Here is a 55,621-nt window from a genome sequence, read left to right on the forward strand (position 1 = left end):
TCGGTGACGGTCGTCCACGCCTCGACGAGCCTGCGCTCCATGGCACGGTCCGAGAGCCGCAGCTCCGCGGCAAGGATCGACGCGCTCTCCTTGACCGCCATGCCGACGTCGCCGCCCGCATCGCGCAAGTGCTGCAGCTCGGCCGCGAGGACCTCGCGGTGCTCGGCCTCGAGCCGCGCCCGGCGCTGCTCGATCGCGCGGATCCGGCCGGCCAGCGCCTCCTGCCGGCGCACCGACTCGGGACGCTCAGCGGCCGGCACCGTGCCCGGCAGCGGCGGCACCTCCATGCGGCCGGCGATGACCTCCTCGACCTCCGCGTCGCTCAGCAGCGCGAGCCGCTCCGACCAGTCGCGGTCGTAGGCGGCGAGCTCCTCCTCGAGCTCGTCCGCGGTGCGGCCGTGCGGGTCGATCGCGCCCGCCCGGATCGACGCGATGTACTCCTCCGCATCGATGCCCGACCACTCATCCATGCGGGCATTCCACCATGGGCCACTGACACGCGAGCGGGCCGAGAGGCGGGCTGTGGAGAACCCGTTTCTGCCGGTCAGACGCAAGTCACGGGTGCGCTTCGACACGCTCTGCGCGCTGCGCGCGCGGAGCGGCTCAGCGGGCGCAGGAGGTCGCGCGCGGAGCGGCTCAGCGAGCGGAGGAGGTGGCGCGAGGAGCGGCTCAGCGGGCGGAGGGAGTGACTCAGCGGCGAGAAGCGGAGCGGGCGACGGGAATCGAACCCGCGTAATCAGTTTGGAAGACTGAGGCTCTACCATTGAGCTACGCCCGCGCGCCCCGAGCGCGACGTGCGCCTCGGGACGCGTCGAATCTACCGCATCCGCTCGCTCCGCCGGTGCGGCGTCCGCGCATGCGCCGCCCGGCTACGCTCGAGACCGTGCAGCGAAGCATCCCTGACGACTTCATCCTCGGCGCGGCGACGGCCGCCTTCCAGATCGAGGGCGCCGCCTTCGAGGACGGGCGCACCGCGAGCATCTGGGACGCGTTCGCGCGCGTGCCGGGTGCCGTCATCGACGGCCACAACGGCGACGTCGCGTGCGACCACTACCACCGCATGCCCGAGGACGTCGCGCTCATGCGCGACCTCGGCCTGCAGGTCTACCGCTTCTCGACGAGCTGGGCGCGCGTGCGGCCCGACGGCGGGGAGCCCAACCCGAAGGGCCTCGACTTCTACTCGCGGCTCGTCGACGAGCTGCTCGCGGCCGACATCATGCCGTGGCTCACGCTCTACCACTGGGACCTGCCCCAAGCGCTCGAGGATCAGGGCGGCTGGACGAGCCGCGACACCGCGCACCGCTTCGTCGACTACGCGCTGACCGTGCACGAGGCGCTCGGCGACCGCGTGCAGAACTGGACGACGCTCAACGAGCCGTGGTGCTCGTCGTTCCTCTCCTACACGGCCGGCGCGCACGCGCCCGGTCGGCAGAGCGTCGAGGCGGGTCTGCAGGCCGCCCACCACCTGCTGCTCGCCCACGGCATGGCGGTCGGCGCGCTCCGGGAGGCGGGAGCCGAGCGCGTCGGCATCACCCTCAACTTCCAGCCGGCCGAGCCGGTCGACCCGACCAGCGCATCCGACCTCGAGGCCGCGCGGCGCCTCAACGACCAGTACAACCGCTTCTTCGTGCACCCGATCATGACGGGCGAGTACCCCGAGTCGCTCGTGCGCGACGTCGGCCCGCTCGGCCTCGACGCAGTCGTGCAGGAGGGCGACCTCGCGACCATCGCCGCGCCGATCGACGTGCTGGGCGTCAACTACTACCACGACGACGCCGTCTCCTACGAGGCGCCGGCGGTTCCGCTGCTGCAGGACGCGCCGACCGACCGGCCCATCGCGAGCCCGTACCCGGCCGCCGAGGGCGTGCAGGCGCATCCGCGCGGCGTGCCCACGACCAACATGGGCTGGGAGGTCAACCCCGCCGGGCTCACGAAGCTCCTCCGCCACCTGCACGACGAGTACACGGGCGCGAAGGGCGTCGAGCTCTGGGTGACCGAGAACGGCGCGGCCTACGACGACGAGGTGGTGACGGATGCGTCCACGGGCGAGGCACGCATCCACGACTCCGAGCGCACCGAGTTCCTCCGATCGCACGTCAGCGCCGTGCTCGACGCGGTCGAGGCGGGCGTGCCCGTCAAGGGCTTCATGTACTGGTCGCTCATGGACAACTACGAGTGGGCGTGGGGCTACCACAAGCGCTTCGGCATCGTGCGGGTCGACTACGAGACGCAGGAGCGCACCGTGAAGGACTCGGGTCGCGAGCTCTCGCGGATGATCCGCGAGCGGACGCTCTAGCCCGCGGCCGCGGGCTCGGCGCCGCGCGTGCGGAGCGCGCGGCGCTTCGCCAGCCCGCGCGCGAGGACGGCGCTCGCCGCGCCGGTGATGATCCCGGGCGCGAACAGCACGCTCCAGTTCGGGTCGCCGTTCGCGAAGATCGCGACGGCGAGCGCGCCGCCGAGCGCACCGAGCACGCCGAAGACCGCGTGGTGGACCCACTCGCTCGGCGCGCGGCGCAGCGCGGTCGCCGCCGCGAGTGCGACCGGGACGCCGTAGAGCGTCAGGGCCGGCAGACCGATGATCGCGCCGTAGAGCAGGGCGATCGGCAGCACCGCGGCGGCCAGCACGGCGCCGAACACGAACGAGCCCGCGAGCACCGCGCCGACGCCGACGACCCAGCCGAAGGCGATGTCGCCCGCGGTGAACTCGTTCGCCGCCGGGTCGCGCCGGCCGTATCGCGCGCGGAGCATCCCATCGCCGGCGGCCTCGTGCTGCGTCACACCGCCAGCATGCCGCACAGCCGCACGCGGCGGGCGCCGCGGGCGACGTGCGCGCACCCGGATAGAATCGCCGCCGTACGGGAGCGATCCCTACGGGGCGTAGCTCAGCTTGGCTAGAGCGCCCGCTTTGGGGGCGGGAGGTCGCAGGTTCGAATCCTGTCGCCCCGACGATGCGGGCGCACAGCGGGACGGCGGCACAGCCGCAGCGGACGCTGCTCGTCGGCTGCGGCAAGCTCGGCACGCGCCTCGGGCTGCGGCTCGCGGCTGGCGGTGGCGAGGTGCTCGGGCTGCGCCGAGAGACGGATGCGCTGCCCGACGCCTTCGCACGGGTCTCGATCGATCTGCGCGAACCGGTGCCCCGCTCGCTGATCCCCGAGGTCGACGCGATGGTCATCACGCTGCCTCCCGACGACGGCGGCCCGGACTCGGCGTACGTGCGATCGCTCCGGCACGTCGCGGATGCGCTGCCGGCCGTGCCGCGCCGCGTCGTGCTCGTCTCGTCGACGCGCGTGCTCGAGGGCCGCGGCGGTCCCTCGCCGCTGTCGGAGTCGGACGGGCCCGCGCCGGCCTCCGCGCGCTCGACGGCGCTCCTCGACGGCGAGCGGCTCGCGATCGACCGCCTCGACGCGCACGTCGTGCGCCCTGCCGGGATCTACGGCCCCGGCCGCGACATGCTCGTGCGCAAGGTGCGCGACGGCGTGCCCGTGCAGTACGCGCGGCGCACCAACCGCATCCACGAGACCGATCTCGTGCGCGCGCTCGAGGCGATGCTCCGCGAGCCCGAGCCGCCGCGCCTCCTGCACGCCGTCGACGCCCGCCCAGCGCCGCTCGGCGACGTCGTGACGTGGATCGCCGACGCGCTCGGCGTCCCGCCGCCTCCGCCGATCGAGCCGGCCGTGCCGAGCGGCACCGTGCTGCGCGGCGACCGCCTCGCGGCGCTGCTCGGCGCCCTGCGCTACCCGTCCTTCGAGGACGGCTACCGCGCCCTGCTCGAGCGCTGAGGCGCAATCAGGCGATCGCCATCCCCGAGAAGCACGTGATCGTCGCGCCGCCCACCCAGACGGTGCCGTCCGCATCCGCCTCGATCGCGATCGAGCCGGCGCGTCCGAGCCGGCGGCCCTGCGAGACGGAGTAGGAGCGCTCGGCCGCGCCGGTGCTCGTGAGCCACTGCGCGACCGAGGCGTTCTGGCTGCCGCACACGGGATCCTCGGTGACGCCGATCCCGGGTGCGAACGAGCGCAGCTCGAAGGCGTGCTCCGAGCCCGGCGGGTAGGCGCCGATCGCACCCACCATCGCGTCGGGGATGCGCGAGAGGTCGGGCTCGAGGTCGAGCACCTCCTGCGCCGAGCCGAGCTGCAGCACGCACCAGCCCGGCCCGTTGTCGACCCACTGGTGCGCGACGACGCGCTCGGGCGGGATGCCGAACGCATCGACGATGCGCGCGAGGTGCCCCGGATCGAGCTCGCCCGTGCGACGCATCGGGGGAGCGGCGAACGCGAGCGCGTCGCCCTGCCGCAGCTCGACGAGGCCAGCTTCGCACTCCTGCACGATGCGGTCGTCGCGCTGAGGAACGCCGCCGTGCTCGAGCCACGCGTGCGCGGAGCCGAGCGTCGGGTGCCCCGCGAAGGGCAGCTCGCCGCCCGGCGTGAAGATGCGCAGGCGGTAGTCGGCCTCCGGAGTCGTCGGCGGCAGCACGAACGTCGTCTCCGACAGGTTCGTCCAGCGGGCGATGCGCTGCATCGCCGCGTCGTCGATGCCCTCGGCATCGAGCACGACGGCGACGGGATTGCCGAGGTAGGGCTCGGCCCCGAAGACGTCGACCTGGGCGAAGCGGCACAGGCGGGTCATGCTCTCTCCTTCATCGGACGTCGTCGGATGCGTCGGCTCACTCCTCGATCGCGCCGCCCACGTCGCGGAGGTGCTCGCGGAAGCCGATGCCGCGGTCGCGGCGGGCGTCGAGGTAGTCGCGGAACCGCACCTGCTCGCGCAGGCTCGTCCCGGCGCGCATGGCGGCGGCCTGGCGGCGCTCCGTGTCGCGGATGCTCGCGGCGGCCTCGGCGACGTCGCTCGCGCGCGCGAGCGGCACGAGGATCGCGCCGTCGTCGTCGGCGAGCACGAGGTCGTCGCGCGTCACCGCGTGCTCGCCGAGCCGGGCGACCTCGAGCGCGTCGGGCGGCTGCGGCTCGACGCTCGCCGGACCGCTCGGCGAGGTGCCGAGGCTCAGCACGGGCAGGCCGATCTCGCACAGCTCGCGGGTGTCGCGGTGCAGCCCCCAGATGACGATGCCGGCGAGGCCGGCGCGCGCCGCCTCGAGCGCGACGAGGTCGCCGACGCACGCGCGGTCTGCGCGGCCGCCGTCGTCGACGACGAGCACGTCGCCGGGCACCGCGTGCTCGAGCGCCTCGAGGAAGACGTCGACGCTGCCGCTGTGCTGCGCGGGGAGCGCGCGTCCGACGACGTGCGCGCCGGGCAGCACGGGGTGCAGACCGCTCGGCGCGCACCGCACCGGCACGCCCACGCGCATGCACGCATCCGCAACGTGGGCCGTGGAGAGGTCGCGGTAGATCGCCCGGAGCTCCTGCATGGTCTCTCCTCCGTCTCGCTCAGCGTGCCTCGTCCTCGGTGGCCACCCACACGAGCGGGTGGTGGCAGTGATCGCACAGCACGTACCCATCCTCCTCGATGACCTCGTGCCCGTGGCGCTCGCAGTCGGACTCGAGCTGCGCCCAGCGCAGGTCGGCGAGCATCGTGCGGCGGTGCAGCGGCCAGCGCCAGGGGGTGAGCCCCAGCTCGGCGAGCTCGGCGTCGCTCCAGTCCTCCCGGTGGTGCCACGGCCATTCGCCGACCGGCGGCTCGCCGTGCCCGCCCTCGATCACGCACGGCCGCGTGCTCCGCGGCGGGCGGCGGCAGTGCAAGCAGACGCCCGCGGGCAGCTGCTCCTCCATCATCGACCTCCTCTCGGCACGGGTCGGATGCGTCCCTACGGCCGCGCGCGCCCGCGGCGCTGGGCGGTGAGCACGATGGCGACGCCGGCGGCGGCCACGACGAGCCCGGCGACGCCGAGCGGCGTGATCGGCACGCCGAAGATGAGCCACACCCACAGCATCGTCGTCGGCGGCGTGAGGTAGAGCATCGTGCTCACGAACGTCGCCCCGTGGGAGCGCGTCACCGTCACGTAGAGCACGTAGCCGCCGAGGCTCGAGAGCACCACGAGCCACAGCACCGCGAACCAGATCTCGCCCGTCGCCGGGGGAGCGGCGTGCCCGCGCAGGAGCGCGACGGCCATGAACACCGCGCCCGCGACGATCGAGTGCATCGTGAGCGTCTGCAGCAGGTCGTCGTGCATGTGCCAGCGGCGCTGCAGCACCGTGCCGGTGCCGAGGCAGATGACCGCGGCGAGCGGCAGGGCGTACGCCCACAGCGGCGCGCCGGTGCCGCCGAGCGCGCCCGAGACGACGAGCGCGACGCCGCCGAGTCCGACCGCCATGCCGAGCCACATCCATCCGTTCGCCCGCTCGCCGAGGAAGCGACCGGCGATCGTCGCGACGAGCATCGGCTGGAGCGCCGCGATGAGCGCCGCCGTGCCGCCGTCGACGCCCGCGCGCACGCCCTCGAAGATGAGCAGCAGGTACGCCGCCTGGTTGAGCACCGCGACGGTGCCCTGCCGCAGCCAGCTCGCTCGCCCCGGCCAGCGGCGACGAAGCACGAGCATCGCCGCGACGAGGATGCCCGCGAGCACGACGAAGCGCCACGCGAGCACCGTGATGGGCTCGCCGCCCGCGCGAGCCGCGAGCTCGGCGCCCACGAAGCCGGAGCTCCAGGTGACGATGAGCCCGATCGACGCCACGGTGATCGCGGCGCGCCGAGGCGCCCCGGCTGCGCCATCAGGCAGCGGACTGGGGCAGGAGGCGCATCCGCCGAGTATCGCAGGCCGGTTCGTCGCGGGCGAACACCGGTTGGGCCGATCGGCGGCGCGGCCGGTTAGACTCGGACGATGGTCCGCCCGCACGCGGCGGATCCCGCGTGCCTACGCACCGCTGGCCCTCGTGCCGCACAACCACCAACCTCAGGAGACCACCCCGTGAAGACCACGGTCGAGAAGATCGAGAACACGCGCACCAAGCTGACCATCGCGGTCGAGCCCGAGGAGCTGCGCCCCGCGATCGACAGCGCCTACAAGGCCGTCGCCGAGCAGATCAGCGTCCCCGGCTTCCGCAAGGGCAAGGTCCCCGCGGCGATCATCGACCAGCGCATCGGTCGCGAGGAGATCCTCAACCAGGCCGTCTCCGAGTCGATCGACGACTTCTACCGCCAGGGCGTCGCCGAAGCCGGCATCCGCCCCCTCGGCCGCCCGCAGGCCGACGTCACCGCGTGGCCCGAGCTCAAGGACTTCTCGGGCGACCTCGTGCTCGAGATCGAGGTCGACGTGCGCCCCGACTTCGACCTGCCCGAGGTCGACGGCCGCACCATCACGGTCGACGCGATCGAGATCGGCGACGACGCCGTGCAGGAGGAGCTCGACGCGCTGCGCAGCCGCTTCGGCACGCTCGTCACGGTCGACCGCCCCGCCGCGAAGGGCGACTTCGTCACCCTCGACCTCACCGCGACGATCGACGGCGAGGTCGTCGACACCGCCAACGGCATCTCCTACGAGGTCGGCTCGGGCGAGCTCATCGACGGCATCGACGAGGCCGTCGACTCGCTCACCGCGGGCGAGGAGACCACCTTCACCTCGAAGCTCGTCGGCGGCGACCACGCCGGCAAGGACGCCGAGGTCACCGTCACCGTCGACGCCGTCAAGGAGCGCGAGCTGCCCGAGGCCGACGACGACTTCGCCCAGATGGCGAGCGCGTTCGACACGATCGAGGAGCTCAAGGCCGACCTCAAGGAGCAGGCCGCCCGCAGCCGCCGCATGGGCCAGGCCGAGCAGGCGCGCCAGCGCCTGCAGGAGGAGCTCGTCGAGGCCGTCGAGATCGAGGTCCCCTCGGCCGTCGTCGAGGACGAGGTGACGCGCCACCTCGAGGCGGAGAACCGCGCCGACGACACGGAGCACGGCGAGGAGGTGCGCCAGGAGACGCGCAAGCTCCTCAAGCAGCAGATGCTCTTCGACCGCTTCGCCGAGGAGGCGAACCTCCAGGTCACGCAGCAGGAGCTGACCCAGATCATCGTGCAGCAGGCCGCGCAGTACGGCATGGCGCCGCAGGAGCTCGTGCAGGCGCTCGAGGCCAACGGCCAGCTGCCGGTGCTGCTCGGCGACATCCTGCGCGGCAAGACCCTCTCGACGCTCCTCGGTCGCGTGACGGTCGTCGACGACAAGGGCGAGACGGTCGACCTCTCCGACTTCCTGCCGCCGGCCGAGGAGGTCGACGAGGACGACGTCGAGGGCGCGATCCGCGAGGCCGAGGAGAAGCTCGCGGCGCAGCACCAGGAGGACTGAGCGCCTCGAGAGGGCCGGGCGCGAGCCCGGCCCTCTCGCTTGCCTCCGCCTGCGGCGAACACGCGCAGGAGCGCCCCTCCCGCTCACCTAGTGTGGAGAGCAACCGAGAGAAGGAGTCACCCGTGGCTGAACCCGTCCTCGCGCCGTCGGTCTTCGACCGGCTGCTGCGCGACCGCATCATCTGGCTCGGCCAGGAGGTGCGCGACGAGAACGCGAACGAGATCTGCGCGAAGATCCTGCTGCTCGCCGCAGAGGACCCGAACAAGGACATCTACCTCTACATCAACTCGCCCGGCGGCTCGATCACGGCCGGCATGGCGATCTACGACACGATGCAGTTCGTGCCGAACGACATCGTCACGGTCGGCATCGGCATGGCGGCGTCGATGGGCCAGCTGCTGCTCACCGCCGGCACCGCGGGCAAGCGCTACATCACGCCGAACGCGCGCGTGCTGCTGCACCAGCCCCACGGCGGCTTCGGCGGCACCTCGAGCGACATCCAGACGCAGGCGCAGCTCATCCTCGACATGAAGCGCCGGCTCGCCGAGATCACGGCCGAGCGCACGGGCAAGACCGTCGAGCAGATCAACGCCGACGGCGACCGGGACCGCTGGTTCACGGCGCAGGAGGCGCTCGAGTACGGCTTCGTCGACCACCTCCGCGCGTCGGCGAGCGACGTCACGGGCGGCGGCGGCACGGACCAGGACAGCACCGCTGACCAGGAGGGCGGCAACTGATGGAGACTCCCACGTTCCAGGCGGGCGGCAGCGCCCTCCAGATGCCCGGCTCGCGCTACATCCTCCCGAGCTTCGAGGAGCGCACCGCCTACGGCTTCAAGCGCCAGGACCCCTACGCGAAGCTGTTCGAGGACCGCATCATCTTCCTCGGCGTGCAGGTCGACGACGCATCCGCCGACGACGTCATGGCGCAGCTGCTCGTGCTCGAGTCGCAGGATCCCGACCGCGACATCGTCATGTACATCAACTCGCCCGGCGGCTCGTTCACGGCCATGACGGCGATCTACGACACGATGCAGTACATCCGGCCCGCCGTGCAGACGGTGTGCCTCGGCCAGGCGGCCTCCGCCGCGGCCGTGCTGCTCGCGGCGGGCGAGCCCGGCAAGCGCCTCGCGCTGCCGAACGCCCGCATCCTCATCCACCAGCCCGCGACGTCCGACGCGGGCCGCGGGCAGGCATCCGACATCGAGATCCAGGCGCGCGAGGTGCTCCGCATGCGCGAGTGGCTCGAGGAGACGCTCTCGAAGCACTCGAACCACGACGTCGAGCGCGTCTCGAAGGACATCGAGCGCGACACCTTCCTCTCGGCGCAGGAGGCCCTCGAGTACGGCCTCATCGACCAGGTGCTCTCGAGCCGCAAGACGGCGCCGCAGCTGCTCGGCTGACGCTCGAGCGACGAAGGGCCGGCCTCCCTCGGGAGTGCCTGCCCTTCGTCATGCGCGAGGGATGCGCGAGGTCACGCCTCGTCGCGCCGGCGGCGGGAGCCGCGGTTCACCGTCCAGGCGATGACCGCGAGCACGACGAGCAGCGCGAGCACGCCGACCGCGATGAACGGGAAGTCGCCGCCCTCGTCGCCCTCGACGGCGTCGCTCGGCGTCGCGTCGTCGGTCGCGACCGGACCGGGCGCCGCCTCGTCGGGGTCGACGGATGCCTCGGGCTCGGTCGTCGAGGTCGACGCGGGCTCGCTCGCGGCGGGCGCGGCGCCGCAGATGGGCGCGGTCTCGGAGCCGGCGGCGCCCGCCTCGCCCTCGGCGGGCTCGAACGCGAACGACACCGTGCCGTCGACGGGGTGGCCGTCGGCCGAGACGACCTGGTAGGCGAGCGAGTAGTCGCCCGCCTCGCCGAGCTCGGCCTCGAGCGAGATCGTGTCGCCCTCGACGACGACGCAGCCGTCGCCGTAGAAGAGGCCCTGCGCATCCGTCAGCTGCAGCCGGTTGGCGGAGTCCGCGCCCTCGAGCGAGAGGATCTCCTCGTTCATCACGACGCTGAAGGTGCCCGGCTGCTCGGTGACCGTGTCGCCGTCGCTCGGCGTCGAGCCGATCATGGCGGCGTGGGCAGGCAGGAGGATGACGGCCGCGAGCGCGGCGAGGGCGGCATGCATGCCTCCAGCCTATCGAGCGCCCCTGCCGCAGAGCCGGGCCGATCGGGCCGATCGCGGCGTGGTCGGCGACCGTGTCACCCGCCTGCTCTAGGCTTCCATCAGGGCGCGAGCCGCGTCCGGTAGCACGTCTGGAGGGCGAAGATGGCACGACTCGGAGAGAGCGGCGATCTGCTGAAGTGCTCCTTCTGCGGCAAGAGCCAGAAGCAGGTGCAGCAGCTCATCGCCGGTCCCGCGGTGTACATCTGCGACGAGTGCGTCGAGCTGTGCAACGAGATCATCGAGGAGCGCGCCGCCGAGGCCGGCGAGGGCACGCAGCCCGAGCGCTTCACCCTGCCGAAGCCGCGCGAGATCTTCGACTTCCTCGAGGAGTACGTCGTCGGCCAGCAGAGCGCGAAGCAGTCGCTCGCGGTCGCGGTCTACAACCACTACAAGCGCATCGGCGCCGCGAAGCAGCTCGAGTCGGCCGACACCGCGGGCGACGGCGTCGAGATCCAGAAGTCGAACATCCTGATGGTCGGCCCGACCGGCTGCGGCAAGTCCTACCTCGCCTCGACGCTCGCAAAGCAGCTCAACGTGCCGTTCGCCGTCGCAGACGCGACGTCGCTCACCGAGGCGGGCTACGTCGGCGAGGACGTCGAGAACATCCTGCTCAAGCTCATCCAGGCGGCCGACTTCGACGTCAAGCGCGCCGAGACCGGCATCATCTTCATCGACGAGATCGACAAGGTCGCGCGCAAGGCCGAGAACCCGTCGATCACGCGCGACGTGTCGGGTGAGGGCGTGCAGCAGGCGCTGCTCAAGATCATCGAGGGCACGGTCGCGTCGGTGCCGCCGCAGGGCGGGCGCAAGCACCCCAACTCCGAGTTCATCCAGATCGACACGTCGAACGTGCTGTTCATCGTCGCGGGCGCGTTCGCCGGGCTCGAGGACATCATCGCGAACCGCTCGGGCAAGCGGGGCATCGGCTTTGGCGCTCCCGTCGCATCGCTCAAGCCCGACCTCGACGTCTTCGAGGACGTGCTGCCGGAGGACCTCCACAAGTTCGGCCTCATCCCCGAGTTCATCGGTCGGCTGCCCGTCATCGCGACGGTCTCGCCGCTCGACCGCGCCGCGCTCGTGCAGATCCTCACCGAGCCCCGCAACGCGCTCGTCAAGCAGTACCAGCGGATGTTCGAGCTCGACGGCGTCAAGCTCGACTTCGAGCCCGAGGCGCTCGAGGCGATCGCCGATCTGGCGGTCGAGCGGAAGACCGGCGCGCGCGGTCTGCGCGCGATCCTCGAGACGGTGCTCGCGCCCGTGATGTTCGACGTGCCGTCGCGCGAGGGCGTCGAGCGCGTCATCGTGACGCGCGAGTCGGTCGCGGGCGGCGAGGCGCCCATCGTGCTCACCGCTGACGACATCCAGGAGCTCTCCGCCTGAGCCTCGTTGCGGCGGCACGGTAGGTAAGGCTACCCTTACCTCGTGAGCCTCACCCGACCCAGCGCGCTGCGCGCCGACGACGTCACCCTCGCCTACGGGCGGGAGGCGATCGTGCACGCCGCGTCGATCGCGCTCGCCCCGGGCCGCGTGACGGCGCTCGTCGGCCCGAACGGCTCCGGCAAGTCGACGCTGCTTCGCGGCCTCACCGCGCTACACCGGCCGAGCGAGGGGCGCGTGCTCTTCGCCGACGGTGCCGACGCCTCGGGCCTCGCCGAGCGGGAGCTCGCCCGCCGCATCGCGCTGCTCGCGCAATCGCATCCCGACCCCTCTGGCGTGAGCGTGCGCGAGGTCGTCGCCTACGGCCGATTCGCGCACCGCGGCCGCTTCCGCTCCGGCGACCCCCGCGGCGCCGAGGTGATCGAGCGCGCCATGGCGGCGACCGGCATCGACGGGCTCGCCGACCACCCGGTCGCGCAGCTCTCCGGCGGGCAGCGCCAGCGCGTCTGGCTCGCGACGTGCCTCGCCCAGGAGACCGGCATCGTGCTGCTCGACGAGCCCACGACGTTCCTCGACGTGCGCTACCAGCGCGAGATCCTCGAGATCGTGCGGGACCTCGCCGACGACGGCGTCGCGGTCGGCATCGTGCTGCACGACCTCGAGCAGGCCGCCGAGGTCGCCGACGACGTCGTGCTGCTCGTGCACGGCCGGATCGTCGCGACCGGCAGCCCGGAGGAGGTGCTGACGGCCGAGCGCCTCAGCGCCGCCTACGAGGTGCCCATCGACGTCGAGCCCGATCCCTCGGGCTTGCGCATCCGGCCGCAGCGGCTCCGCCGTCGGCCCCTCGTGTCGCGCGCCGCGTGACGCGCACTCCCATCGGGTGCAGCGCCCGAGGAAGGACCCCCATGTCCAAGCGAACCCTGCTCGCCGGCGCCGCCCTGCTGTCGGCGCTCGCCCTGAGCGCGTGCGGCACCACCGAGCCGGCCGGCTCGAGCCAGGGCGCGGAGCCCGAGGGCTCGGCGGTCACCGTGACCGACGCGCGCGGCGTCGAGGTCGAGGTGCCCGCGGGCGTCACCGACGTCGTCGCGCTCGAGTGGGTCGCCGTCGAGCACCTGCAGACGGTGGGCATCCCGCCCGTCGGCGTCGCCGACGTCGAGGGCTACGAGAGCTGGGCCGGCACCGGTGCGCCGCTCGAGGGCGAGCCGACCGACGTCGGCACGCGCACCGAGCCCTCGATGGACTCGATCGCGGCGCTCGCACCCGACCTCATCGTCGCCGTCGCGGGCCGCGACGACGCCGCGTACGGCGACCTCGAGGCCATCGCGCCTGTCCTCGTCCTCGCCGGGGCCGACGCATCCGACCCCCTCGGCACGATGCTCGCCGACCTGCGGCTCGTCGCCGAGGCGACGGGGACGGCGGAGGCGGCCGAGTCCGCGATCGAGGAGTTCGAGGCGCACGTCGACGAGCTCGCCGCCGAGGTCGAGGAGGCCGGGCTGACCGGCACGCCCCTCGCGCACATGGACGGCTATGAGAACGGCGGCCAGATCGAGATCCGGCCCTACGCCGACGGTGCGCTGCTGCCCGCGGCGTTCGAGGAGATCGGCTTCGAGAACGGCTGGCCGGGGGAGGGCGACCCGCAGTACGGGCTCGGCATCACCGATGTCGAGGGCCTCACCGCGCTCGACCCCGAGTCGCACATCCTCTACATGACCGTCGGCGACCGCGACGTGTTCGTCGACCAGCTCGCCTCGAACGCGATCTGGACGAGCCTGCCCGCGGTCGAGGCGGGCCGCGTGCACCGGCTGCCCGACGGCATCTGGCTCTTCGGCGGCGTCGACTCCGTGAGCGCCTACCTCGACGCGGTGCTCGCGTCGCTCTCGCCCACGCCGTGACGCGGGTCCGACCGGGAGGGCTCGCGCTCGGCGCGGCCCTCCTCGTCGCACTCCTCGGCCTCGCGGCCTGGCACGTCACGCAGGGGACGACCCAGCTCGGCGTGCCCGAGCTGCTCGGCTGGCTCGGCGGGGAGCGCGACGACAGCGCCGTGATCCTCGAGAGCCGGCTGCCGCGCATCGCCGCCGCGATCGTCGTCGGGCTCGCGCTCGGCGCGGCCGGCTACGCGATGCAGACGATCACCGGCAATCCGCTCGCCTCGCCCGACACGCTCGCGGTGAACGGCGGCGCGGGAGCGGCGATCGCCCTCGCCGCCGTCTTCGGCGTGAGCCTGCCGGGCCTCGGCGGAGCCGCGCTCGCCTTCGGCGGCGGCATCGTGGCGGCGTTCGCCGTCGTCGCGATCGGCCGCGGCCGCGGATCGACGACGCAGATGGTGCTCGTCGGCACCGCGCTCGCGCTCGCGCTCCAGTCGGTCTCGACGGTCGCGATCATCCTCGCCGAGCAGGAGACCGCGGGACTGTACGCGTGGGGCGTCGGCCGGCTCTCGCAGAACGGGATCGGCACCGTCGCGCAGCTGCTGCCCGTCGTGCTGCTCGGCATCGCCGCGCTGCTGCTGCTCGCGCGCCGGCTCGACGTGCTCGCGCTCGGCGAGGACGCCGCGACGACGATCGGCGTGGGCGTCGGCCGGCTCCGCCTGACGACGCTCGTCGCCTCGGTCGCGCTCGCGGCCGCCGCCGTCGCGATCGCCGGGCCGATCGGCTTCGTCGGGCTCGCCGCCCCGATCGTCGTGCGGCTCCTCGCGGCCCGGCTCCCGGGCGCCGCCCGGCACGTCGTCGCGATCCCGCTCGCGGCGCTCGCCGGCGCGGTGCTCGTGGTCGGCTCCGACGTGCTGCTGCGCTTCGCGCTCGGCGGCATCCGCTCGATGGACGTGCCCACGGGCGTCGTGACGAGCCTCGTCGGCGCCGTCTGCATCGTCGTCCTCGCGCGCTCGATGGCGGGCGCTGCCGAGACCGAGTCGATGACGGTGCTCGGCGCGCGCACCCTCACCGCGCGCGCGTGGCTGCCGCTCGTCGTCGCGGGCGCCCTGCTCGCCGCGCTCGCCGTGGGCGCCGTGCTGCTCGGCGACCGGATGCTGCTGCTCGGCGACGTCGCGAACTGGGTCGCCGGCAGAGCGGGCGATGCGGTGCGGGTGACGCTCGACACGCGCACGCCGCGCGTCGTCGCCGCGGTGCTCGCCGGCATCGCGCTCGCGCTCTCCGGCGCGCTCGTGCAGGCGATCGCCCGCAACGCCCTCGCCGACCCGTACCTGCTCGGCGTCGCGGGCGGCGCGGGCCTCGGGGCGATCGGCGTCATCACGCTCGCGCCGGCCGCGGTCGGCTGGGCCGTCGCGGGCGGCGCGCTCACGGGCGGTGCGGCCGTCGGCGCGCTCGTGATCGCGCTCGTCGGCTGGCAGCGGCTCGGCAGCCTCCGCCTCGTGCTGACCGGCCTCGCGCTCTCAGCGGGCACGGCGGCGCTCACGAGCATGCTCATCGTCGTCACCGACCCCTACAACCGCGCGAAGGCGATCGTCTGGCTCGCGGGCAGCACCTACGGCCGCGGCTTCGAGGACGTCGTGCCGGTCGCGGCTGCGATCGCCGTCGCGGTGCTCGCGCTCGTGTGGATGCACCGGGACCTCGACCTCGCGCAGCTCGACGAGTCGACGCCGCGGCTGCTCGGCGTGCGGCTGCCCGCGGTGCAGGTGGTCGCGCTCGTGCTCGCCGTCGTGCTCGCCTCGACGGCCGTCGCGGCCATCGGGGTCGTCGCGTTCGTCGGGCTCGTCGCCCCGCACGCGGCGCGCGCGCTCGTCGGCGCCCGCCACCGCGTGCTGCTGCCGCTCGCGGCGCTCCTGGGCGGCTCGCTCACCCTGCTCGCCGACACGCTCGGGCGCACGCTCATCGCGCCCGCCCAGCTGCCGGCCGGAGTCATGACGGCGCTCGTCGGCATCCCGTACTTCATCTGGCTCGTGCTGCAGGCGGGTCGGGCGCGCTGACGCCCCGACCCCCCCCGCAGCGCCGGCCGCGCTACTCCGCGGCGTCGAGGCCGCGACGCGCGAGCAGCGGCGCGATGTCGGCGTCGCGGCCGCGGAAGTCGCGGAACGCCTCGAGCGGGTCCTTCGAGCCGCCGACGCCCAGCAGGCGCTCGCGGAAGCGCTGGCCTGCCTCGCGGATCGAGGGCTGCTGCTTGAACCACTCGACGGTGTCGGCGTCCATGACCTCCGACCAGATGTAGGAGTAGTAGCCGGCCGAGTAGCCGCCCGAGAAGACGTGCTGGAAGTAGCCGGTCGAGTAGCGGGTCGGCACGGTCTCGCTCAGCAGCCCCACGCGGTCGAGGGCGTCCTGCTCGAAGGCCGCGACATCCGTCACCTCGTCGCCCGCGACGCGCGCGTGCCACGCCTGGTCGAGCAGCGCCGCCGCGAGGTACTCGCTCGTGTCGTGTCCCTGGTTGAACGACTCCGATGCCTGCAGTCGCTCGATGACGTCGGCGGGCAGCGGCTCGTCGGTCTCGATGTGCCGCGCGTAGTGCTCGACGATGCCGGGCCACAGCATCCACATCTCGTTCACCTGGCTCGGGAACTCGACGAAGTCGCGGAAGACGTTCGTGCCGCCGAGCGAGGGGTAGGTGACGTGCGCGAACAGCCCGTGCAGCGCGTGCCCGAACTCGTGGAAGAGCGTCGTCGTCTCGTCGAAGGTCAGCAGCGTCGGCGTGCCCGCCGGGGGCTTCGGCACGTTGAGGTTGTTCATCACCACGGTCGGGTGGCCGAGCAGCTCGTTCTGCTGGATGAGGGAGTTCATCCAAGCGCCGCCCCGCTTCGAGTCGCGCGTGTAGAGGTCGAGCAGGTAGAGGCCGAGCTCGGAGCCGTCCTCGTTCCGCACTTCGAAGACCCGCACGTCGGGGTGGTAGCCGACGAGGTCCTCGCGCTCCTCGAACGTGATGCCGTAGACCTGCGTCGCGGCGAAGAAGACGCCGTCGCGCAGCACGCGCTCGGCCTCGAAGTAGGGGCGCAGCGCCGCCGTGTCGATGTCGAAGCGCGCGGTGCGCTCCTTCTCGGTCCAGTAGTCCCAGTCCCACGCGGCGAGCTGGTAGCCCGCACCGGCCGCGTCGATCTGCGCCTGCAGCGCCGCGGCCTCGGCGCGCGCGTTCGCGGCGGCGGGCTTGGCGAGCCGCGTGAGCATCGCCATGACGTTGTCGGGGCTGCCGGCGGTCTCGTCGGCGGTGACGGCGTGCGCGTGCGTCGCGAAGCCGAGCAGCGCCGCGCGCTCGGCGCGGAGGGCCGTGAGCTCGATGACCGTCTCGCGGTTGTCGTGCTCGTTGCCGCGCGTCCCGCGGGCGAGGGATGCCTCCATCACGCGGCGACGGACGTCGCGGTCGGTGAGCGACGCGAGCCACGGGTGGCCCGAGAACAGCGGCAGGGTGATGAGCCACTTGCCGTCGAGCCCGCGCTCGGCAGCGGCGGCCGCGGCCGCCTGGATCTCGCCGTCGCTGAGCCCGTCGAGCTCGGCCTCGGAGTCGATCACGACCGCGAGGTCGTTCGTGTCGGCCTGCAGGTGCTTGTCGAAGCGCGTCGTGAGCGTCGCGATCTGCTGGTTGAGCTCCATGAGCCGCGCGCGCTCGGCTTCGTCGAGGCCAGCGCCCGCGACGGTCATCTCGGTGTGGCGCCGCTCGACGAGGTAGCGCTGCTCGTCCGTCCACGACGCATCCGGCGCCTCGTGCAGCGCCGCGACGCGCGCGTAGAGCCTCGGGTCGAGCGTGATGGCGTCCTCGTGCGCGGCGAAGCGCGGGGCGAAGCGCTCCTCGAGCTCCTCGAGGAACGGCGTCGAGTCGGTCGACGTCATGCTGAAGAAGACGTGCGCGACGCGCGAGAGCGTCTGGCCGGAGCGCTCGAGCGGCTCCATCGTGTTCTCGAAGGTCGGCGCGGCGTCGTCCTCGACGATCGCGCGGACCTCCTCGAGCTGCTCGGCGAAGCCGGCCTCGAGCGCCTCCTCGAAGTGCTCGTCGCGGATCTCGGCGAACGGTGGCAGCTGGTACGGGAGCGCGCTGGGCGACAGGAAGGGGTTGGTCATCCCACCACCCTAGGCGCGGACGCGACACGCGCCCGGCCATAGAGTGTGCTCATGCCCCCGGTTGCCTACACGCATGGCCATCACGCGAGCGTCGTCGGCGCGCACGCCGCTCGCACCGTCGAGAACTCGGCCGCCTACCTCGCGCCGCTCCTCGAGCCGGGCATGCGGATCCTCGACGTCGGCTGCGGGCCGGGCTCCATCACGATCGATCTCGCGCGCCGCGTCGGCGAGGCGGGGCTCGTCGTCGGCATCGATGCGAGCGCGGAGGTCGTCGAGCACGCGCGGCGCGCAGCGGCGGAGGCCGGCGTCGGCAACGTGGAGTTCCGGGTGGGGGATGCGTACGCGCCGCCGGGTGCGGACTTCGACATCGTGCACGCCCACCAGGTGCTGCAGCACCTCGGGGAGCCGGTCTCGGCGCTCGCCGCGTGGCGGCGCGCAGGTCGGGTCGTCGCGGCACGGGACGTCGTCTACTCGTCGACCGTGATCCATCCGATCACCCCGGAGCTCGCGCGCTGGCGCGAGCTCGTCGTCGCGCTGCAGGCCGCGAACGGCGGCGACGGCGACGCGGGCGCGAAGCTCAAGGCGTGGGCGCGCGAGGCCGGCTTCTCGAGCGTCGAGACCGACGTCGAGAAGTGGTGCTTCGAGTCGGCGAGCGGCCGCGAGTTCTGGGGCGGGCAGTGGGCGGAGCGAGCGGTGCACTCCGCGTTCGCCGACGGCACCGAGCGCTTCGGGCTCGCGGACGCCGCGGAGCGCGAGCGGATCGCCGACGCCTGGCGCGCCTGGACGGCCGACGACGACGGCTGGATGGCCATGCTGCACGGCTGGATCATCGCCCGCGACTGACCCGCGCCGCGCTTCGCCGCCCCGCAGAGTGGCGGCACGCTCATCCGCCGAGGTGTCTGACTTCCTCTTGCAAAGAGCTCTTTGCAAAGGGTAGTATGGAGGCATGCTCGACGCCGCCGTCGACGGTCCCGGCGGCGAGAGCGAGGCCCCGGCCGTCGATCTCGATTCCCTCAAGGCCCTCGCCCACCCGCTGCGCGTGCGCATCCTGCACGTGCTGACGACGCAGGGCGCGCAGACGTCGTCGTCGCTCGCGGCGACGCTCGGCGAGTCGACCGGCTCGACGAGCTACCACCTCCGCCAGCTCGAGGCGAAGGGGTTCATCGCGGAGGACGCGTCGATCGGTACCGGCCGCGAGCGCTGGTGGCGCCGCTCGATCGCGCCCGTCGAGGTGTGGACGAAGGAGCTCGCCGACGCCCCCGAGGGCCGCGCCGCCACGGCGACGGTGCTCGGCGCGTGGACGCAGCACGACAGCGCGCTGCTCGCCGCCTTCGTCGCGACGGGGGAGGAGCGCTACGAGGAGCCGATCCTCGACGCGTCGCGCCTCTCGAGCCGCTCGGTCTCGCTCCGCGCGAGCGAGCTGCACCGCTTGACGCGCGAGGTCGAGCGGCTGATCGTCCAGCACCTCGCCGCGGCGGCCGCAGACAGCGGTGACGAGGGCGACCCCGTGCACCGCATCCAGATCCAGTTCAACGCCTTCCCGATCGACTGATCGGGAGGCCCACCACCCGAGGAGACACCCATGCCGAAGCGCGAAGACCACCCCGTGACCATGCCGATCGCCGTCATCAACGACTCGTTCGTGATGGCGCAGATCCTGACCCGGCCGATGCGCTGAGTCGACCGAAGACACTCCTGTGCAAGGGAGGAAGGCCCCCGGCAGCTGCCGGGGGCCTTCGTGGGTCAGTCCTCGCGGCTGACGATCACGTCGTCGCCCTCGAGTCGGATGGTCGTGCCGTCGTCGAGCTCGACGACCGGCAGGCCCTCGAGCCACGTGAGCGTCCAGCGCCACAACGCCGTGTCGGCGCCGAGCTCGGCGAGCGTGCGCTCCTCCTCGTCGATCGCCGCGCGCATCGCGACCGGCACCGACTGCGGGGCCTCGCCGCCGACCGCCCAGCGGGTGCCGATCTGCATCACGCCTCCTCGAGCTCGATCTCGGTGACGGCGAGCTCCGCCGCCTCGACGAGCGAGAGGTCACGGATGCGTCCCACGGCCTTGAGGTCGCCGGTCGCGGCCTCGAGGTGCTCGCGCAGCGCCGCCGGGACGCCGATGACCGCGGTCGCGACGGGCGTCTTCTGGCTCGCCTTCGCATCCGTCTTCGCCCGCCGGATGCCGATGAGCGCCTGGCCGACGGCCTGCAGCATGCCGGTCGGGGAGTGGTCGACGCCGAGCTCGTCGGCCTCGGGCCACGGCGCGACGTGGATCGAGCCCTCGTGCGACCACGACCAGACCTCCTCGGTCGCGAACGGCAGGAACGGCGCGAGCAGGCGCAGCTGCACGTCGATCGCGAGCCGCAGCGCGGCGATCGCCGAGCCGCGACCGGGCTCGTCGCCCGAGTAGGCGCGCTCCTTGACGAGCTCGAGGTAGTCGTCGCAGAACGTCCAGAAGAACGCCTCGGTCGACTCGAGCGCCTTCGCGTGGTCGTAGCCCTCGAACGCGCGCGTCGCGCCGCGCACGACGGCGGCGAGCTCGGCGAGCATCTCGCGGTCGAGCCGCTCGGTGATCTCGCCGGGCTGCCCCTCCATTGAGAGCACGAACTTCGCGGCGTTGAGCACCTTCATCGCGAGGCGCCGGCCGATCTTGATCATCTTCGGGTTCTGCGGGTCGAGCGTCGCGTCGACGCCGAGCCGCGACGAGGCGGCCCAGTAGCGCACGCCGTCGGAGCCGTGCTCCTCGAGCATGCCGAGCGGGGTGACGACGTTGCCCTTCGACTTCGACATCTTCTTGCGGTCGGGGTCGAGGATCCAGCCCGAGAGCGCGGCGTGCTGCCACGGGGCGCGGCCGTCCTCGAACATCGAGCGCAGCAGCGTCGAGAAGAGCCACGTGCGGATGATGTCCTGGCCCTGGGGCCGCAGGTCGAAGGGCGTGATCTTCGACCACAGCTCGGCGCCGTCGGCCCAGCCGCCCGCGAGCTGCGGGGTGAGCGACGAGGTCGCCCACGTGTCCATGATGTCGACCTCGCCGACGAAGCCGCCCGGCTTGCCGCGCTGCGACTCGTCGAAGCCGTCGGGCACGTCGCTCGTCGGGTCGAGCGGCAGCTGGTCGGGCCGCGGCAGCAGCACGCGGTCGAAGTCGGTCTCGCCCTCCGCGTCGAGCGCGTACCAGACGGGGATCGGCACGCCGAAGAAGCGCTGGCGCGAGATGAGCCAATCGCCGTTGAGGCCGTGCACCCAGTTCTCGTAGCGCGTGCGCATGTGCTCGGGGTGCCAGGCGATCTCGCGCCCGTGGGCGATGAGCCGCTCGCGGAGCGCCTCGTCGCGGCCGCCGTTCTTGATGTACCACTGGCGGGTGGAGACGATCTCGAGCGGCTTGTCGCCCTTCTCGTAGAACTTCACGGGGTGCTGGATGGGCTTGGGGTCGCCGACCATGCGGCCCGAGGCTTGCAGCTGCTCGACGATCGCCTTGCGGGCGCTGAAGACGGTCTTGCCGGCGAGCTCGGCGTAGGCGGCCTGCGCCTCCTCGCTCGCGAGCGCCTCGGGCGCCTCGGCGGCGAAGCGGCCGTCGAAGCCGATCACCGAGCGGTTCGGCAGGTTCAGCTCGCGCCACCACGTGACGTCGGTGACGTCGCCGAACGTGCAGATCATCGCGACGCCCGTGCCCTTGTCGCGCTGCGCGAGCTCGTGCGCGACGAACGGCACCTCGACGCCGAACACCGGGGTCGACACGGTCGTGCCGAACAGGTGCTGATAGCGCTCGTCGTCCGGATGCGCGACGACGGCCACGCAGGACGGCAGGAGCTCGGGGCGGCTCGTCTCGATCCGCAGGTCGCCGTCCTCGGACGTGAAGAGCAGCGTGTGGTACGCCCCGGGCTGGTCGCGGTCCTCGAGCTCGGCCTGGGCCACGGCGGTGCGGAACGTCACGTCCCACAGGGTCGGCGCATCCGCCTGGTACGCCTCGCCGCGCTCGAAGTTGCGCAAGAAGGCGAGCTGCGACGTGCGGCGCGCGTCGTCGGAGATCGTGCGGTAGGTCTGCGACCAGTCGATCGAGAGGCCGAGCGTGCGCCACAGGTGCTCGAACTTCTCCTCGTCCTCCTCCGTCAGCCGCTCGCACAGCTCGATGAAGTTGCGGCGCGAGACGGGCACCTGGTCGGCGGCCTTCGAGCTCTTGCCCTCGCCGCCCTCGTGCGGCGGCGTGAAGTCGGGGTCGTAGGGGAGGGTCGGGTCGACGCGCACGCCGTAGTAGTTCTGCACGCGGCGCTCGGTCGGGAGGCCGTTGTCGTCCCAGCCCATCGGGTAGAAGACGTGCTTGCCGCGCATGCGCTGGAAGCGGGCGACGAGGTCGGTGTGCGTGTACGAGAACACGTGGCCGACGTGCAGCGAGCCGGAGGCGGTGGGCGGCGGGGTGTCGATCGAGTAGATCGCGTCGCGCTGGAGCCCGGTCGCATCGAAGCGGTAGGTGCCGGCCTCCTCCCAGCGCTGGCCCCACTTCTGCTCGAGTCCCTCGAGGGCGGGGCGGTCCGGCATCCCGGAGGTGGGCATGGCGCTCATGGCGTCTCGCTTTCGATGTGCGCGGCATCGCGTCCGGCCGGGCCCCGGGCCGGGGCGTCGGCATGATGCCTGGTTGTGCTCCGCGCCAGTCTACGCGCGGGCTTCAGACCCGGCGGCGCATCCGCCACTGCAGCACGGCGGTGACGGCGAAGAGCGCGGCGGCGACGAGGAAGAGCACGCGCGGGAGCGTCTCCGCCTGCAGCACGCCCGCGAGCGCGAGGAGCACGGCGGCGCCGACGTAGAGCCAGAGGGGAGCGGGCTTGCGGGGAGCGGGCTTGCGGGGAGCGGCCATGCCTCCACGCTAGCCGGACGCTCCTCAGCGACCCGTGCCAAGGTGACCGGATGGACGTCGTGAAGCGCGCACCGGACGGGGCTGAGCACCGGCTCGCGATGGAGGCCGCCGGCCTCGCGTGGCTCGCGGAGGCGGAGCCGGCCGGCGGCACGCGCATCGCGCGCGCTCGGCTCGAGGGCGGCGCGCTGCGCGTCGCCCGGGTCGCGGAGGCGGCGCCGACGCCGGCGCGCGCCGAGGCGCTCGGCCGCAGCCTCGCGGCGCTCCACACCGTCGGCGCCGCGTGGCACTGCTGCCCGCCGGCTGGCGCCGAGCCGCCGCTCGAGTGGGGGTCGTCGCGCGTGCCGCTCGCCGCCGAGCCGGTCGCCGACTCGTGGGGCGCGGCGTGGGCCGAGACGGCGGTGCGGCCGGTGCTGCGGCGCTGCCGCGACGAGGGGCGACTGGATGCGTCGCAGGCGCGAGCGGTGGAGGCGGCGGTCGACCGCATGGCCGCGGGCGACTTCGACGCCCCGCAGCCCGCGGGTGTCGGGCCGGTCGCGCGCATCCACGGCGACCTCTGGACGGGGAACGTGCTGTGGTCGGATCTCGACACGGGCGCCGTGCTCATCGACCCGCACGCCCAGGGCGGGCACGCCGAGACGGACCTCGCGATGCTCGCGCTGTTCCGTCTGCCGCTGCTCGAGCGCGTGCTCGCCGCCTACGACGAGGCGTCGCCGCTCGCGGCGGGCTGGCGCGAGCGCATCCCGATGCAGCAGCTGCAGCCGCTGCTCGTGCACACCCTGCTGTTCGGCGGGGGCTACGCGCCGCAGCTCGTCGAGATCGCGCGCTCGCTCGCGTGAGCGCGGCTCACGCCGGCACCTCGAGCACGCGCGCACCGGCCACCTCGGCCGCGATGCCGAGCTGCGCGAGCAGGGCATCCGCCTCGGCACGCCGGGCGTCCTCGACGACGATCGCGAGCCGGGCGCCCGTCGCCTCGTAGCCGAGCGTCGGCTCGAGGCCGGCCGAGCGGAGCGCGTGCTCGAGCCGCGGCGCGTCAGCGTGCGGCAGGAGCGCGACGAGCTCGGTCGCCGCGACCCGCGCGAGCCGGCCGGCCGCGTCGAGCGCGTCGGCAGCGATGCCGCCGTAGGCGCGCACGAGCCCGCCGGTGCCGAGCTTCACGCCGCCGAACCAGCGCACCACGAGCACCGCGACGTCGGTGAGGCCGCGACCGGCGATCGCCGAGAGGATCGGGGAGCCCGCCGTGCCGGCCGGCTCGCCGTCGTCGTTCGAGCGGCTCGACTCGCCGTGCGGGCCGACGATCGCGGCGCTGCACACGTGCCGCGCGTCGGGATGCGCGCGCCGGGTGTCGCGCACGAGCGAGGCGAGCTCGTCGAGGCTCGCGATGCGATGGGCCGTCGCGAGGAAGCGCGAGCGCGAGATCTCGATCTCGGCGCTCGCGCCCCTCGCGATCGTCGGCTGCAGCACCCCACCATCCTCCCGCTCGCCCCGCGCGCCCCGTGCACAACGCAAGCCGGGCGCGCGATCCGAGCGGCGGATCCGAGCAGGCTGCTCGATCGGCCGCTGCTTCCGCTCGACGGGCTTGCGTTGTGCGCCGGGTCGCGATGGGGCGTCGCTCGTCAGGCCGGCGCGGGGGTCTCCTCGGGGATGGCCGCCTGCGCGGCGTCCGCGTCCTCGTCGCCGAGGCGACGCATCCGGCCCGCCATGATGGCGCCGACGAGCGTGAGCGCCGACAGCAGCGCGAGCACGACGCCCGGATGCCACCACGCGCCGCCGGTGAGCACGCCGAGCTCGGTCGTGAGGTAGGGGATGAAGCCCGAGAGCACGGCGGCGAGCGCGTAGGCGACCGAGAGCGCCGAGTAGGCGTGGCGGCCGCGGAAGAGCTCCTGCATCGTGCCGCCGAGCGCCGCCCACGACGCGGTCGGCAGGATGCCGCCGACGATCATGAGGGCGACGAGCACGCCGAAGGTCGCGCTGCCGAGCACCCAGTAGATGGGGAAGGCGATGAGCAGCGTGCCCGCCGCGCCGAGCGCGACGACGCGCGCCGAGCCGATGCGGGTCGCGAGAGCGCCGAAGCCCGGCACGGTGACGAACTGCAGCAGGCCGCCGATCGTCGCGGCGGCGAGCAGCTGCATCTCGTCGAAGCCGAGCGCCGTGACGCCGTAGCCCATCGTGTAGGTGTTCATGAGCGAGTAGGAGCCGATGCCGAGCAGCGCCACGAGGATCGCGACGCCGAACGCGCCCGGCTGCGTGCGGATCGCCGCCCACACGGGGTTGCGCTCGCGCTGGCCCTTCGCGGCGAGCTCCTTGAAGACCGGCGTCTCGTCGATCGACCAGCGGAGGTAGAGCGAGACGGCGATGAGCGGGATCGCGATGAGGAACGGGACGCGCCAGCCCCACGCCGCCATCGCCTCGGGCCCGAGCCCGAAGAACATCACGAGCATGAGGCCGCCCGCGGCGACCGAGCCGATGGGGGAGCCGAGCTGCGGCAGCGAGGCGAAGAACGGCCGCCGGCGCGCGTCGGCGTGCTCGGTCGCGAGCAGCACGGCGCCGCCCCACTCGCCGCCGATCGAGAGGCCCTGCGCGATGCGCAGCACCACGAGCGCGATCGCGCCGAGCAGCGCCCAGCCCTCGCCGGTCGGCAGCAGCCCGACGAGCCCGGTCGCGATGCCCATGAGGGCGATCGTGATGAGCAGCGTCGAGCGACGGCCGATGCGGTCGCCGAGGTGGCCGAAGAGGATCGCGCCGAGCGGGCGCACGACGAAGGCGATGCCGATCGTCGCGAACGACGCGGCGAGCGCACCGGCCTCGCCGAGCGCCGAGAAGAAGAAGGGGCCGGCGAAGAACGCGGCGAAGTAGGAGTAGGTGTAGAAGTCGTACGATTCGAGCGCGGTGCCGACCGTCGCCGCGGTGGCGACGCGAGCGGAGCTGCTCGAGCGTGCGGGAGCGGCGCCCGAGGGCGCGGTGGTGGTGGTCACGGGATCTCCTCGCGGGGCGCGCGGTGGGCGCGGATTGTCATACCGGGTGCAACAATAGCGCCGGAAGGAGATTCCCATGGCGGCGGGTCGCACGCAGCGACGGGGCAAGGGGCGCGGGCCCGGTCGGCCCCGAGCCTCGAGCTCGGCGACGATCCACGAGGCGGCGCTCGAGCTCTTCCTCGAGCGCGGCTACGGCGCCGTGAGCGTCGACGACATCGCCCGCCGCGCGGGCGTCTCGCGCGGCACCGTCTTCTCCTACTGCGAATCCAAGGCGGATGCGCTGTGGGTCGCCCTCGACGCGGCCATCGCGAGGGCCGGCGAGGCGCTCGAGGCGCCGCAATTGGACGGCGCCGGTCGCGCGCGGGGTGCGATCGACGCGCTCGTGGAGGCGATCGTCGGCGCGGTCGAGCCGTGGGGCAGCACACCGCCCGTCGTGCTCCGGGACGCGCGCGCGATGGAGGCTGAGGCGGCGCTCCGCGACGGCGCTCCCGCGCGGCTGCAGCCCCTCGTCGAGCGCGCGGCGCTCGCCCTGGCGCTCGAGCGCGACGCGCTGCCCGAGTCGCCCGCCGCGGCGGTCGCGCCCGTCGCGATCGTCGCCGCTGCCTGCGCGGCGCTCGCGGCGTGGGCGCTCGAGCCGGGCCGGCCCCCGGCGTCCGTCGCGGCGCGCGCCGCGATCGAGCCGCTCGCGGCGGCATCACGAATCCACAACGATCCGCGAGCCTGACCGCGCCTCTCCCTGCCTTCCCAGGCTCCCCGCTGATGATGGGGGACATGCGGCGCGGGCACCGGATCACCACGGTCGCCGCCGCCGTGCTCATGAGCGCGGCGCTCGTCGGCTGCGGCGCGCCGGCGACGCCGAGCCCCACCGACGCCGGCCCGGAGGTCGATGCCCCGGGCGTCGCGCCGCCCGACGCGCTCCCCGCCGTCAGCGGCTACGCCGGCGAGGCGCCCGGCGTGCGGCCGCGGCCGCAGGAGCCGCGGCCGGATCCCGTCGAGCCCGACCGTGAGACCGAAGCATCGCCGTCGCCGTCGCCGTCGCCGTCGCCCGATCCCGCCCGAGCGACGCCCGCCCCGTCGGCCGTGCCCAGCGCATCCGCAGCCCCGAGCCCGTCGCCGACGCCGCCGGCGGCGCCGCGCGCGCTCGTCGACCTGGTCGTGAGCGTCGGCTCGCTGCCCGCGCCGACGTGGACCGACGGCGAGTGGGTCGAGCTCGCGCCGCCCGGCACCGTGCCGGTCGGCGAGGCGATCGCGCACGTCGCGGTCGCGCGCACGGCGAGCGGGGAGTGCGCCGCGGCCGCGGGCGCCGTCGACGGTGCGGCGAGCGAGGCCGCGATGGTCGCGCTCTCGACGGGCGTGGAGCGCGGCGGCTCGTTCAACGTCACGGTGCTGCGCTACCCGGGCGAGGCGGCCGCCGCGGATGCCGTCGTGGCGCTCCAGGCGCTCGCGGCGGCGTGCGAGGGCACGGAAACCGAGTCGGGCACCTTCGCCGCCGCGTCGTCGCCGCACGGCGCCGCCGTGGCCCTCGATGCCGACGACGTGGCGCTCGTCGTCGACGCGGCGGCCGCCGGCCGGCACGTCGTCGCGGTGCTGCACGAGCGCGCGCCTGACGACGCCGTCGCGTCGCTCATCGCCGCGCAGGCCGAGCGGCTGCGCTAGGCGTCGAGCAGCCGCCGCACCGTCGCGTCGAGCGGCGAGCGCGGCAGCTCGGTGCCGTCGACGCTCGTCACGGCAGCGACGAGCCGGCCCGACGAGAGCAGCCACGCGCCGTCGCTCGCGAGCAGGTCGGCGGGCTCGAGCCGCTCGAACGCGACCTCGAGCCCGGCGCCCGGCGCCTCGCGCATGAGCCGATCGAGCGTGAGCGACGCGAGGATGCCGTCCTGCGGCGGGGTGAGGAGCCGCCCGCCGCGATCGACGACGAGCGTCGACGTCGGGCCCTCGAGCAGCTGCCCCGCGGGGGAGACGAAGACGACGTCGTCGAAGCCGCGCTGCGCCGCGTGCCGCTTCGCCGCCATGTTGATCGAGTACGAGAGGCTCTTCGCGCCCGGCAGCAGCCACGGCATCGACGCGACCTCATCGCCGTCGTGCCCGCGGCCGAGGAGCGTGATCGACACGCCCTCGGCGCGCTCGCGCAGCACGCCGGCCGAGGTGGGCGCCATGAGCGCGAACGCGGTCGGACCCCCGCCCGACTCCGGGCCGCGCGTGAGCACGAGCCGGATGACCGCCTCGGGCTGCGCGTCGAAGTCCCAGGCGGCGACGAGCGCGTCCATCGCCCGGCCGAAGCCCGCGCGGTCGGGCTCGGGCAGCTGCAGGATCGCGGCCGAGCGCGCGAGCCGGTCGAGGTGCGCGTCGCGGTCGCGCACGAAGCCCTCACCATCCGGGCCACGGCGCGCGAGCGCGGCGTCGAAGACCCCGTCGCCGCGCACGACGCCGAGGTCGTCGGCCCGGATGAGCGGATGCGTGACGTCGGCGAGCGAGCCGTCGAGCAGGGCGAGCAGGGGCGCGGTCATGCGCTCAGCGTAGGCGCGCGACCGCCCTGCCGCTCACGGCGTGCCGGCGCAGAACTCCTGCAGCGCCACGACCCGGTCGCCGAGCTCGGCGAGCGCCGTGCCGGCGCGCTCGATGCCCGCGGCGTCGCCCGAGGCGAGCGACTCCTGCGCGTCGGCGACGAGCGCATCCCAACCGGCCTGGATCTCGCCGATGCGCTCGAGCAGCGCAGGATCGGTGACGCTCGTCTCGAGATCGCCGACCCTGGTCGAGATGCTCCCGACGAGCGCGAGCGCGCCGAACGGATCGGTCGCGAGCAGCTCGCCGACGCGGCCGACGTCGGTCGCGATCGCCGTCACCTCGGCGAGCACCTGCGCGCACTGCTGCGCCTGATCGCCGGGCGCGGGCGAGGCGGTCGCGGGCGTCGTCCGCACCGGGGTCTGCTCCGGCGTCGGCACGAGGCCGCAGCCGGTCACGAGCAGCGCGACCGCGGCTGCGAGGCCTGCGGCGCCGTGGCGGATGCGGGGGCCGGTCATGCGGGGAGGGTACCGAGCGAGGCTATGGCCGAGCCCGGCGCGCATGGGGGATAGCCCCCGTGAGGCTTCCGGGGAACCGCCGCGCGGCCGCCTCCTCGCGCGCCTAGCGTGGAGCCATGCAACGCCTCGGCCCCCTCCTCGCGACGATCGCGCACCTCGTGGTGCTCGGCTCGATCGGCCTCCCCATCCTCGCGCTCATCCTCACCTTCGTCGCGCTCGGCGCCGGGCTCCTGATCGTCCTCGTCGGCGTGCTCTTCCTCGCGCTCGCGCTGCTCGCGATGTTCGCCGTCGCGTGGTTCGAGCGCGAGCGCATCGCCGCCCTCCACGGCGCCCCGGTGCCGCCGGCGGTGCTGCGCGGCTCGCACCGCACCGACTGGCTGCGCGTCCCGCACCGGCTGCTCCGCATCGCGAGCGACGGCGCCCACTGGCGCGCCATCCTCAGCTTCGCGCTCGCGAGCCTCTTCGGCGCCTTCGTGCTGAGCCTGCTGCCGCTCGTCGGCCTCGGCATCCCGCTCGCGTTCGCGCCGCTCGGCGATGCCGAGCGCGTGCGCATCCCGCTCACGTCGATCGCCGTGCCGGTCGAGTGGGCACCGCTGCTCGGCATCCTCGCGCTCGCCGCGGGCGTCGCCGGCACCGTCGGCCTCGCGATCGCCCACCGCGGCGTCGCCCTCGGGCTGCTCGTGCCCGACGAGCGCGCCCAGCTCGAGGCGAGGGCGCTCCACGAGCGCGAGCGCCGGCAGGGCGTCGTGCAGGCCGCCGACTACGACCGCACCCGCATCGAGCGCGACCTCCACGACGGCGTGCAGCCGCGGCTCGTCTCGATCGCGATGCAGCTCGGCATGGCGCGCGACCGCATCGAGACCGATCCCGAGGGCGCGAAGCGGCTCATCGACGAGGCGCACGCGTCGTCGAAGAACGCCGTGACCGAGCTCCGCCAGGTCGCCCGCGGCATCCACGTCGCCGTGCTCGACGACCGCGGCCTCGACGCCGCCGTCTCGGCGCTCGCCGCCCGCAGCGTCGTGCCCGTCGAGATCGACGCGCGGCTCGAGCGGCGCTGCTCGCGCGAGAGCGAGACCGCCGTCTACTTCGCGATCGCCGAGACCATCACGAACGCCCAGAAGCACGCCCGCGCGAGCCGCATCCGGATCGCGATCCGCACGAGAGAGCACGCGCTGTGGGCGCGCATCGAGGATGACGGCATCGGCGGTGCCGAGCGCCTGCCGGGCGGCGGCATCGACGGCCTCGCCAACCGCGTCGCCGGCGTCGGCGGCACCCTCAGCCTCTCCAGCCCCGTCGGGGGCCCGACCGCGATCGAGGTGGACGTCCCGTGCGCATCCTGATCTGCGAGGACTCCGTCCTCCTGCGCGAGGGCATCGCGCGCCTGCTGACGGATGCCGGCCACGAGGTGGTCGCGCAGCTGCCCGACGCGACCGCGCTCGAGGCCGCGATCCGCCCATCCGACCCCGACCTCGCGATCCTCGACGTGCGGATGCCGCCGACCCGCACGAACGAGGGCATCCTCGCCGCGATCGGCATCCGCAACCGCGGCGACCGTCCGCGCGTGCTCGTGCTCTCGCAGTACGTCGAGGAGCGCTACGCCGCCGACCTCATCGCGAGCGGCCCGGCCGGCTTCGGCTACCTGCTGAAGGACCGGGTCGCCGACGTCCGCGACTTCCTCGCCGCGATCGAGCAGGTCGCGAGCGGCGGCACGGTGCTCGATCCCGAGGTCGTCACGCAGCTGCTCGCGCGCCGTCGCCGCGACGCGCGCATGGAGCGGCTCACGCCGCGCGAGCGCCAGGTGCTCGCGCTCATGGCCGAGGGCGCCGCCAACCAGGCGATCGCCGATCGCCTCTACATCTCCGCGGGCAGTGTCGAGAAGCACATCTCCGCGGTCTTCCAGAAGCTCGAGCTCGACCCCGAGGACGGCAACCGCCGCGTGCTCGCGGTGCTCGCCCACCTCGACGCGCCCGGCTCCGACCAAGGCCGCTCGCACGACGCCCCAGGAGGCATCCGATGACCATCCCCACCACCAACCGCGCGGGCCGCGCGATCAGCATCGTGCTCGTCGTGCTCGGCGCCATCGCCGCGGTCTTCACGATCGGCGGCGGCGTCGTGAGCGGCATCGCCACCCACCGCGCGACCGATGGCACCTGGAGCGCGGACGCCGAAGGGGTCGCCGAGCTGCGGCTCTCGACCTCCGCGGCCGACTTCGACGTCGTCTTCGCCGACGTCGACGAGGCGACGCTCGACGCGAGCTCGACGGGTGGCCCCGTGCAGCGGTGGACGCTCGAGCGCCAGGGCGACGCGCTCGTCGTCGGCACCGGCTGGCAGTGGGGCCCGTGGGGCGGGGGCTGGAGCGGCGGTTGGGGCTTCGGCTTCGGCGACCGGGGCTTCGGCGAGGAGCAGGTGACGCTCACGCTGCCGGCCGAGCTCGAGGACGCCGGGCTCCACATCGTCGCCGACGTCTCCGCCGGCAGCCTCGACGCCGCGGCCGACTGGGGCCGGGCCGAGCTCGACCTGAGCGCCGGCAGCGCCCAGCTCGGCGGCACCGCCGACGCGCTCGACCTGCAGGTCTCGGCGGGTGAGGCGCGGCTCGCGATCGACTCCCCGCGCACGGTGCAGCTCGACGTGAGCGCGGGCCGCGTCGTCGGCGCCGTGACGGGCGAGCAGCCCGCGGCGATCACCGCGACCGTCAGCGCGGGAGCGATCGAGCTCGGGATCCCCGACGGCCAGTACGCGGTGACGCAGGACGTCTCCGCCGGGAGCGCCGCGATCGACGTCGACGCCGACCGCCAGGCGGCCGCGACGATCGACGTCGAGGTGAGCGCGGGCAGCGTGACGCTGCGGGGCGAGTCGCGGTAGGATCACAGGCACACGCATCGATCCGGCCATCACCGGGGAGCGGTCGGCAGAACGGCGACGAGGCACCGTCAGGTGCAGCGGCGCTCAGTAGATCCGAACGGGGCAGGCCCGTCACAGCCGGAGAGCCTGGGAAGCCAGGCGCAGAGCGGCGACTCGTGCCGGGAGGTACGGGGAGCAAGCGGGGTGGTACCGCGCGAGAGCGTCCCCGCATCCGAGAACCGAGGATGCAGGAGACCAGCGTGACCGACCAGCACCGCTACCCGCTCGCGAGCGGCGCGACCGACGCCGCCGGCGTCGTGGCGAGCCCCGACCTCCCCGCCCTCGAGCGCGGCATCCTCGCCTTCTGGAAGGGCGACGACACCTTCAAGGCGTCGGTCGAGCAGCGCGAGGGCTGCCCCGAGTGGGTCTTCTACGACGGCCCGCCGTTCGCGAACGGCCTGCCGCACTACGGCCACCTCCTGACCGGCTACGCCAAGGATGTCTTCCCGCGCTTCCAGACCATGCGCGGCAAGCAGGTGCCGCGCGTGTTCGGCTGGGACACGCACGGACTGCCCGCCGAGCTCGAGGCGATGAAGCAGCTCGGCATCACCGAGAAGGCCGAGATCGAGGCGATGGGCGTCGACGTCTTCAACGCCCGCGCTCGCGAGTCGGTGCTGCAGTACGTCGACGAGTGGGAGGACTACGTCACCCGCCAGGCGCGCTGGGTCGACTTCGAGGGCGGCTACAAGACCCTCGACCTCTCCTACATGGAGAGCGTCATCTGGGCGTTCAAGGAGCTCTACGACAAGGGCCTCGCCTACGAGGGCTACCGCGTGCTGCCCTACTGCTGGCGCGACGAGACGCCGCTGTCGAACCACGAGCTGCGCATGGACGACGACGTCTACCAGGACCGGCAGGACACGACGCTCACCGTCACGTTCCCGTTCCGGGGCGAGGCGGCGGATGCGTCGGGCCTGACGGGCGTCAAGGCCCTCGCGTGGACGACGACCCCGTGGACGCTGCCGACGAACATGGCGCTCGCGGTCGGCCCCGACATCGAGTACGTCGTCGTGCCCGCGGGGCCGAGCGGCACGACGGCCGGCGAGGGCTCCTTCCTGCTCGCCGCCGCGACCGTGCCCGCCTACGCGAAGGACCTCGGCTACGGCGACGCGGAGGCGGCGCTCGCGGCCGTCACGCGCACGCTGCGCGGCGAGGATCTCGCGGGACTCGAGTACGAGCCGCTCTTCGACTTCTTCACCGACGCATCCGTCTGGGGCACCGAGCGCGCCTTCCGCGTGCTCGCCGACGACTACGTCGCCACGGGCGAGGGCACGGGCATCGTGCACCAGGCGCCCGCCTACGGCGAGGACGACCAGCGCGTCTCGACCGCCGCGGGCATCCCGACGATCCTCTCGGTCGACGACGGCGGCCGCTTCCTCGAGAGCGTGCCGCCCGTCGCGGGCCAGCAGGTCTTCGACGCCAACAAGACGCTCTCGAAGCTGCTGAAGGACGACGGCCGCGTGCTGCGCCAGGCCTCCTACGTGCACTCGTACCCGCACTGCTGGCGGTGCCGGAACCCCCTCATCTACAAGGCCGTCTCGAGCTGGTTCGTGCGCGTCACCGAGATCAAGGACGACCTGCTCGCCGCGAACGAGCAGATCACCTGGGTGCCCGAGAACGTCAAGCACGGCCAGTTCGGCAAGTGGCTCGAGGGCGCGCGCGACTGGTCGATCAGCCGCAACCGCTACTGGGGCAGCCCGATCCCGGTGTGGAAGAGCGACGACCCGAACCACCCGCGCGTCGACGTCTACGGCTCGCTCGACGAGCTCGAGCGCGACTTCGGCGTGCGCCCGACCGACCTGCACCGCCCGGCGATCGACGAGCTCACCCGCCCGAACCCCGACGACCCGACGGGGAAGAGCACCATGCGGCGCATCCCCGACGTGCTCGACGTGTGGTTCGACTCGGGCTCGATGCCGTTCGCGCAGTTCCACTACCCGTTCGAGAACGAGCAGTGGTTCGCCGAGCACAGCCCCGCCGACTACATCGTCGAGTACATCGGGCAGACGCGCGGCTGGTTCTACGTCATGCACGTGCTCTCGGTCGCGCTCTTCGGGCGGCCGGCGTTCGAGAACGTCATCAGCCACGGCATCATCCTCGGCGACGACGGCTTCAAGGCCTCGAAGTCGCGGCGCAACTACCCCGACGTCAACGAGTCGTTCGACGCCTACGGCTCGGATGCGGTGCGCTGGAACCTGCTGCAGGGCTCGATCCTGCGGGGCGGCAACTTCGTCGTCTCGGAGGAGGGCATCCGCGAGGCGCTGCGGCAGTTCCACCTGCCGCTGTGGTCGACGTGGTACTTCTTCGCGACCTACGCCAACCGCGCCGTCGACGGCGAGCCCTACCTCGCGAAGCGCTCGACCGCGTCGACCGACGTGCTCGACCGCTACATCCTCGCGAAGCTGCGGAAGACGGTCGAGACGACGACGGATGCGCTCGAGCGGCTCGACGCGACGGGCGCGACCTGGGCGGTGCGCGAGTTCCTCGACGTGCTCACCAACTGGTACGTGCGGCGCTCGCGCGACCGGTTCTGGCTCGGTGTCGCCGCGGACGGCTCGGGGTCCGAGGCGTTCGACACCCTCTGGACCGTGCTCGAGACGCTCTCGCGCATCGCCGCGCCGCTCTCGCCGCTCGTCACCGAGGAGGTCTGGAAGGGCCTCACCGGCGGCCGCTCGGTGCACCTCACCGATTGGCCGGACGCTGCCGACCTGCCGGCCGACGACGAGCTCGTGCGGCAGATGGACGCCGTGCGCGCCATCGCGAGCGTCGGCAACGCCCTGCGGAAGCAGGCGAAGAAGCGCGTGCGGCTGCCGCTGCCGACCCTCACGGTCGTCGGCTCGGTCGACGTCGCGCCCTTCCGCGCGGTGCTGCAGGACGAGCTGAACGTGCGCGAGGTCGTGCTCGAGGAAGCCGACGAGGGCTCGCTCGAGCGCTACGGCATCTCGCGCCGGCTGCAGGTCAACGCGCGCGCCGCGGGCCCGCGGCTCGGCAAGGACGTGCAGCGCGCCATCCAGGCGGCGCGCGCGGGCGACTGGGTCGCGGAGGGCGGCGTCGTGACCGCGGGCGGCATCGCGCTGCGGGAGGGCGAGTTCGAGCTCGCGCTCGAGGTCGCCGACGAGTCGGCCGCGGTCGGCTTCCTGCCCGGCGGTGGCTTCGTCGTGCTCGACACCGCCACGACGCCCGAGCTCGAGGCCGAGGGCCTCGCGCGCGACGTCGTGCGCGCCGTCCAGCAGGCCCGCAAGGAGGCCGGGCTCGACGTCTCCGACCGCATCCGCCTCGAGCTCGGCTCCGACGAGCACGGCGTGCGGGCGCTCGAGGCGAACCGCGAGCTCGTGATGGCCGAGACGCTCGCGCTCGAGCTCGCGCTCGACCGCGTCGACGACACGATGGGCGAGCTCGCCGACGGCCGCACCGCGCACCGCGTGGGCGACGGCTCGCCGCTCGCGATCGCGCTCGAGCGGGTCGAGGCCGGCCGCGTGGAGGTGGGCGCGTGAGCGAGCACGACGACGTCGACGACCGCATCCTCGAATCGCTCGAGCATGCCGAGGCGGCCCGCGCCGCCTACGAGGCGCTGCTCGAGCGGGCGGGGGAGCAGGCGGTCGAGCCGCGCATCGAGGCGACCCGGCGAGCGGTCGAGCTGCTCGGCGACCCGCAGCGCTCCTACCGCGTCATCCACATCACCGGCACGAACGGCAAGGGCTCGACGGCCCGCATCGCCGACGCGCTGCTGCGCGCGCACGGCCTCCGTACGGGCGTGCTGACGAGCCCGCACCTCGAGCGCGTCAACGAGCGCATCCTCATCGACGGCGAGCCGGTCTCGGACGAGGCGTTCGCGCGCGGCTACGACGACATCGCGCCCGTGCTCGAGCTCGTCGACCGCGAGCTCGAGACCGCGGGGCAGCGCCGGCTGACGTTCTTCGAGGCGTTCACGGTGCTCGCGCTCTCGGTGCTCGCGGATGCGCCGGTCGACGTCGCGGTGCTCGAGGTCGGCATGGGCGGCACGTGGGACTCGACGAACGTCGCCGACGGCGACGTCGCGGTCGTCACCCCGATCGCGCTCGACCACACGAACCGGCTCGGCTCGACCGTCGAGGCGATCGCGCGCGAGAAGGCCGGCATCATCAAGCCCGACGCGATCGTCGTCTCGGCGCAGCAGCAGCCCGAGGCCCTCGCGGTGCTCGAGGCGCGCGCGGCGGAGGTCGGCGCGCGGCTGCTCGTCGAGGGGCGCGACTTCGCGCTCGCCGGGCAGGCGGTCGCCGTCGGCGGCCAGCTCATCACCGTGCGCGGCCTCGCGGCCGAGTACATCGACCAGCTCGTGCCGCTCATGGGCGCCCACCAGGGCGCGAACGCGACGCTCGCGCTCGTCGCCGTCGAGGCGTTCCTCGGCGGCGGATCGCAGGCGATGACGGCCGAGGTGCTCGCCGACGGCTTCGCCGCCGCGAGCTCGCCCGGCCGCCTCGACGCCGTCGGCGCGCATCCGCTCGTCATCCTCGACGCCGCGCACAACCCGCACGGCGCGGCCGCGCTGCGCGCCGCGCTCGGCGAGTACTTCGGGCTCGAGCGCGTGACGCTCGTGCTCGGCGTGCTCGCGGGCAAGGATGCGACGGGGGTGCTGACTGCGCTCGAGAGCGTGGTCGACGAGGTCGTCATCACGCAGTCGACGTCCGAGCGCGCGCTCGACGCCGACGAGCTCGCCGCGCACGCGGTCGCCGTGCTGGGCGCCGACCGCGTCGTGGTCGAGCCCGACCTCTCGACCGCGGTCGAGGCCGCGCGCGAGGTCGCGACCGACCGCGGCGGCGCGGTCGTCGTGACCGGCTCGATCACGCTGCTGGGCGACGTGCTGGGCCACGCGCGCGAAGCCGGCTGGCTGCTGCGGCCCGACGCGCGCCGGCAGGCCGCGACCGTCGAGGTCACCGACGAGGAGGGACAGGCATGAGCGAGCCGACGGCCCCGGGCGAGGGGACGGCGAAGGACGAGGGGGCGGCGAAGCGCCGGCCACGACCGGCGCGCGGCGCGATGGAGGCGCTGCTGCGCATCGTGCACGGGCTCGAGGTCGCGGGGATCGCGTTCGGCGCCCTCGCCGCGTGGGGCGTGACGCGCGACTGGCCCGCCCCCGTCGCCTTCGGCGCGGTCGGCGTCGCGCTCATCGCGACGATGCCGCTGCTCTCGCGCCCGTGGGGCTGGCTCGTGAGCCTCGCGATGCAGGTCGCGGTCGCGTCGCTCACGGCGTTCGAGCCGGTGTGGGGCGTCGTCGCGGCCGTGCTCATCGGCCTCTGGATCTACTGCTTCGTCAAGGCGCGCGGCATCGAGCGGCAGCGCCGCGCCGCGGGCCTCGACCCGCGCGGGGCGCCCGGCACCTGAGCCCGCGCGCGCCGTCGCGCATCCTTGTGCACACTCTTGCGGCCTGCCGCGCCGCGAGGCCGCAACAGCGTGCACATGGTGGGTGCTGCCCGCGCGGACGCTGATCGAGGTGCACGCTCTTGCGGCTTGCCGAGCCGCGAGGCCGCAGCAGCGTGCACACGGTGGCTGCCGCCCGGCCTGCGGCGCGGCGCCCGGCCGCAGGGCGTCGGTAGGCTGGAGCCCATGCAGAGCACCCTCGTCCTCATCAAGCCCGACGGCGTCAAGCGCCAGCTGACCGGCGCGATCCTCGCGCGCATCGAGGCCAAGGGGTACGTCGTCGCCGACCTGCGGATGGTGCAGCCCGAGCGGGCGCTGCTCGAGGAGCACTACGACGAGCACCGCGGCAAGCCGTTCTTCGAGCCGCTCGTCGAGTTCATGCTCTCGGGCCCGTCGGTCGCGATCCGCCTCGAGGGCGACCGCGTGATCGAGGGCTTCCGCGCGCTCGCCGGCACGACCGACCCGACGACCGCCGCGCCCGGCACGATCCGCGGCGACCTCGGCCGCGACTGGGGCCTGAAGGTGCAGCAGAACCTCGTGCACGGCTCCGACTCCGAGGAGTCGGCCGCGCGCGAGCTCGCGCTCTGGTTCAGCTGAGCCGCGCGGCTCGCGCCGCCTCCTAGAAGGAGAACAGGAACCGGGGGATGCCCGGCAGCACGACCATGATCGTCACCACGACGATCACGGCGAGCGCGAGCGAGAGCACCCAGCCCCACGCCGAGAAGCGGGCCGCGGTGCGCCGCAGGCCCGCGGGCGCCGGGAGCGCGCCGGCGCCGAGCGCCCACGTCCAGAGCGGGAACGCCATCGCGTACATCGCCATCCAGACGAGGAAGCACCAGGGGCACACGAAGCCCAGCACGAAGACCGACTGCTGCGCGAGCCACAGCACGAAGACGAGCCCGCCGAGCACGCCGATCGAGAAGACCGTCCACACCCACCGCGGCATCGCGACGCGCCCGAGCGTCAGCGCCCCCATGATGATCGGAGCCGGGAACGCCATGAGCCCGAGGAAGGGGTTCGGGAAGCCGAACAGCCTGCCCTGGTCGGACTCCATCGCGCCCGAGCACGACAGGAACGGGTTGAGGTCGCACGAGAGCAGCTCCTCCGGATGGAGCAGCAGCTCGATGCGCTCGACCGAGAGCGCGAACGCGCCCGAGAGCCCCGCGAGCCCGGTGACGATGAGCAGCACGCCGAGCCACACGGGCGCGGCGATGTGGGCGGGTCGAGCGTCGGTCATGGTGCCTCCTGCTCAGCATCCTCTCATCCCGGGGGAGCGATGAGCTTCGACGCGGCGACTCTCACAGCATTCACCTTGGGTGCCATCGTCATCGTGCTGCTGCCGGGGGCGAACAGCCTCTTCGTCGCCACGACATCGCTGCGCGCCGGTCGCGGGCCAGGCTTCCGCGCGATGCTCGGCGTCTTCCTCGGCGACGCGATCCTCATGGTGCTCGCGGTGCTCTCGGCGCAGGCGCTCTCGGCGAACCCGGTCGTCTACACCGTGCTCATCTGGGCCGGCGCCCTCTACCTGTGCTGGCTCGCGCTCGGCCTCGTGCGCAGCGCGCTCGAGCGGCTGCGCGCGAAGCTGCGCCGCACCGCCGAGCCCGAGCCGACCGAGAGCCCGATCAGCCCGCCGACCGCGCCCAACCCGATCATCGCCCAGCCGCGCCTGCGGCCCTTCCGCACGGCACTCGTGACGAGCCTGCTGAACCCGAAGGCGATCCTCTTCTTCGCCTCCTTCTTGCTGCAGTTCATCGATCCCGCCTCGCCGACGCCGCTCGTCGACCTGCTCGTGCTCATGCTCATCATCGAGGGCCTCTCGGCGGCCTACCTCACGGTGCTCGTGCTCATCGGCGCGAACATCGGCCGCAGGGTGCAGCCGCACGGCTGGCTCGCGATCATCGGCACGCTCGTCGCGGCGCTCGGCTTCCTCGCGCTCGCGGTGCGGGTCGTGCTGCCGTGAGCGTCGGCAGCGGGCTCGCGGAGCGCGTGCGGTAGACTTCCCGCAGCGTCCGACGGGCGCTCGCACAGGTTTTCCGGGCGGCACCGCCGACCCGGGTCGTCCCCGCGAGGGGGCGGAAGGAAGGATTCGCGCCGGGGCGCGCCCCGTTCGCGACAGAGATGACGACCGGCGGCGCCGGTCGTGGCAGGAGCGCGCCAGCGATGGTGGACAACGACACGACCCTCCCCGAAGAGCCGACGGCGGCGACGGGGGCAGCAGAGACGACCGAGCCCGAGGCGCAGAAGGCGCCGCGCAAGCGCGCCACGACGCGCCGCAAGGCCGGGACCGGGGCCGACGCGACCCCGGAGACGGCGGATGCGTCGGGCGAGACGGCGGACGCACCGGCTGAGCAGGCGGCGACGCCGGGCGAGCAGGCGGAAGCGCCGGCCGAGCCGACGGTCACCGCGCAGTCGGCGGACGTCGAGCCCGCGGAGCAGCCCTCGGCGGAGGCGCCTGCCGGCGCGCTCGCCCAGTCGGGCGAGCAGGAGCCCGGCCACGAGCCCGGCCTCGCCGACCCCGGCAAGCCCGCGGACGCATCCGCCTCGGACGACGCCGCCGCCGACGCGCCGGCCGAGGACGACCCGCTCGCCGCCGCGCGCGTGCTGCCGGAGGTGCCCGCCGGACCCTTCGGCCTGCTCTTCCACGCGCCCGACCTCGCGCGGCTCCCGGCACTGCCGCCGCTGCGCGCAGAGCTCGACGACGAGGACGACGAGGACGACGACGAGGGCGACGACCAGCAGGACGGCCGGCGCTCCCGCCGCTCGCGGTCGCGGTCGCGCTCGCGCCGCGGCGAGGACGAGAAGCCCCTCATCACCGAGCCGCAGAAGGTGCGCGGGTCGACGCGCCTCGAGGCGAAGCGCCAGCGCCGCCGCGAAGGCCGCGACGCCGGTCGCCGCCGCACGGTCGTCACCGAGACCGAGTTCCTCGCCCGCCGCGAGGCCGTCGAGCGGCAGATGATCGTGCGCTCGAAGCACGACCGCGTGCAGCTCGCGGTGCTCGAGGACGGCGTGCTCGTCGAGCACTACGTCGCGAAGGCGAGCGAGTCGAGCCTCATCGGCAACGTCTACCTCGGCCGCGTGCAGAACGTGCTGCCGAGCATGGAGGCCGCGTTCGTCGACATCGGCCGCGGCCGCAACGCCGTGCTCTACTCGGGCGAGGTCGACTGGGACGCCGCAGAGCTCGAGGGCCAGCCGCGCAAGATCGAGCTCGCGCTCAAGCCCGGCGACACCGTGCTCGTGCAGGTGACGAAGGACCCGGTGGGCCACAAGGGCGCGCGGCTCACGAGCCAGATCTCGCTGCCCGGCCGCTACCTCGTCTCGGTGCCCGGCGGCTCGATGAACGGCATCTCCCGCAAGCTGCCCGACACGGAGCGCGCCCGCCTCAAAAAGATCCTCAAGCAGGTGCTGCCGGAGGGCGTCGGCGTCATCGTGCGCACGGCCGCCGAGGGCGCGACCGAGGAGCAGCTCACGCGCGACGTCGAGCGCCTCACGCGCCAGTGGGAGCGCATCCAGCAGCTCCGGAACGGCTCCGCACCGCAGCGCCTGCACGCCGAGCCCGACCTGCTCGTGAAGATCGTCCGCGACGTGTTCAACGAGGACTTCTCGAAGCTCATCATCCAGGGCTCGGAGGCGCTCGCCACGATCCGCGAGTACCTCGAGGCCATCGCGCCCGACCTGCTCGACCGGGTCGAGGCCTACGAGGGCACCGACGACCCCTTCGACCACTTCCGCATCGCCGAGCAGATCGACAAGGCGCTCGACCGCAAGGTGTGGCTGCCCTCGGGCGGCTCGCTCGTCATCGACCGCACCGAGGCGATGACCGTCGTCGACGTCAACACGGGCCGCTTCGTCGGCGCGGGCGGCAACCTCGAGGAGACGGTCACCAAGAACAACCTCGAGGCGGCCGAGGAGATCGTGCGCCAGCTGCGGCTGCGCGACATCGGCGGCATCATCGTGATCGACTTCATCGACATGGTGCTCGAGTCGAACCGCGACCTCGTGCAGCGCCGCCTCATCGAGTGCCTCAGCCGCGACCGCACGAAGCACCAGGTGGCGGAGGTCACGAGCCTCGGCCTCGTGCAGATGACGCGCAAGAAGCTCGGCCTCGGCCTGCTCGAGACCTACTCCGAGCCGTGCGAGGTCTGCGCGGGCCGCGGCGTCATCGTGCACCACGAGCCCGTCTCGAAGCCGCAGCGCCAGCAGCAGGAGAACGGCGGGCAGGGCGGCGGTCGCCGTCGAGGCCGCGGCAAGCAGGGCGAGCAGCAGGCCGAGCAGCACCAGCAGCAGCAGGGCGGCGGCAACGGCGGCACGCACGCGATCACCGACGACATGCGCAAGGGCCTGTCGCAGATCGCGGCCGCCGCGAAGGGCAAGGCGGTCGACGCCGAGCAGCCGACGGGGGAGCAGCCCTCCGGCGAGCAGGCCCAGCGCGAGCGCCCCTCCGGCAAGGTCGCGCCGTCGAAGGCCGCGGTCGAGGCGGTCGCCGCCGAGCCCATCGTGACCATCCTCGACATCCCCGTCGAGGCGAAGGCGGAGCCGGTGGCCGAGAAGGCGACCGAGCGCGACCTCGACGGACTGCTCGGCGGCGCGCTCGACGCGCTCGCCGCCCCAGCGCCGGGCACCGGCAAGGCCGCGCGCCGCTCGCGCCGCGCCTCGTCGGGCATCATCACGGCCAAGCCCGACGACCGCGACCGCTGATCGGGCGGGCCGCTGCTTCTCCGTTGATCGAGTAGGCCCGCAGGGCCGTATCGAGATCCGTCTCGATACGCGGCCTGCGGCCGCTACTCGACGGACGGGTGACTAGTGCCGCTCCCGCTCCTTCACGCGCAGCCCGCTCGCGATGAGCCGCCGCACGAGCACCTTCGGCGGCACCTGCTCGGCGCCCATCGCGACGAGCTCGGCGATCCGCTCGGCGGGCACGTCGTAGTGGTCGTGGTCGAAGCCGCGCCGGGGGATGCCCGCCGCACGCGCGAAGGCGTGGAGCTCGTCGAGCGACGAGTCGCTCACCAGGTGCGCCCACATCGTGCCGTGATTCGGCCAGAGCGGCTCGTCCACCAGGATCGCCATGCGCCCACGGTAGCGCCGCCACGCGGGGAGGTGCTGTTGACCGGCATGGCTCGCGGCGTGTATCGTTGTTCGCTGGCGCTCGTCGCAATTCCTTGCGCGCGCTACAAGCTTCGTCCCGGCCCTGCCGGGAGTCGTTCCAACAGTGAGGATCCAACGTGGTGTACGCAATCGTGCGCGCCGGCGGCCGGCAGGAGAAGGTCGAGGTCGGCACCGTGCTCGTCGTCGACCGCATCGCCGGTGACGACAACGGCAACGTCGAGCTGGCCCCCGTGCTGCTCGTCGACGGCGACAAGGTCACGACCGACGCCGACGCGCTCGCCAAGGTCAAGGTGACGGCCGAGGTCGTGACCGACCTGCGCGGCCCGAAGATCCGCATCCAGCACTACCGCAACAAGACCGGCTACAAGCGCCGCATGGGCCACCGCTCGGAGCTCACGCGCCTCAAGGTCACCGGCATCAAGTAAGGGAGCCGCACACATGGCACACAAGAAGGGCGCATCGTCCACCCGCAACGGCCGTGACTCGAACGCGCAGCGCCTCGGCGTGAAGCGCTTCGGCGGCCAGGTCGTCAAGGCCGGCGAGATCATCGTCCGCCAGCGCGGCACCCACTTCCACCCCGGCGCCGGCGTCGGTCGTGGCGGCGACGACACGCTGTTCGCCCTCGAGGCGGGCGCGGTCGAGTTCGGCACGAAGGGCGGCCGCAAGGTCGTCAACATCGTCGCCGCTGGCTGACACCAGACACACCCGATGAACGGGGCGGGCTTCGGCTCGCCCCGTTCTCGCATCGAGAGGAGGCCTCCGTGGCGACATTCGTCGACCAGGTGACGCTGCACCTGCGCGCAGGGAACGGCGGCCATGGCTGCGTCTCCGTCAAGCGCGAGAAGTTCAAGCCGCTCGCGGGCCCCGACGGCGGCAACGGCGGCGACGGCGGCGACATCGTGCTCGTCGCCGACCCGCAGGTGACGACGCTGCTCGGCTACCACCGCAACCCGCACCGCTCGAGCGAGAACGGGCAGCCGGGCATGGGCGACCACCGCTCCGGCACGACGGGCGCCGACCTCGTGCTGCCCGTGCCGGTCGGCACGGTGGTGACGGATGCCTCGGGCGAGCAGCTCGCGGACCTCTCGCAGGCGGGCATGCGCGTCGTGGTCGCCGAGGGCGGCCAGGGCGGCCTCGGCAACGCCGCGCTCTCGAACCAGAAGCGCAAGGCGCCCGGCTTCGCGCTCCTCGGCACGCCGGGCTTCGAGGGCGACGTCACGCTCGAGCTCAAGACCGTCGCCGACGTCGCGCTCGTGGGCTTCCCGAGCGCGGGCAAGTCGAGCCTCGTCGCCGCGATGTCGGCCGCGCGGCCGAAGATCGCCGACTACCCGTTCACGACGCTCCACCCGAACCTCGGGGTCGTCGAGTCGGGCCAGACGCGCTACACGATCGCCGACGTGCCCGGCCTCATCGAGGGCGCGAGCGAGGGCAAGGGGCTCGGGCTCGAGTTCCTCCGCCACGTCGAGCGCTGCTCGGCGCTCCTGCACGTCATCGACTGCGCGACGCTCGACCCCGGCCGCGACCCCGTGAGCGACCTGCAGGTCATCCTGCGCGAGCTCGCCGCCTACCCCGTGCCCGAGGGCCAGACGCCGCTCCTCGAGCGCCAGCAGCTCGTCGCGCTCAGCAAGATCGACGTGCCCGAGGCCGCCGAGCTCGCCGCGTTCGTGCGCGAGGACATCGAGGCCATGGGCTTCCGGGTCTTCGAGATCTCGACCGTCGCGCACAAGGGCCTTCGCGAGCTGTCGTTCGCGCTCGCCGAGATCGTCGAGGCCGACCGCCGCGCGAAGGCCGCCGAGCCCGCGCCCGAGCGCATCGTGCTGCGGCCGCGCGCCGTCGACGAGGCCGGCTTCACGATCAAGGTCGAGGGCTCGCACGCCGGACCGGTGTACCGCATCCTCGGTGCGAAGCCCGAGCGCTGGGTGCAGCAGACCGACTTCCAGAACGACGAGGCCGTCGGCTACCTCGCCGACCGGCTAGCGAAGCTCGGCACGGAGGAGGCGCTCCTCAAGGCGGGTGCCGTCCCGGGCGCGACGGTCGTCATCGGACCGGGGGCCGGCATCGTCTTCGACTGGGAGCCGACGATCGCCTCCGCCGCCGAGCTCGTCGGCAACCGCGGCACCGACCCGCGCCTGGATCGCAACGACCGCCGCACGACCGCCGAGCGGCGCGACGAGTACCACCGCCGCATGGACGCGAAGCAGGCCGCGCGCGACGAGCTCGGCACCGAGCGCGACGCAGGGCTGTGGGTCGACGACGAGGGCTTCGAGGTGCAGCGCTGGGAAGACGAGGCATGACGCGGCTCGACCTCACCGCCGGCGAGCGCGTCGTCGTCAAGGTCGGCTCCTCCTCCATCTCGGGGGAGCGGCGCGGCCAGATCGAGCCGCTCGTCGACGCCCTGGCCCGGCTGCACCGCTCGGCCGAGGTCATCCTCGTCTCCTCCGGCGCGATCTCGACCGGCATGCCCTACCTCGGCCTCGAGTCGCGGCCCGTCGACCTGCCGATGCAGCAGGCCGCGGCCGCGGTCGGGCAGAACGTGCTCATGAACCGCTACCAGCGGAGCCTCTCGCGGCACGAGGTCGTCGCTGCGCAGATCCTGCTGACCGCCTCCGACATGGAGCTCGACTCGCACCGCGTGAACGCGCGCAACGCGCTCGAGCGGCTGCTCGAGCTGCGGATGCTGCCGATCGTCAACGAGAACGACACGGTCGCGACCCACGAGATCCGCTTCGGCGACAACGACCGGCTCGCGGCGCTCGTCGCGCGGCTCGTCGGCGCCGACCGGCTCATCCTCCTCTCCGACATCGAGGCGCTCCGCACCGCGCCGCCCGACGAGCCGGGCTCCGAGCCGATCGAGCGCGTGCCCTTCGGCGACCCGCTCGAGGGCGTGCGCCTCGGCGCGTCGGGCTCGCACATCGGCTCGGGCGGCGCGATGACGAAGGTCGACGCGGCCCGCCTCGCGGCCGACGCGGGCGTCAGGGTCACCGTCACCGCGACGCCGCTGCTCGACCGGCTCCTCTCGGGCGAGCGGCTCGGCACCGAGTTCGAGCCGAATCCCGTCGTCCGCGAACCCGCCGCCCGGTGAGCGTCGTCGAGCTCGGCCCGGCCGACGCGGAGGAGGCGATCGGGCTCTGGGAGGGGACCGGGCTCACGCGCCCCTGGAACCCGCCGCGCGCCGACTTCGACCGCGCGATCGCCGGGAGCGCATCCGCCGTGCTGGGCATCCGCGACGGCGACGTGCTCGTCGCGACCGCGATGGTCGGGCACGACGGCCACCGCGGCTGGCTCTACTACCTCGCCGTCGCGCCCGATCACCAGCGCCGCGGCCTCGGCGCGGCGCTCGTGCGCGCGGCCGAGGCCTGGATCGTCGCGCGCGGCGGCGTGAAGCTGCAGCTCATGGTGCGGCGCGACAACGACGCGGTCGCGGCGTTCTACCGCGCGCTCGGCTACGACGAGCAGCCCGTCGTGGTGCTCGGACGCCGCCTCGAGGCATCCGCGGACTCCTAGGATCGAGGCATGGCCGATGACCTCGACGTGCTGCTGACCGACTCGAAGCGAGCCTCTCGCACCCTCGGCGTCGCGCCGGCGGGCCAGCGGCACGAGGCGATCCGCGCGATCGCGACCGCGATCGAGCACGCGACCGACCGCATCCTCGCCGCGAACGCCGAGGACCTCGAGCGCGGCCGCGAGAGCGGGCTCGCCGAGGGCATGCTCGACCGGCTGCTGCTCGACGAGGCCCGCATCGCGGGGCTCGCCGCCGCCGCTCGCGCGCTCGCCGAGCTGCCCGACCCGATCGGCGAGGTGCTGCGCGAGCGCACGCTGCCCAACGGGCTCGAGCTCACCGAGGTGCGGGTGCCCTTCGGCGTCGTCGGCGTCATCTACGAGGCGCGCCCCAACGTCACGGTCGACCTCGCGTGCATCGGCCTCGGCTCGGGCAACGCCGTCGTGCTGCGCGGGGGATCGGCCGCCGAGCGCACGAACGCCGCGCTCGTCGAGGCGATCCAGGATGCGGTGGAGGGCGAGGGCCTGCCGCGCGAGGTCGTGCAGACGATCGACCGCTTCGGCCGCGACGGCGCCGGCCGCCTCATGCGCGCCCGCGGGCTCATCGACCTGCTCGTGCCGCGGGGGAGCGCCGCGCTCATCGACCGCGTCGTGACCGAGTCGACCGTGCCCGTCATCGAGACGGGCGCCGGCGTCGTGCACGCCTTCATCGACCGCGCAGCCGACCTCTCGATGGCGCTCGACATCGTGCTCAACGCCAAGACGCAGCGCACGAGCGTCTGCAACGCGCTCGAGACGGTGCTCGTGCACCGCGACATCGCCGAGACCGCCGTGCCGACGCTCGCCGTCGCGCTGCAGCAGGCGGGCGTCACGATCCACGCCGACGGCGAGCTCCCGGGCGTCGACGGCGCCGAGCCGCTCCGCGACGCCGGCTGGGCGACCGAGCACCTCTCGATGGACGTCGCGATCGGCGTCGTCGACGACCTCGACGCGGCGATCGAGCACGTCAACGCCTTCGGCACCCACCACACCGACACGATCGTCACCGACGACGAGGACGCGGCGGCCCGGTTCCTCGCCGAGGTCGACTCCGCGGTCGTCATGCACAACGCATCCACCCGGTTCACCGACGGCGGCGAGTTCGGCTTCGGCGCCGAGGTGGGCATCTCGACCCAGAAGGCGCACGCGCGCGGCCCGATGGGCCTGCCCGAGCTCACGAGCACGAAGTGGATCGTGCGGGGCACCGGCCAGGTGCGGGCCTGACCGATCCGACCGCGATAGGCTTGCACCATGACGCTGATCACGCTGACCTCGGCCCTGCTCGAGGCCTCGCTCGAGGCCGAGGGCGACGCCGCTTCGGGCTTCGGGCCCTACATCGCCGCGGGCATCACCGCCGCCGTCTTCATCATCTCGGCGATCGTGCTGCGATCGTTCCGCGACGTCGCGCACCGCTCCGAGCGGCACGACGTGCACGGCAACGCCTGATCCGCCTCCGTGGCTGAGCGCCGCCGACGCCTCGGCATCATGGGCGGCACGTTCGATCCCGTCCACAACGGCCACCTCGTCGCCGCGAGCGAGGTCGCGCATCACTTCGCGCTCGATGAGGTCGTCTTCGTGCCGACCGGCGAGCCCTACCAGAAGCGCAACGTCTCGCCGAGCGAGGATCGCTACCTCATGACGGTCATCGCGACGGCGTCGAACCCGCGCTTCCGCGTCAGCCGCATCGACATCGACCGCGGCGGGCCCACGTACACGATCGACACGCTCCGCGACGTGCGGGCAGCGCACCCCGACGCCGAGCTCTTCTTCATCACGGGGGCGGATGCGTTCACCTCGATCGTGGAGTGGAAGGACGCCGACGAGCTGTGGGAGCTCGCGCACTTCGTCGCGGTCACCCGCCCGGGCCACCACCTGTCGGTGCAGGACTATCCGCGAGAGCGTGTCTCCGAGCTGGAGATCCCCGCCCTTGCGATATCCTCGACCGATTGCCGTGCGCGCGTCCGCGCCGGGTATCCCGTCTGGTATCTCGTGCCCGACGGGGTGGTTCAATACATCAGCAAGAACGACCTGTACCGGAGACTGACAGCATGACCGATGCGAACGAGGGGCGCCCGCTCACCAGGCGCCAGCTTCGCGAGCTCGAGCGCGCTGCAGAGCTGGCCCGCACCGGCGGTGTCCCGCCGGTCCCCGATGCAGCCGAGCGCGAGCAGCTGAGCGACGAGCCCGAGCGCGTCGGCCGCCACTCGGCCCCGAGCGTCCCCGCGGCGCCGGAGGAGACGCAGCCCATCGAGCCGCTCGAGGCGCAGCTCGCCGTCGACGCGCCCGAGGCCGAGCCCTCCGCCGACGCCGACGCCGAGCCCGAGCTCGCGCCGCAGCCCGAGATCGCGCCCGAGCCCGCGCTGCAGCCCTCGAAGCCGCTCGGTCGCTTCTTCGGCCGCAAGAAGGCCGCCGAGGCGCCGCAGGCGCCGATCGACCTGTCCGAGACCGTCGCGATGGACCGCGTCGACGTCGACGAGGCCGAGCGCTCTGAGATCATCGAGGCCGAGGTCGAGCCGGTCCCGCCCGCCCAGCGGCCGACCGCATCCGTGCCCGCGCCCTCGTCGGCGCGCCGCTCGAGCGTGCAGGTCGACGACGTGCAGGGCCTCGACACCGTCGACGACCACGAGCTCGACAGCCTCGAGATCGACGAGGTCGTCGTCGAGCAGCCGCGCGTCTCGGCGCACCGCGTCGCCGAGTCGACGCCCGCGCAGCTCGAAGACAAGCGGGCTGCCGAGTCCGAGGACGAGCCGACCCCGACGGGCCCGAGCCGCGGCCAGTCGCAGCGCCTGCCGGTGATCGTCAACGTCGTCTCCGACACGTCCGAGCACCACATCGCCGACCTCCGCGACCAGGGCGTCGCCACGAGCGGCGGCGGCTCGTCGACCTCGTCCTTCACCGCGAACGCGCTCGTGCTGCCCGCCGGCACCGACAGCCCCGACTTCCAGCTCGAGGGCGAGGACGGCCTGCTCGTCACCGGCTCGATCGACGTGCCCGAGGGCTTCGCCTCCTCGGGTCGCGGCAGCGCCTCGATCGACGGCAGCGACGTCGACGCCGAGGTCGCCGAGGGCGAGGTGACGAGCCCCGAGACCGCGCCCGTGCGCGCGTCGAAGGCCGTGTCGTCGTACGCGAACGCGCGCGTGCAGATCGCGCCGCAGAAGCAGCGCACGAACGTCGTCCCAGTCGCGATCGGCGCGGGCGCCGGCGTGTTCGTCGCGGGCGTCGTCGGCGTCATCGTCTGGGCCCTCTCGCAGGGGATCCTCTGAACATCAGGAGTGCACGATGAGTGCCGATCAGCGGGCGATCGAACTCGCCCGAGCCGCGGCGCGCGCCGCCGACAAGGCGCTCGCCGTCGATCAGGTGGCGCTCGACGTCTCGGGCCAGCTGCCGCTCACCGACGTCTTCCTCATCGCGACGGGCCGCAACGAGCGGCAGGTGAGCGCGATCGCGCGCGAGGTCGAGGACGCGCTCATCGTCGACGGCGCGAAGCCGATCCGCCGCGAGGGCCGCGCGGACGGCCGCTGGGTGCTGCTCGACTTCTCCGACATCGTCGTGCACATCTTCCACGAGGAGGAGCGCACCTACTACCAGCTCGAGCGGCTCTGGCGCGATGCGCCGGTCGTCGACCTGCAGCTGCCCGAGGCCCCCGCCACCGCCGAGTAGCGCCCCGCTGCAGCGGACCGCTGCCTTAGCGCGCGAGTGCCCCACCGGCACCGGTCAACTCCGCGCCTGAGTGGTCAACTCCGCGCCTGAGTGGTCACTCGAAGTGACCTCGCAAGGTCGCGGGGGCCCGAAGCTGACCGGCCTGACGGCTCAGGCCCGCCAGAACGCTCCCGCGTCGCCGCCGCGGGCGCGAACGAGCGCGACGGCCATGCTGCCGCGCCCGCGGGCGGTGAAGCGGTCGCCCTCGATCGTCGGCTCCGCCTGGGCGCCGTCGATCCAGAGCGCGATGGCGTCGCCCGTCGCGCGACCCGAGACCGTGAGCTCGTCGCCGTCGCGGGTCACGAGCAGCTCGACGCTCGCGTCGTCAGCGCCGCCGAGCGCGGTCCAGCGCGTCGCCGGCAGCTCCGGCGTCCGGGGCGGCACGGTGCGCCGCTGCCGCTGCGCCTCGATCGCGAGCCCGATGCGCAGCAGGCGCTCGTCGTCGTAGGGCCGGCCGGCGATCGTGAGCCCGACGGGCATCCCGATGTCGCGCACGGTGCCCATCGGCACCGTGACGGTCGGGATGCCGAAGTGCCGCCACACGAGGTTGCCGTTCGCGACCCACGTGCCGTTGCGCCACGCGAGCTCCGCCGAGGCGGGGTTCGTGTCGGCGTCGGCGGGTGCGACGTCGGCGAGCGTCGGCATCACGACGACGTCGATCCCGTTCGCGTCGAGCCACTCGTCCCAGTCGAGGCGGCGCGTCTCCTCGAGCCCCGCGATGCCGGCCGCCATCGCGGGGATGTCCTCGAGCTCGGGCACGGGCAGCGAGGGGAACTCGGCGAGGTCGATGCTCGCCGCGGGCTCGAACGCGGGCGAGCTGCGCTCGAAGCGGTCGGGGAGGGCACCGGGCGGATGCGGGAAGATGCGCTCGCCGTCGACGTCGCGCAAGTGCGTCAGGGCCGGATCGCCGTTGCGCTGCAGGAAGCCCTCCCAGGCCCACACCGCGAGCTCGCGCAGCTCGCTCTCGATGAAGCGGGGCGGGACGATGCCGCGGTCCAGGATGTGAGGCGCGCCGTCGCGATCGCCCTCGTAGTTCGACACGAGCGGCAGGTCGGTCTCGACGACGGTCGCGCCCGCGGCGCGCAGGTCGTCGGCCATGGCGCGCCAGAGCTCGAGCACGCTCTCGCGCGTCGGGATGGGGGTGCGGAGCTCCCGGTCGCCGCCGATGTACATGCGCGGCACCGCGATCGTGAGGCCGGCCAGGGGCGCGGGCTCGAGCGCCGCGAACGAGGCCGGCCGCACGTCGGCCACGGCCGGCACGTCGAGCCACGGCTGCTGTCGCCAGAAGTCACCGTCGGTGCGCTCGTCCGGCACCACGACCGCGTCGAGCGCCGCGAGCAGGTCGGCCATCGAGCGGGTGTGCGGCACGACGACGTCCATCGTGGGCACGAGCGCCCAGTTGCCGCGCATCGAGATGAGGCCGCGGGAGGGCGTGTAGGCGCACAGCGCGTTGCAGCTCGCAGGCGCCCGGCCCGACGACCACGTCTCCTCGCCGAGCCCGATGACGCCGATCGAGGCGCCGGTCGCGCTGCCGGAGCCGTTGGAGGAGCCGGAGCCGAACGCGCTCGTCAGCCACTCGGCGCTGTAGGGGCTCTCGGCGCGGCCGCGGAGGCCCCGCTGCATGCCGCCGTTCGCCATCGGGGGCATCGTCGTGAGGCCGATGAGCACCGCCCCGGCCGCGCGCATCCGCTCGATCGCGAACGCGTCCTCGCCGGCCACGAGGTGCTCGAAGGCGGGGCTCCCGGCCGAGACCGTCATGCCGCGCACCGAGTAGCTCTCCTTCGCGGTGAACGGGATGCCGTCGAGCGGCCCGGCGGCACGGCCGGCGCGGATCCGCGCGTCGGCGGCCGCCGCCGCCTCGAACACGTCGGGCGCGAGCACGGGCACGGCGTTCAGGCAAGGGCCTGCGACGTCGAACGCGGCGATCCGCGCGAGCGTGAGCGCCGCGAGCTCGGTGGCGGTCGTCCGCCCCGCGTCGAGCTCGGCCCGCAGCGAGCGCACGCTCGCCTCGACGAGCCGCACGCCATCCTCCGAAGGCACCTCGCTCACGAGGCGCTCCTCGGCTGCTGCTGCGTGATGCAGTGGATGCCGCCGCCGCGCGCGAAGAGCTCGCGGGCGTCGAAGGTCACGGCGCGCCGCCCCGGGTAGACCGCCTCGAGCACCTCGCGCGCGCCCTCGTCGGCGGCGGGGTCGTCGAAGCCGCACACGATGACGCCGTCGTTCACGATCACGTGGTTGACGTACGACCAGTCGACCCAGCCCTCGCCGTCGCGGAGCGTCGCGGGCGCGGGCAGCGGCACGACCTCGAGCCGAGCGCCGCTCGCGTCGACCGCCTCGGCGAGCAGCCTCGCGGTGTCGCGCGAGACGGCGTGGTCGGGATGCTCGGGGGAGCGCTGGTCATGCACGAGCACGCGGCCGTCCCCGACGAGCGACGCGACGATGTCGACGTGGCCGCGCGTGCCGTAGCGCTCGTAGTCGCGCGTGAGGCCGCGGGGGAGCCAGATGGGATGCGTCGCACCGATCGTGCGCTCGAGCTCCGCCTCGACCTCGGCGCGCGAGATGCCGGGGTTCCGGCCCGGGTCGAGCTGCACCGTCTCGGTGAGCAGCACGGTGCCGCGGCCGTCGACGTGGATGGCGCCGCCCTCGTTGATGAGCGGGGAGGGGATGCGCTCAGCGCCGGCGAGCTCCGCCACGAGCGAGCCGATCCGCGCGTCGTGCTCCCAGCTCGCCCAGTCCTGCGCGCCCCAGCCGTTGAAGACCCAGTCGACCGCGCCGAGCCTGCCGCGCTCGTCGAGCACGAAGGTCGGGCCGATGTCGCGCATCCACGCGTCGTCGAGCGGCGCCTCGACGATCGTCACGGCGCTCGAGAGCAGCCGTCGCGCGACGCCCAGCTCGTCGGCGTCGACGATCATCGTCACGGGCTCGAACTCGCTCGCGGCGTTCGCGACCGCCGCCCAGGCCTCGTGCGCCGCCGCGGCCTCGGCGGGCGAGTCGCCGGCGTTCGGGCCGTGCGGGAACGCCATCCACAGCCGCTCGTGCGGCGCCGACTCCACGGGCATGCGCCAGGACATCCGTCTCCCATCATCGCGATCGCGTATTGATCGGTTGATCAATAGTCTGGGTCGACAAGTTACTGTGGTCGCGGCGAGGAAGCAATGACCCCAGCGAAGCGAGTGCGGAAGAGTCCCGAGGAGCGGCGCGCCGACGTGTACGGCGCGGCGCGCGCGATCGCGCTCGAATCCGGCCTGAGCGCCGTCACCCAGCGCGCGGTCGCCGAGCGCGCCGGGGTCGCGCCCGGGCTCGTCACGCACTACGCCGGCCGCATGGAGCTCCTGGTCGCCGAGATCTTCCACGACATCGCGCAGGAGGAGCTCGAGACCGTGCGGTCGAGCGTCGATGCCGTGGACGGCGACGACGTCGAGCGCGTCATCGCGCTCCTGCACGGGCTCATCCGCGACTACCGCCGCGACGTCGCGCTCGTGTGGCTCGACGGCTGGAGCCTGTCGCGCCGCAACGAGGAGCTCGCCGCGACGCTCGTCGACCAGGCGCGCGCGTGGGAGGACTTCGTCGCGGGCGTCTTCGAGCGAGGGGATGCCTCGGGCGCCTTCCGCGCGCCGGACCCCCTCGCGCTCGCGCGCTTCGTGATCGGCGCGACCGACGGCTTGAGCGCGCAGGCGACCGTGTGGGCCGGGCACGAGGAGGAGACGGTGCGCTACGTCACGCGCACGGTCGCGGGGCTGCTCGGCATCCCGAGCTCGGCGCTCGCCCGCGCCGCCTATTGATCATCTGACCAATAGTGTGCGACACTCGCTCCCGCGGCGCTGAGCAGCGCCGACGAGGGAGGGATCCACACCATGCTCGAACGCGCTAGCGACGTGCTCGTCATCGGCGCCGGGGCCGCTGGCCTCAGCGCAGCGACGCGACTGGTCGAGGCCGGTCTGACGGTGACGGTGCTCGAGGCGCGCGACCGCGTCGGCGGCCGCACGTGGACGCGGGAGATCGACGGCGCCGTGCTCGAGATCGGCGGCCAGTGGGTCTCGCCCGATCAGGAGGCGCTCATCGAGACGCTCGATCGGCTCGGGCTCGAGACCTTCCCGCGCTACCGCGACGGCGAGAGCATCTACGTCGACCGCGAGGGGCAGCGCCACCGCTACACGGGCGAGATCTTCCCCGCGGGCGCCGAGACCGAGGCCGAGATCGAGCGCCTCATCGGCATCCTCGACGCGCTCGCGACCGAGGTCGGCGCGACCGCGCCCTGGGCGCACCCCCGGGCCGCCGAGTTCGACGCCATCTCGTGGCACCACTGGCTCCGCACCCAGTCCGACGACGAATCCGCGTGCGAGATCGTCTCGATCTACGTCGCCGAGGCGATGCTCACGAAGCCCGCGCACTCGTTCAGCCTGCTGCAGGCGCTGCTGATGGCGGCCTCGGCGGGCGGCTTCGCCAACCTCGTCGACGAGGACTTCATCCTCGACCGCCGCGTCGTCGGCGGCATGCAGCAGGTCTCGCTGCGGCTCGCCGAGCAGCTGGGGGACTCCGTCGTCCTGAACGCGCCCGTGCGCCGGCTCGAGCACTCCGCCGACGGCGTCGTCGCGCACGCCGACGGCGGCGTGGTCGTCCGGGCGAAGCGCGCGGTCGTCGCGGTGCCGCCCAACCTCTACGCGCGCATCGACTTCCAGCCGCCGCTGCCGCGCCTGCACCAGCAGATGCACCAGCACGTCTCGCTCGGCCTCGTCATCAAGGTGCACGCCGTCTACGACTCGCCGTTCTGGCGCGAGGACGGCCTCTCCGGCACGGTCTTCGCCCCGCACAGCCCCGTGCACGAGGTCTACGACAACACGAACCACGAGGACGAGAAGGGCACGCTCGTCGCCTTCATCTCCGACCTCAACGCGGATGCGTCGTTCCGGCTGGGACCGGAGGCGCAACGCGCTGCGATCCTCGAGCAGCTCGCGGCGTACTTCGGCCCGCGCGCGCTCGAGCCGGAGGTCTTCTACCTCTCGGACTGGGGTGCCGAGGAGTGGACGCGCGGCGCGTACGCCGCGAGCTTCGACATCGGCGGCCTCTCGCGCTACGGCGCGATGCAGCGCGAGCCGCTCGGCCCGCTGCACTGGGCCTGCAGCGACATCGCCGCCGAGGGCTACCAGCACGTCGACGGCGCGATCCGCCGCGGCTGGGGCGCGGCGGATGAGGTCATCCACGAGCTCGGCGCCTGACCGAGCCAGAACCAGACAGGAGTCAATGGTGACTGCAACACGCGCGGCCGACGCCGCCGTCTCGAACAAGGGGCTCGCGCCCGGCACCGTCGGGGTGCTCGGCGCCGTCGTGATCGGCGTCTCGACGATCGCGCCCGCCTACACCTTCACCGCGGCGATCGGCCCGACGGTGAGCGCCGTGGGCGTGCAGGTGCCCGCGATCATCCTGCTCGGCTTCGTGCCGATGCTGCTCGTGGCGTTCGGCTACCGCGAGCTCAACCGCGCGATGCCCGACGCCGGCACGTCGTTCACGTGGGCGACCCGCGCGTTCGGCCCCTACGTCGGCTGGATGGCCGGCTGGGGCCTCGTGATCGCGACCGTGCTCGTGCTCTCGAACCTCGCGGGCATCGCCGTCGACTTCCTCTACCTGCTGCTCGCGCAGATCACCGGCAACGAGTCGATCGCCGAGCTCGCGGCGAACCCGTTCATCAACGTCATCACGTGCCTCGCCTTCATGGCCGCCGCGACCTTCATCTCCTACCGCGACATCGAGACCACGCAGCGCGTGCAGCTCGGCCTCGTCGCGTTCCAGGTGCTCGTGCTGCTCGTCTTCGGCATCACCGCGCTCGTCCGGGCGTCGTCGGGCGAGGCGATCGACCACACGCCGATCGACGCGTCGTGGTTCAACGTGCTGCAGGCGCCCTCGGTGAGCGCGGTCATCGCGGGCCTGTCGCTCTCGATCTTCATCTTCTGGGGCTGGGACGTCGTGCTGACGATGAACGAGGAGGCGGAGGACCCGGCGCGCACGCCCGGCCGCGCCGCCGCCCTCACGATCGTCGTCGTGCTCGGCCTCTACCTGCTGCTCGCCATCGCGCTGCTCGCCTTCGCCGGCAACGGCGAGACCGGGCTCGGCCTCGGCAACCCCGACATCCAGGACAACGTCCTCTTCTTCCTCTCCGACCCGATCATGGGGCCGCTCGGCTGGCTCATCTCGCTCGCCGTGCTGTCGTCGTCGGCCGCGTCGCTGCAGTCGACGGCGCTCTCGCCCGCCCGCACGCTCCTCGCGATGGGCCACTACGGCGCAGTGCCCGCGCGCTTCGCGACGGTGCACCCGCGCTACCGCACGCCCGGCTTCGCCGCCGTCGTCGCGGCGCTCGTCGCGAGCGGCTTCTACGCGGTCATGCGCTTCGTGAGCGAGAACGTGCTGTGGGACACCATC

The 55,621-nt window shown here is 73.4% G+C and carries 55 protein-coding genes and 2 tRNA genes (1 of these 57 cut by a window edge); 37 read left to right on the plus strand and 20 right to left on the minus strand.

Annotated features, from left to right (window positions below; all coding sequences use genetic code 11):
• On the minus strand, positions 1-470 hold a 470-nt coding region (locus tag H508_RS15460; protein WP_035254622.1), incomplete at its 3' end, for a hypothetical protein.
• 237 nt (positions 471-707) lie between these two features.
• A tRNA-Gly gene (locus tag H508_RS0108765) sits at positions 708-778 on the minus strand.
• Positions 779-856: 78 nt separating this feature from the next.
• Here H508_RS0108765 and H508_RS0108770 point away from each other — a divergent pair.
• Positions 857-2,296, plus strand: a complete 1,440-nt coding sequence (locus tag H508_RS0108770) for a GH1 family beta-glucosidase (protein ID WP_035254642.1) — start codon at positions 857-859, stop codon at positions 2,294-2,296.
• Here the strand turns inward: H508_RS0108770 and H508_RS0108775 are convergent.
• Entirely contained in the window at positions 2,293-2,778 is a 486-nt protein-coding gene (locus H508_RS0108775; protein ID WP_026373787.1) for a hypothetical protein, read from the minus strand. The two genes, H508_RS0108770 and H508_RS0108775, sit on opposite strands and share 4 nt — an antisense overlap.
• Before the next feature lie 93 nt (positions 2,779-2,871).
• On the opposite strand from H508_RS0108775, the gene H508_RS0108780 reads away from it, so the two are divergent.
• Positions 2,872-2,946: transfer RNA gene (locus H508_RS0108780), tRNA-Pro, on the plus strand.
• Between the two features lie 2 nt (positions 2,947-2,948).
• Positions 2,949-3,779, plus strand: a complete 831-nt coding sequence (locus H508_RS0108785; protein ID WP_026373788.1) for a Rossmann-fold NAD(P)-binding domain-containing protein — start codon at positions 2,949-2,951, stop codon at positions 3,777-3,779.
• A 7-nt stretch (positions 3,780-3,786) separates the two neighbouring features.
• Here H508_RS0108785 and H508_RS0108790 read toward each other — a convergent pair whose 3' ends face one another.
• The 4 genes from H508_RS0108790 to H508_RS15465 are packed head-to-tail and all read right to left on the minus strand — an operon-like array spanning position 3,787 to position 6,625.
• Positions 3,787-4,626, minus strand: a complete 840-nt coding sequence (locus H508_RS0108790) for a PhzF family phenazine biosynthesis protein (protein WP_026373789.1) — start codon at positions 4,624-4,626, stop codon at positions 3,787-3,789.
• Positions 4,627-4,663: 37 nt separating this feature from the next.
• Positions 4,664-5,362 carry an RraA family protein gene (locus H508_RS0108795; RefSeq protein WP_026373790.1) on the minus strand — a complete coding sequence of 233 codons (699 nt, stop codon included), beginning with the start codon at positions 5,360-5,362 and terminating at the stop codon, positions 4,664-4,666.
• A gap of 19 nt (positions 5,363-5,381) precedes the next feature.
• Entirely contained in the window at positions 5,382-5,726 is a 345-nt protein-coding gene (locus tag H508_RS0108800) for a hypothetical protein (RefSeq protein ID WP_211220857.1), read from the minus strand.
• A gap of 32 nt (positions 5,727-5,758) precedes the next feature.
• Complete coding sequence (locus tag H508_RS15465; protein WP_211220858.1) at positions 5,759-6,625, minus strand: DMT family transporter; 867 nt, start codon at positions 6,623-6,625, stop codon at positions 5,759-5,761.
• A 234-nt stretch (positions 6,626-6,859) separates the two neighbouring features.
• Between H508_RS15465 and tig the strand changes: the two genes are divergently transcribed.
• The 3 genes from tig (at position 6,860) to H508_RS0108820 (ending at position 9,617) form a co-directional block, all read left to right on the plus strand.
• Complete coding sequence (gene tig / locus H508_RS0108810) at positions 6,860-8,215, plus strand: trigger factor (protein WP_026373792.1); 1,356 nt, start codon at positions 6,860-6,862, stop codon at positions 8,213-8,215.
• 122 nt (positions 8,216-8,337) lie between these two features.
• Positions 8,338-8,952, plus strand: a complete 615-nt coding sequence (locus tag H508_RS0108815; protein WP_026373793.1) for an ATP-dependent Clp protease proteolytic subunit — start codon at positions 8,338-8,340, stop codon at positions 8,950-8,952.
• On the plus strand, positions 8,952-9,617 hold the full coding sequence (locus H508_RS0108820) for an ATP-dependent Clp protease proteolytic subunit (RefSeq protein ID WP_026373794.1): 666 nt from the start codon (positions 8,952-8,954) through the stop codon (positions 9,615-9,617). Before H508_RS0108815 ends, H508_RS0108820 begins: the two co-directional genes overlap by 1 nt.
• 71 nt (positions 9,618-9,688) lie before the next feature.
• Here the strand turns inward: H508_RS0108820 and H508_RS15470 are convergent, their stop codons facing one another.
• Entirely contained in the window at positions 9,689-10,333 is a 645-nt protein-coding gene (locus H508_RS15470; RefSeq protein WP_051223095.1) for a copper resistance CopC family protein, read from the minus strand.
• A gap of 141 nt (positions 10,334-10,474) precedes the next feature.
• Between H508_RS15470 and clpX the strand changes: the two genes are divergently transcribed.
• Genes clpX through H508_RS0108845 form a run of 4 tightly spaced genes read left to right on the plus strand, consistent with a single transcriptional unit; the run spans position 10,475 to position 15,668 of the window.
• Positions 10,475-11,752 (plus strand): ATP-dependent Clp protease ATP-binding subunit ClpX, encoded by a 1,278-nt coding sequence (gene clpX / locus H508_RS0108830; RefSeq protein ID WP_026373795.1) that lies wholly within the window; start codon positions 10,475-10,477, stop codon positions 11,750-11,752.
• Between the two features lie 42 nt (positions 11,753-11,794).
• Positions 11,795-12,613 (plus strand): ABC transporter ATP-binding protein, encoded by an 819-nt coding sequence (locus tag H508_RS0108835; RefSeq protein ID WP_084155250.1) that lies wholly within the window; start codon positions 11,795-11,797, stop codon positions 12,611-12,613.
• Positions 12,614-12,654: 41 nt separating this feature from the next.
• The gene (locus tag H508_RS0108840) at positions 12,655-13,641 is read left to right on the plus strand and encodes an ABC transporter substrate-binding protein (protein ID WP_026373797.1); all 987 of its coding nucleotides are present in this window, start codon (positions 12,655-12,657) and stop codon (positions 13,639-13,641) included.
• Positions 13,638-15,668, plus strand: coding sequence for an iron ABC transporter permease (locus H508_RS0108845; protein WP_026373798.1), 2,031 nt, complete (start codon positions 13,638-13,640; stop codon positions 15,666-15,668). Before H508_RS0108840 ends, H508_RS0108845 begins: the two co-directional genes overlap by 4 nt.
• Positions 15,669-15,699: 31 nt before the next feature.
• On the opposite strand, the gene H508_RS0108850 is transcribed toward H508_RS0108845, so the two are convergent.
• On the minus strand, positions 15,700-17,739 hold the full coding sequence (locus H508_RS0108850) for a M3 family metallopeptidase (protein ID WP_026373799.1): 2,040 nt from the start codon (positions 17,737-17,739) through the stop codon (positions 15,700-15,702).
• 51 nt (positions 17,740-17,790) lie between these two features.
• Between H508_RS0108850 and H508_RS0108855 the strand changes: the two genes are divergently transcribed.
• Entirely contained in the window at positions 17,791-18,582 is a 792-nt protein-coding gene (locus tag H508_RS0108855; RefSeq protein WP_026373800.1) for a methyltransferase domain-containing protein, read from the plus strand.
• A gap of 103 nt (positions 18,583-18,685) precedes the next feature.
• The gene (locus H508_RS15475; RefSeq protein WP_051223097.1) at positions 18,686-19,291 is read left to right on the plus strand and encodes a helix-turn-helix domain-containing protein; all 606 of its coding nucleotides are present in this window, start codon (positions 18,686-18,688) and stop codon (positions 19,289-19,291) included.
• A gap of 191 nt (positions 19,292-19,482) precedes the next feature.
• Here H508_RS15475 and H508_RS0108870 read toward each other — a convergent pair whose 3' ends face one another.
• The 3 genes from H508_RS0108870 to H508_RS0108880 form a co-directional block, all read right to left on the minus strand.
• The gene (locus tag H508_RS0108870; protein WP_026373801.1) at positions 19,483-19,713 is read right to left on the minus strand and encodes a hypothetical protein; all 231 of its coding nucleotides are present in this window, start codon (positions 19,711-19,713) and stop codon (positions 19,483-19,485) included.
• Positions 19,713-22,286, minus strand: a complete 2,574-nt coding sequence (gene valS / locus H508_RS0108875) for a valine--tRNA ligase (protein ID WP_035254625.1) — start codon at positions 22,284-22,286, stop codon at positions 19,713-19,715. Before valS ends, H508_RS0108870 begins: the two co-directional genes overlap by 1 nt.
• Positions 22,287-22,389: 103 nt before the next feature.
• Positions 22,390-22,578, minus strand: a complete 189-nt coding sequence (locus tag H508_RS0108880; RefSeq protein WP_026373803.1) for a hypothetical protein — start codon at positions 22,576-22,578, stop codon at positions 22,390-22,392.
• Between the two features lie 50 nt (positions 22,579-22,628).
• Here H508_RS0108880 and H508_RS15480 point away from each other — a divergent pair, with 50 nt between their 5' ends.
• The gene (locus tag H508_RS15480) at positions 22,629-23,414 is read left to right on the plus strand and encodes a fructosamine kinase family protein (RefSeq protein WP_035254627.1); all 786 of its coding nucleotides are present in this window, start codon (positions 22,629-22,631) and stop codon (positions 23,412-23,414) included.
• A gap of 7 nt (positions 23,415-23,421) precedes the next feature.
• On the opposite strand, the gene H508_RS0108890 is transcribed toward H508_RS15480, so the two are convergent.
• Positions 23,422-24,039, minus strand: a complete 618-nt coding sequence (locus H508_RS0108890) for an IMPACT family protein (protein ID WP_051223099.1) — start codon at positions 24,037-24,039, stop codon at positions 23,422-23,424.
• 152 nt (positions 24,040-24,191) lie between these two features.
• Positions 24,192-25,550: an MFS transporter gene (locus tag H508_RS15485; RefSeq protein WP_051223101.1), complete on the minus strand. Its 1,359-nt coding sequence runs from the start codon at positions 25,548-25,550 to the stop codon at positions 24,192-24,194.
• 76 nt (positions 25,551-25,626) lie between these two features.
• Here H508_RS15485 and H508_RS16810 point away from each other — a divergent pair, with 76 nt between their 5' ends.
• Both H508_RS16810 and H508_RS0108905 read left to right on the plus strand, forming a co-directional pair.
• Positions 25,627-26,274, plus strand: coding sequence for a TetR/AcrR family transcriptional regulator (locus H508_RS16810; protein WP_051223103.1), 648 nt, complete (start codon positions 25,627-25,629; stop codon positions 26,272-26,274).
• Between the two features lie 47 nt (positions 26,275-26,321).
• A complete protein-coding gene (locus H508_RS0108905) occupies positions 26,322-27,206 on the plus strand; it encodes a hypothetical protein (protein ID WP_026373805.1) in 885 nt (294 codons plus the stop codon).
• Here the strand turns inward: H508_RS0108905 and H508_RS0108910 are convergent.
• A complete protein-coding gene (locus tag H508_RS0108910; protein ID WP_026373806.1) occupies positions 27,203-28,057 on the minus strand; it encodes an aminotransferase class IV in 855 nt (284 codons plus the stop codon). The genes H508_RS0108905 and H508_RS0108910 overlap by 4 nt on opposite strands.
• Before the next feature lie 33 nt (positions 28,058-28,090).
• Positions 28,091-28,570, minus strand: coding sequence for a hypothetical protein (locus H508_RS0108915; RefSeq protein WP_026373807.1), 480 nt, complete (start codon positions 28,568-28,570; stop codon positions 28,091-28,093).
• Positions 28,571-28,686: 116 nt separating this feature from the next.
• Here H508_RS0108915 and H508_RS0108920 point away from each other — a divergent pair, with 116 nt between their 5' ends.
• The 7 genes from H508_RS0108920 to ndk all read left to right on the plus strand — a co-directional run bounded on the left by H508_RS0108920 (position 28,687) and on the right by ndk (position 37,465).
• Entirely contained in the window at positions 28,687-29,910 is a 1,224-nt protein-coding gene (locus H508_RS0108920) for a sensor histidine kinase (RefSeq protein ID WP_026373808.1), read from the plus strand.
• Positions 29,898-30,587, plus strand: coding sequence for a LuxR C-terminal-related transcriptional regulator (locus H508_RS15495; protein WP_051223107.1), 690 nt, complete (start codon positions 29,898-29,900; stop codon positions 30,585-30,587). Before H508_RS0108920 ends, H508_RS15495 begins: the two co-directional genes overlap by 13 nt.
• Entirely contained in the window at positions 30,584-31,432 is an 849-nt protein-coding gene (locus H508_RS15500) for a hypothetical protein (RefSeq protein WP_051223109.1), read from the plus strand. The genes H508_RS15495 and H508_RS15500 overlap by 4 nt, the downstream gene beginning before the upstream one ends.
• A gap of 224 nt (positions 31,433-31,656) precedes the next feature.
• The gene (gene ileS, locus H508_RS15505) at positions 31,657-34,965 is read left to right on the plus strand and encodes an isoleucine--tRNA ligase (RefSeq protein WP_084155252.1); all 3,309 of its coding nucleotides are present in this window, start codon (positions 31,657-31,659) and stop codon (positions 34,963-34,965) included.
• Positions 34,962-36,407 (plus strand): bifunctional folylpolyglutamate synthase/dihydrofolate synthase, encoded by a 1,446-nt coding sequence (locus H508_RS0108940; protein ID WP_245569492.1) that lies wholly within the window; start codon positions 34,962-34,964, stop codon positions 36,405-36,407. The genes ileS and H508_RS0108940 overlap by 4 nt, the downstream gene beginning before the upstream one ends.
• Positions 36,404-36,832 carry a DUF4233 domain-containing protein gene (locus H508_RS0108945; RefSeq protein ID WP_026373810.1) on the plus strand — a complete coding sequence of 143 codons (429 nt, stop codon included), beginning with the start codon at positions 36,404-36,406 and terminating at the stop codon, positions 36,830-36,832. Before H508_RS0108940 ends, H508_RS0108945 begins: the two co-directional genes overlap by 4 nt.
• A gap of 222 nt (positions 36,833-37,054) precedes the next feature.
• Complete coding sequence (gene ndk, locus H508_RS0108950) at positions 37,055-37,465, plus strand: nucleoside-diphosphate kinase (RefSeq protein ID WP_035254629.1); 411 nt, start codon at positions 37,055-37,057, stop codon at positions 37,463-37,465.
• Positions 37,466-37,487: 22 nt separating this feature from the next.
• Here ndk and H508_RS0108955 read toward each other — a convergent pair whose 3' ends face one another.
• Complete coding sequence (locus H508_RS0108955; protein ID WP_051223113.1) at positions 37,488-38,105, minus strand: vitamin K epoxide reductase family protein; 618 nt, start codon at positions 38,103-38,105, stop codon at positions 37,488-37,490.
• A gap of 75 nt (positions 38,106-38,180) precedes the next feature.
• On the opposite strand from H508_RS0108955, the gene leuE reads away from it, so the two are divergent.
• A complete protein-coding gene (gene leuE, locus H508_RS0108960; protein ID WP_051223115.1) occupies positions 38,181-38,828 on the plus strand; it encodes a leucine efflux protein LeuE in 648 nt (215 codons plus the stop codon).
• Positions 38,829-39,028: 200 nt separating this feature from the next.
• A complete protein-coding gene (locus H508_RS15510; protein ID WP_084155253.1) occupies positions 39,029-41,563 on the plus strand; it encodes an Rne/Rng family ribonuclease in 2,535 nt (844 codons plus the stop codon).
• A 102-nt stretch (positions 41,564-41,665) separates the two neighbouring features.
• On the opposite strand, the gene H508_RS0108975 is transcribed toward H508_RS15510, so the two are convergent.
• Entirely contained in the window at positions 41,666-41,932 is a 267-nt protein-coding gene (locus H508_RS0108975) for a DUF4031 domain-containing protein (protein WP_026373814.1), read from the minus strand.
• Positions 41,933-42,087: 155 nt separating this feature from the next.
• Here H508_RS0108975 and rplU point away from each other — a divergent pair, with 155 nt between their 5' ends.
• From rplU to rsfS, 10 genes are all read left to right on the plus strand, one after another.
• The gene (gene rplU / locus H508_RS0108980) at positions 42,088-42,396 is read left to right on the plus strand and encodes a 50S ribosomal protein L21 (protein ID WP_021010989.1); all 309 of its coding nucleotides are present in this window, start codon (positions 42,088-42,090) and stop codon (positions 42,394-42,396) included.
• A 13-nt stretch (positions 42,397-42,409) separates the two neighbouring features.
• Positions 42,410-42,664: a 50S ribosomal protein L27 gene (gene rpmA, locus H508_RS0108985; protein ID WP_021010990.1), complete on the plus strand. Its 255-nt coding sequence runs from the start codon at positions 42,410-42,412 to the stop codon at positions 42,662-42,664.
• 68 nt (positions 42,665-42,732) lie between these two features.
• Positions 42,733-44,265 carry a GTPase ObgE gene (gene obgE / locus H508_RS0108990; protein ID WP_026373815.1) on the plus strand — a complete coding sequence of 511 codons (1,533 nt, stop codon included), beginning with the start codon at positions 42,733-42,735 and terminating at the stop codon, positions 44,263-44,265.
• Positions 44,262-45,053: a glutamate 5-kinase gene (proB, locus tag H508_RS0108995; RefSeq protein ID WP_026373816.1), complete on the plus strand. Its 792-nt coding sequence runs from the start codon at positions 44,262-44,264 to the stop codon at positions 45,051-45,053. Before obgE ends, proB begins: the two co-directional genes overlap by 4 nt.
• Entirely contained in the window at positions 45,050-45,475 is a 426-nt protein-coding gene (locus tag H508_RS15515) for a GNAT family acetyltransferase (RefSeq protein WP_035254631.1), read from the plus strand. The genes proB and H508_RS15515 overlap by 4 nt, the downstream gene beginning before the upstream one ends.
• 9 nt (positions 45,476-45,484) lie before the next feature.
• On the plus strand, positions 45,485-46,732 hold the full coding sequence (locus H508_RS0109005; protein WP_026373817.1) for a glutamate-5-semialdehyde dehydrogenase: 1,248 nt from the start codon (positions 45,485-45,487) through the stop codon (positions 46,730-46,732).
• Positions 46,733-46,759: 27 nt separating this feature from the next.
• On the plus strand, positions 46,760-46,954 hold the full coding sequence (locus tag H508_RS0109010) for a hypothetical protein (protein WP_026373818.1): 195 nt from the start codon (positions 46,760-46,762) through the stop codon (positions 46,952-46,954).
• Between the two features lie 9 nt (positions 46,955-46,963).
• The gene (nadD, locus tag H508_RS0109015; RefSeq protein WP_026373819.1) at positions 46,964-47,560 is read left to right on the plus strand and encodes a nicotinate-nucleotide adenylyltransferase; all 597 of its coding nucleotides are present in this window, start codon (positions 46,964-46,966) and stop codon (positions 47,558-47,560) included.
• Positions 47,557-48,771: a hypothetical protein gene (locus tag H508_RS17430; protein WP_026373820.1), complete on the plus strand. Its 1,215-nt coding sequence runs from the start codon at positions 47,557-47,559 to the stop codon at positions 48,769-48,771. Before nadD ends, H508_RS17430 begins: the two co-directional genes overlap by 4 nt.
• Positions 48,772-48,787: 16 nt before the next feature.
• A complete protein-coding gene (gene rsfS / locus H508_RS0109025; protein WP_026373821.1) occupies positions 48,788-49,168 on the plus strand; it encodes a ribosome silencing factor in 381 nt (126 codons plus the stop codon).
• 150 nt (positions 49,169-49,318) lie between these two features.
• On the opposite strand, the gene H508_RS0109030 is transcribed toward rsfS, so the two are convergent.
• A complete protein-coding gene (locus H508_RS0109030) occupies positions 49,319-51,256 on the minus strand; it encodes an amidase (RefSeq protein WP_245569493.1) in 1,938 nt (645 codons plus the stop codon).
• On the minus strand, positions 51,253-52,278 hold the full coding sequence (locus tag H508_RS0109035) for an agmatine deiminase family protein (protein ID WP_026373823.1): 1,026 nt from the start codon (positions 52,276-52,278) through the stop codon (positions 51,253-51,255). Before H508_RS0109035 ends, H508_RS0109030 begins: the two co-directional genes overlap by 4 nt.
• Before the next feature lie 84 nt (positions 52,279-52,362).
• Here H508_RS0109035 and H508_RS0109040 point away from each other — a divergent pair, with 84 nt between their 5' ends.
• From H508_RS0109040 to H508_RS15520, 3 genes are all read left to right on the plus strand, one after another.
• A complete protein-coding gene (locus H508_RS0109040; RefSeq protein WP_026373824.1) occupies positions 52,363-52,989 on the plus strand; it encodes a TetR/AcrR family transcriptional regulator in 627 nt (208 codons plus the stop codon).
• Between the two features lie 72 nt (positions 52,990-53,061).
• Positions 53,062-54,423 carry a flavin monoamine oxidase family protein gene (locus H508_RS0109045; protein ID WP_026373825.1) on the plus strand — a complete coding sequence of 454 codons (1,362 nt, stop codon included), beginning with the start codon at positions 53,062-53,064 and terminating at the stop codon, positions 54,421-54,423.
• A 25-nt stretch (positions 54,424-54,448) separates the two neighbouring features.
• Positions 54,449-55,621, plus strand: the 5' portion of a protein-coding gene (locus H508_RS15520) for an APC family permease (RefSeq protein WP_051223122.1). It continues 372 nt past the right edge of the window; the window shows 1,173 of its 1,545 coding nt (coding positions 1-1,173); the start codon lies at positions 54,449-54,451; its stop codon lies off the right edge, out of view.

The organism is Agrococcus lahaulensis DSM 17612 (assembly GCF_000425105.1).
In the GTDB taxonomy this organism is placed as follows: domain Bacteria; phylum Actinomycetota; class Actinomycetes; order Actinomycetales; family Microbacteriaceae; genus Agrococcus; species Agrococcus lahaulensis.

Bases quoted from the DNA above. Each gene is read 5' to 3' on its own strand.
- H508_RS0108770 (WP_035254642.1), top strand. From the start codon at position 857: ATGCGCCGCCCGGCTACGCTCGAGACCGTGCAGCGAAGCATCCCTGAC.
- H508_RS0108785 (WP_026373788.1), top strand. From the start codon at position 2,949: ATGCGGGCGCACAGCGGGACGGCGGCACAGCCGCAGCGGACGCTGCTC.
- H508_RS0108790 (WP_026373789.1), bottom strand. From the start codon at position 4,626: ATGACCCGCCTGTGCCGCTTCGCCCAGGTCGACGTCTTCGGGGCCGAG.
- H508_RS0108795 (WP_026373790.1), bottom strand. From the start codon at position 5,362: ATGCAGGAGCTCCGGGCGATCTACCGCGACCTCTCCACGGCCCACGTT.
- H508_RS0108800 (WP_211220857.1), bottom strand. From the start codon at position 5,726: ATGATGGAGGAGCAGCTGCCCGCGGGCGTCTGCTTGCACTGCCGCCGC.
- H508_RS0108820 (WP_026373794.1), top strand. From the start codon at position 8,952: ATGGAGACTCCCACGTTCCAGGCGGGCGGCAGCGCCCTCCAGATGCCC.
- H508_RS15470 (WP_051223095.1), bottom strand. From the start codon at position 10,333: ATGCATGCCGCCCTCGCCGCGCTCGCGGCCGTCATCCTCCTGCCTGCC.
- clpX (WP_026373795.1), top strand. From the start codon at position 10,475: ATGGCACGACTCGGAGAGAGCGGCGATCTGCTGAAGTGCTCCTTCTGC.
- H508_RS0108840 (WP_026373797.1), top strand. From the start codon at position 12,655: ATGTCCAAGCGAACCCTGCTCGCCGGCGCCGCCCTGCTGTCGGCGCTC.
- H508_RS0108850 (WP_026373799.1), bottom strand. From the start codon at position 17,739: ATGACCAACCCCTTCCTGTCGCCCAGCGCGCTCCCGTACCAGCTGCCA.
- H508_RS0108855 (WP_026373800.1), top strand. From the start codon at position 17,791: ATGCCCCCGGTTGCCTACACGCATGGCCATCACGCGAGCGTCGTCGGC.
- H508_RS15475 (WP_051223097.1), top strand. From the start codon at position 18,686: ATGCTCGACGCCGCCGTCGACGGTCCCGGCGGCGAGAGCGAGGCCCCG.
- H508_RS0108870 (WP_026373801.1), bottom strand. From the start codon at position 19,713: ATGCAGATCGGCACCCGCTGGGCGGTCGGCGGCGAGGCCCCGCAGTCG.
- valS (WP_035254625.1), bottom strand. From the start codon at position 22,286: ATGAGCGCCATGCCCACCTCCGGGATGCCGGACCGCCCCGCCCTCGAG.
- H508_RS0108880 (WP_026373803.1), bottom strand. From the start codon at position 22,578: ATGGCCGCTCCCCGCAAGCCCGCTCCCCGCAAGCCCGCTCCCCTCTGG.
- H508_RS15480 (WP_035254627.1), top strand. From the start codon at position 22,629: ATGGACGTCGTGAAGCGCGCACCGGACGGGGCTGAGCACCGGCTCGCG.
- H508_RS16810 (WP_051223103.1), top strand. From the start codon at position 25,627: ATGGCGGCGGGTCGCACGCAGCGACGGGGCAAGGGGCGCGGGCCCGGT.
- H508_RS0108905 (WP_026373805.1), top strand. From the start codon at position 26,322: ATGCGGCGCGGGCACCGGATCACCACGGTCGCCGCCGCCGTGCTCATG.
- H508_RS0108910 (WP_026373806.1), bottom strand. From the start codon at position 28,057: ATGACCGCGCCCCTGCTCGCCCTGCTCGACGGCTCGCTCGCCGACGTC.
- H508_RS0108915 (WP_026373807.1), bottom strand. From the start codon at position 28,570: ATGACCGGCCCCCGCATCCGCCACGGCGCCGCAGGCCTCGCAGCCGCG.
- H508_RS0108920 (WP_026373808.1), top strand. From the start codon at position 28,687: ATGCAACGCCTCGGCCCCCTCCTCGCGACGATCGCGCACCTCGTGGTG.
- H508_RS15500 (WP_051223109.1), top strand. From the start codon at position 30,584: ATGACCATCCCCACCACCAACCGCGCGGGCCGCGCGATCAGCATCGTG.
- ileS (WP_084155252.1), top strand. From the start codon at position 31,657: ATGCAGGAGACCAGCGTGACCGACCAGCACCGCTACCCGCTCGCGAGC.
- H508_RS0108945 (WP_026373810.1), top strand. From the start codon at position 36,404: ATGAGCGAGCCGACGGCCCCGGGCGAGGGGACGGCGAAGGACGAGGGG.
- ndk (WP_035254629.1), top strand. From the start codon at position 37,055: ATGCAGAGCACCCTCGTCCTCATCAAGCCCGACGGCGTCAAGCGCCAG.
- H508_RS0108955 (WP_051223113.1), bottom strand. From the start codon at position 38,105: ATGACCGACGCTCGACCCGCCCACATCGCCGCGCCCGTGTGGCTCGGC.
- H508_RS15510 (WP_084155253.1), top strand. From the start codon at position 39,029: ATGGTGGACAACGACACGACCCTCCCCGAAGAGCCGACGGCGGCGACG.
- H508_RS0108975 (WP_026373814.1), bottom strand. From the start codon at position 41,932: ATGGCGATCCTGGTGGACGAGCCGCTCTGGCCGAATCACGGCACGATG.
- rpmA (WP_021010990.1), top strand. From the start codon at position 42,410: ATGGCACACAAGAAGGGCGCATCGTCCACCCGCAACGGCCGTGACTCG.
- proB (WP_026373816.1), top strand. From the start codon at position 44,262: ATGACGCGGCTCGACCTCACCGCCGGCGAGCGCGTCGTCGTCAAGGTC.
- H508_RS0109005 (WP_026373817.1), top strand. From the start codon at position 45,485: ATGGCCGATGACCTCGACGTGCTGCTGACCGACTCGAAGCGAGCCTCT.
- H508_RS0109010 (WP_026373818.1), top strand. From the start codon at position 46,760: ATGACGCTGATCACGCTGACCTCGGCCCTGCTCGAGGCCTCGCTCGAG.
- H508_RS17430 (WP_026373820.1), top strand. From the start codon at position 47,557: ATGACCGATGCGAACGAGGGGCGCCCGCTCACCAGGCGCCAGCTTCGC.
- rsfS (WP_026373821.1), top strand. From the start codon at position 48,788: ATGAGTGCCGATCAGCGGGCGATCGAACTCGCCCGAGCCGCGGCGCGC.
- H508_RS0109035 (WP_026373823.1), bottom strand. From the start codon at position 52,278: ATGTCCTGGCGCATGCCCGTGGAGTCGGCGCCGCACGAGCGGCTGTGG.
- H508_RS0109040 (WP_026373824.1), top strand. From the start codon at position 52,363: ATGACCCCAGCGAAGCGAGTGCGGAAGAGTCCCGAGGAGCGGCGCGCC.
- H508_RS0109045 (WP_026373825.1), top strand. From the start codon at position 53,062: ATGCTCGAACGCGCTAGCGACGTGCTCGTCATCGGCGCCGGGGCCGCT.